Origin of the sequence: Enterococcus infantis (assembly GCF_049166715.1) — a bacterium.
Lineage (GTDB): Bacteria > Bacillota > Bacilli > Lactobacillales > Enterococcaceae > Enterococcus_C > Enterococcus_C leclercqii.
This window is the reverse complement of record NZ_JBMHFB010000013.1, coordinates 1-40688: the sequence shown is the minus strand read 5'-3', so window position 1 is coordinate 40688 and position 40688 is coordinate 1. Positions and strand designations below refer to the sequence as shown.

General features: G+C 43.4%; 33 protein-coding genes, 1 tRNA gene and 1 pseudogene. 19 read left to right on the top strand and 16 right to left on the bottom strand.

What is annotated here, in order from left to right:
• Positions 1-333 precede the first annotated feature (333 nt).
• Positions 334-1650 (bottom strand): ISL3 family transposase, encoded by a 1317-nt coding sequence (locus tag ACOMA8_RS13575; RefSeq protein ID WP_421371419.1) that lies wholly within the window; start codon positions 1648-1650, stop codon positions 334-336.
• Between the two features lie 140 nt (positions 1651-1790).
• On the opposite strand from ACOMA8_RS13575, the pseudogene ACOMA8_RS13570 reads away from it, so the two are divergent.
• A pseudogene (locus ACOMA8_RS13570) lies at positions 1791-1904 on the top strand (IS200/IS605 family transposase); the annotation flags it as partial.
• A 283-nt stretch (positions 1905-2187) separates the two neighbouring features.
• Here ACOMA8_RS13570 and ACOMA8_RS13565 read toward each other — a convergent pair.
• On the bottom strand, positions 2188-2904 hold the full coding sequence (locus tag ACOMA8_RS13565; RefSeq protein WP_421371417.1) for a potassium channel family protein: 717 nt from the start codon (positions 2902-2904) through the stop codon (positions 2188-2190).
• A 169-nt stretch (positions 2905-3073) separates the two neighbouring features.
• Positions 3074-3158 (bottom strand) — tRNA-Leu (locus ACOMA8_RS13560).
• A gap of 221 nt (positions 3159-3379) precedes the next feature.
• Here ACOMA8_RS13560 and uxaC point away from each other — a divergent pair.
• The 3 genes from uxaC to uxuA all read left to right on the top strand — a co-directional run bounded on the left by uxaC (position 3380) and on the right by uxuA (position 7670).
• Positions 3380-4777, top strand: a complete 1398-nt coding sequence (uxaC, locus tag ACOMA8_RS13555; RefSeq protein WP_421371415.1) for a glucuronate isomerase — start codon at positions 3380-3382, stop codon at positions 4775-4777.
• A gap of 38 nt (positions 4778-4815) precedes the next feature.
• Positions 4816-6423 carry a mannitol dehydrogenase family protein gene (locus ACOMA8_RS13550; protein WP_421371412.1) on the top strand — a complete coding sequence of 536 codons (1608 nt, stop codon included), beginning with the start codon at positions 4816-4818 and terminating at the stop codon, positions 6421-6423.
• Between the two features lie 176 nt (positions 6424-6599).
• Positions 6600-7670 carry a mannonate dehydratase gene (uxuA, locus tag ACOMA8_RS13545; RefSeq protein WP_421371410.1) on the top strand — a complete coding sequence of 357 codons (1071 nt, stop codon included), beginning with the start codon at positions 6600-6602 and terminating at the stop codon, positions 7668-7670.
• A 96-nt stretch (positions 7671-7766) separates the two neighbouring features.
• Here the strand turns inward: uxuA and ACOMA8_RS13540 are convergent, their stop codons facing one another.
• Positions 7767-7991, bottom strand: coding sequence for a hypothetical protein (locus tag ACOMA8_RS13540; protein WP_161900447.1), 225 nt, complete (start codon positions 7989-7991; stop codon positions 7767-7769).
• Between the two features lie 58 nt (positions 7992-8049).
• Between ACOMA8_RS13540 and ACOMA8_RS13535 the strand changes: the two genes are divergently transcribed.
• The 3 genes from ACOMA8_RS13535 to ACOMA8_RS13525 all read left to right on the top strand — a co-directional run bounded on the left by ACOMA8_RS13535 (position 8050) and on the right by ACOMA8_RS13525 (position 9953).
• Complete coding sequence (locus tag ACOMA8_RS13535) at positions 8050-8307, top strand: hypothetical protein (protein ID WP_421371407.1); 258 nt, start codon at positions 8050-8052, stop codon at positions 8305-8307.
• A gap of 39 nt (positions 8308-8346) precedes the next feature.
• Positions 8347-9153, top strand: coding sequence for a hypothetical protein (locus tag ACOMA8_RS13530; protein ID WP_421371405.1), 807 nt, complete (start codon positions 8347-8349; stop codon positions 9151-9153).
• Between the two features lie 146 nt (positions 9154-9299).
• Positions 9300-9953 (top strand): SIMPL domain-containing protein, encoded by a 654-nt coding sequence (locus tag ACOMA8_RS13525; RefSeq protein ID WP_421371402.1) that lies wholly within the window; start codon positions 9300-9302, stop codon positions 9951-9953.
• Between the two features lie 127 nt (positions 9954-10080).
• On the opposite strand, the gene ACOMA8_RS13520 is transcribed toward ACOMA8_RS13525, so the two are convergent.
• From ACOMA8_RS13520 to ACOMA8_RS13500, 5 genes are all read right to left on the bottom strand, one after another.
• Positions 10081-10884 carry an ABC transporter ATP-binding protein gene (locus tag ACOMA8_RS13520; RefSeq protein WP_421371399.1) on the bottom strand — a complete coding sequence of 268 codons (804 nt, stop codon included), beginning with the start codon at positions 10882-10884 and terminating at the stop codon, positions 10081-10083.
• Positions 10881-11792: an ABC transporter permease gene (locus ACOMA8_RS13515; RefSeq protein WP_161900452.1), complete on the bottom strand. Its 912-nt coding sequence runs from the start codon at positions 11790-11792 to the stop codon at positions 10881-10883. The genes ACOMA8_RS13520 and ACOMA8_RS13515 overlap by 4 nt, the downstream gene beginning before the upstream one ends.
• A gap of 103 nt (positions 11793-11895) precedes the next feature.
• A complete protein-coding gene (locus tag ACOMA8_RS13510; RefSeq protein ID WP_421371397.1) occupies positions 11896-12885 on the bottom strand; it encodes an ABC transporter substrate-binding protein in 990 nt (329 codons plus the stop codon).
• Positions 12886-13437: 552 nt separating this feature from the next.
• Entirely contained in the window at positions 13438-14481 is a 1044-nt protein-coding gene (locus ACOMA8_RS13505) for a HAMP domain-containing sensor histidine kinase (protein ID WP_421371395.1), read from the bottom strand.
• Positions 14471-15151: a response regulator transcription factor gene (locus ACOMA8_RS13500; RefSeq protein ID WP_421371393.1), complete on the bottom strand. Its 681-nt coding sequence runs from the start codon at positions 15149-15151 to the stop codon at positions 14471-14473. The genes ACOMA8_RS13505 and ACOMA8_RS13500 overlap by 11 nt, the downstream gene beginning before the upstream one ends.
• Positions 15152-15427: 276 nt before the next feature.
• Here ACOMA8_RS13500 and ACOMA8_RS13495 point away from each other — a divergent pair, with 276 nt between their 5' ends.
• The 3 genes from ACOMA8_RS13495 to ACOMA8_RS13485 all read left to right on the top strand — a co-directional run bounded on the left by ACOMA8_RS13495 (position 15428) and on the right by ACOMA8_RS13485 (position 19501).
• Positions 15428-17770 carry an ABC transporter ATP-binding protein/permease gene (locus tag ACOMA8_RS13495; protein WP_421371391.1) on the top strand — a complete coding sequence of 781 codons (2343 nt, stop codon included), beginning with the start codon at positions 15428-15430 and terminating at the stop codon, positions 17768-17770.
• Positions 17771-17987: 217 nt separating this feature from the next.
• On the top strand, positions 17988-18584 hold the full coding sequence (locus ACOMA8_RS13490; protein WP_237580469.1) for a sugar O-acetyltransferase: 597 nt from the start codon (positions 17988-17990) through the stop codon (positions 18582-18584).
• Entirely contained in the window at positions 18581-19501 is a 921-nt protein-coding gene (locus ACOMA8_RS13485) for a ribokinase (RefSeq protein WP_421371387.1), read from the top strand. Before ACOMA8_RS13490 ends, ACOMA8_RS13485 begins: the two co-directional genes overlap by 4 nt.
• A gap of 140 nt (positions 19502-19641) precedes the next feature.
• On the opposite strand, the gene ACOMA8_RS13480 is transcribed toward ACOMA8_RS13485, so the two are convergent.
• A complete protein-coding gene (locus ACOMA8_RS13480) occupies positions 19642-20793 on the bottom strand; it encodes a hydroxymethylglutaryl-CoA synthase (RefSeq protein ID WP_421371385.1) in 1152 nt (383 codons plus the stop codon).
• Between the two features lie 236 nt (positions 20794-21029).
• On the opposite strand from ACOMA8_RS13480, the gene ACOMA8_RS13475 reads away from it, so the two are divergent.
• Positions 21030-23459, top strand: coding sequence for a hydroxymethylglutaryl-CoA reductase, degradative (locus ACOMA8_RS13475; RefSeq protein ID WP_421371383.1), 2430 nt, complete (start codon positions 21030-21032; stop codon positions 23457-23459).
• A 103-nt stretch (positions 23460-23562) separates the two neighbouring features.
• On the opposite strand, the gene ACOMA8_RS13470 is transcribed toward ACOMA8_RS13475, so the two are convergent.
• The 3 genes from ACOMA8_RS13470 to ACOMA8_RS13460 form a co-directional block, all read right to left on the bottom strand.
• Positions 23563-24291 (bottom strand): hypothetical protein, encoded by a 729-nt coding sequence (locus ACOMA8_RS13470; RefSeq protein WP_421371381.1) that lies wholly within the window; start codon positions 24289-24291, stop codon positions 23563-23565.
• A 309-nt stretch (positions 24292-24600) separates the two neighbouring features.
• Complete coding sequence (locus ACOMA8_RS13465; RefSeq protein WP_161900461.1) at positions 24601-24855, bottom strand: hypothetical protein; 255 nt, start codon at positions 24853-24855, stop codon at positions 24601-24603.
• Between the two features lie 10 nt (positions 24856-24865).
• A complete protein-coding gene (locus ACOMA8_RS13460) occupies positions 24866-25717 on the bottom strand; it encodes an aldo/keto reductase (protein WP_421371378.1) in 852 nt (283 codons plus the stop codon).
• Positions 25718-26006: 289 nt separating this feature from the next.
• Between ACOMA8_RS13460 and ACOMA8_RS13455 the strand changes: the two genes are divergently transcribed.
• Both ACOMA8_RS13455 and ACOMA8_RS13450 read left to right on the top strand, forming a co-directional pair.
• A complete protein-coding gene (locus tag ACOMA8_RS13455; protein WP_421371376.1) occupies positions 26007-27110 on the top strand; it encodes a serine hydrolase domain-containing protein in 1104 nt (367 codons plus the stop codon).
• An 86-nt stretch (positions 27111-27196) separates the two neighbouring features.
• Positions 27197-28201, top strand: coding sequence for a nucleoid-associated protein (locus ACOMA8_RS13450; protein WP_421371373.1), 1005 nt, complete (start codon positions 27197-27199; stop codon positions 28199-28201).
• A 212-nt stretch (positions 28202-28413) separates the two neighbouring features.
• On the opposite strand, the gene ACOMA8_RS13445 is transcribed toward ACOMA8_RS13450, so the two are convergent.
• Positions 28414-28752 carry a YxeA family protein gene (locus ACOMA8_RS13445; protein WP_161900465.1) on the bottom strand — a complete coding sequence of 113 codons (339 nt, stop codon included), beginning with the start codon at positions 28750-28752 and terminating at the stop codon, positions 28414-28416.
• 358 nt (positions 28753-29110) lie between these two features.
• Here ACOMA8_RS13445 and tuf point away from each other — a divergent pair, with 358 nt between their 5' ends.
• Positions 29111-30298 (top strand): elongation factor Tu, encoded by a 1188-nt coding sequence (gene tuf / locus ACOMA8_RS13440; RefSeq protein WP_161900466.1) that lies wholly within the window; start codon positions 29111-29113, stop codon positions 30296-30298.
• Between the two features lie 143 nt (positions 30299-30441).
• Complete coding sequence (locus tag ACOMA8_RS13435) at positions 30442-31773, top strand: CoA-disulfide reductase (protein WP_421371371.1); 1332 nt, start codon at positions 30442-30444, stop codon at positions 31771-31773.
• Between the two features lie 91 nt (positions 31774-31864).
• On the opposite strand, the gene mprF is transcribed toward ACOMA8_RS13435, so the two are convergent.
• Both mprF and ACOMA8_RS13425 read right to left on the bottom strand, forming a co-directional pair.
• Positions 31865-34450, bottom strand: coding sequence for a bifunctional lysylphosphatidylglycerol flippase/synthetase MprF (gene mprF / locus ACOMA8_RS13430; protein WP_421371369.1), 2586 nt, complete (start codon positions 34448-34450; stop codon positions 31865-31867).
• A 73-nt stretch (positions 34451-34523) separates the two neighbouring features.
• A complete protein-coding gene (locus ACOMA8_RS13425; RefSeq protein WP_421371367.1) occupies positions 34524-35270 on the bottom strand; it encodes an alpha/beta fold hydrolase in 747 nt (248 codons plus the stop codon).
• Between the two features lie 245 nt (positions 35271-35515).
• Here ACOMA8_RS13425 and ACOMA8_RS13420 point away from each other — a divergent pair, with 245 nt between their 5' ends.
• The 4 genes from ACOMA8_RS13420 (at position 35516) to rpoD (ending at position 40432) form a co-directional block, all read left to right on the top strand.
• Complete coding sequence (locus ACOMA8_RS13420; protein WP_202622232.1) at positions 35516-36148, top strand: lysozyme family protein; 633 nt, start codon at positions 35516-35518, stop codon at positions 36146-36148.
• 66 nt (positions 36149-36214) lie between these two features.
• Positions 36215-37063, top strand: a complete 849-nt coding sequence (locus tag ACOMA8_RS13415; protein ID WP_421371365.1) for a DUF368 domain-containing protein — start codon at positions 36215-36217, stop codon at positions 37061-37063.
• A 342-nt stretch (positions 37064-37405) separates the two neighbouring features.
• The gene (gene dnaG, locus ACOMA8_RS13410; protein WP_161900471.1) at positions 37406-39307 is read left to right on the top strand and encodes a DNA primase; all 1902 of its coding nucleotides are present in this window, start codon (positions 37406-37408) and stop codon (positions 39305-39307) included.
• An 18-nt stretch (positions 39308-39325) separates the two neighbouring features.
• Positions 39326-40432 carry an RNA polymerase sigma factor RpoD gene (rpoD, locus tag ACOMA8_RS13405; RefSeq protein ID WP_161900472.1) on the top strand — a complete coding sequence of 369 codons (1107 nt, stop codon included), beginning with the start codon at positions 39326-39328 and terminating at the stop codon, positions 40430-40432.
• Positions 40433-40688 lie beyond the last annotated feature (256 nt).

The following is a 40688-nucleotide window of genomic DNA, read 5'->3' as shown; positions in this document are numbered from 1 at the left end:
ATAAAAATAATCAAGCGTGTCGCTTATGGATATCGCAACTTCCTGAATTTTCGCTCAAGAATCTACATCATCCAAGGGCTGATTTTTGTTTAAGAAAGAGCGAAAAATAAAAAAGCGCTCAGGCAAGGATTTTTTCCTGCCTGAGCTCATTCACTCATTCAATTTGAACTCACCAATACTATTTGACGAAGAGCCGTTTTTTTGTGCGTTTTGAAGGTGTCGAGGATTTTATATGGATACGGTAGGATGAAACAAAAAGGCTCTTTGTCAAATGATGTTGTTTTGATCAAATCACACTTTAGGAAGTGCTTCGGCATTTCCTTTTTTGTGTTATTAAATGATTTCACAGATATTTTGCTGGATCAGAACGCGCATCCGAAGGTGACGGAAAGTCCGGAATCCAAATGCTATTCTTTTGATGACTTTGATAAGGTTGTTTTTTCCTTCTAGTTTTCCATTGGAATAGGGGGATTTTAAAGAGTTTGTGATGGCTTCTTTGTGCTTTATCAGGTAACGAATGGCTTTTTTAAAGCCAGCATTCATGGTATGTGGTAATTCTTCAATCAAATTGAAGAATTCGGTGGCATTTTTTGCATCAAAAGCAGCCAATAACTCTTGATAGATTTCGTAGCTTTGTCGTAGTTGGTCATCTATAGACAGTAGGTAATCAAGCACCTCGGATTCGGTTACGTATTTCCTTTGAAAGAGCGGAAATTGCTTGAAGGCGGTATAATTTAACTTTGTATTTTTCTTCAAAATCGTTCGCCAATACTTTTTCAACTTTCGGTAATCTTTTTGATCCTGTGGATCACTTTTCTTTAGCTGGTTCATTGCCTGAATTCGTTGATTATTGAAGGCGCGTGTAATTTGTTGGATGACGTGGAAGCGATCGATAGAGAGTCGCGCATTTAGAAAGACATCTTTAGTCACTGTATCGTAAGAGGCGTTCATATCCATCACAATGTGTGTGACTCGTTGCCTAACTTTTAAGGAAAATCGTTGGAAGTATACCCGTAATTTGAAGTTGCGTCGGTCATCTAGGATATCAAAGATTTTATCAGTGTCCGCATCGCTGATAATAAAACACATAGCGCCTTCACAATCACTCGTTCCTTTAAATTCATCAATTAGAAGATGTTTGGGAAGAGAATTGGGTTTTTTACGAGGTTCCTTAAAGAAGCTGTCTAAGAGACGCTCAACGGTTTTTGTGGAAACAAAATACCGCTGTGCAATATCCTTCATCGAAACCTTCTTTTTTAAATCCACAGCAATCGCAAATTTTAAGGCTTGCGAAATGTAACAATTTTCTGCTACATAGTAGGCTTTAGCAGAAAAAGTATGATGGCACTGGGTGCAACGAAACCGCTGTTTATACAGGTGTAGATAAGTGGGGACTTCTTGATACGGAAGCAATTGAATCCAACTTTCTTGATAGGCGTGGCGAATGACAGAATCCTCCCCACAATATTCACACCGATGCGCTTCTCCAGTTAATACGCCAGTAAATACATTGGCCATATGGCCATGGATGATTGCTTTACTAATCGCCTCTTCTGAAAAGGTAATATGTGAATCCTTGATATTCAGAATTTGTTTGATGGAAAGACTTGTCTTTTCATCCGTACATTTGATATTCTTAGCTATGGACATTTGGTTATCCTCCTATGATTGGGTTTGGCGATTTAATTATAGGACAGACAACCAAGTGTCTTTTTGTTATAAAAAAATATTTGGTGTCCTTACTCGTTTGAGAGTAACAACACCAAATATCATAGAACCAACAAAAAGTAATCGAAGAAGATATTCGAAATCAGCTTAAAGAAGATTACGTAGCAAATCAATTAACCCTGTTTGAAGAACATGATCTATTTACAGGAGAAAAAAATCGTAAAAGAAAGAACTAGAGTGAGCAGAGGAAGATTCGTTTAGAATCAGTGTGAAATAGTGGTGCGGGAGGGAGATTACTCAGAGGGCCTTTCAGGTCGTGACCGGTAAAAGAGGCTTCCAGCCACAGAGCAAACCACCCGTTTACACGGGTAGTTTTGATTGGCTCAATAAAAAAAGCCATGGCAAGGATACCTGCCAGGCGCAATCAATAATGGTTCAATTTAGGCTCTGCAATAGTTAAATTAATCAATGATATTCTTTGATCTTGAACTTCTGTGCCAAATAGCATACGTTCTACATTTACTTTTCCAAATCATCGATTTTCTTTTGAAGAATTTCCATTTGCTTCAGAAGTTCATCCAACTTTTCTTGGACGTGATCATCTTCCTTTTCTTCATCTTGTTTATTGAAATAATCAGTGATTGTAGAAGTGAGGAGACCGATAAAACCGATGCCTAGAAACATCAACAAAATGGCTGCAAATTTTCCAAGTGGACTGTGAGGGGAAATATCCCCATAGCCCACAGTTGTTACTGTAACCAGGGCCCACCAGAAGGAATCGATGAAGGGAGCGTTCTCAGCGTAAGAATACAAGGCTGCAGATAGGGTAATTAGAACAGCTGACGCATATAAAACTTTTGTGAAATTTCGTGTGTTCAGAAAGGTTAAAATATTTTTGGTAAGTTTTCCGGTAACCCCAACTAGTCTGCTTAAACGAGCGAAGCGGCTGATTCTTGCTATTCGGAAAATTCTAGCTACCCTGAAGAAAGAGAAAACGGCATCAAATGGAATAATTGCTAACAAGTCAAAAATATTAGCAACGAAAAAATTTCCTTTCTTATCAGCCTTTGCAAAGCGATAGAAATAATCGAAGGCAAAGACTATTAAAATCAGATTGTCGATGGTCATGAAAGGCTGCTGGGCTAAAGAGATGACAGAGGAAAAATCCAGTATCACCATTAGAATAGAGAGCATTGCCAGGATGACGATCACAATGTTGTAATTTTTTTTATTCATACGATCCCTCTTTTGGTAGATGAGCTTTGGCGACTTTTTCAAGAGTCGCTGGTCGGCGGATGTTTCTAACATCTGCCGGCCTATTTTTTTATTCAGAAAACGCCTGGCCTTATTTGGAAGTTCAGAGTATACAAAAAAATAACTTCCATCGATAAACGATGGAAGTTAATACCGGCGGCCGGGGTCGAACCGGCACGCCCTCAACGGGCACTGGATTTTGAGTCCAGCGCGTCTGCCAATTCCGCCACGCCGGCAAAATAACACAAACGATATATTTGTTTGTCACTTACTTAAAAGAGTATACCTGTCTTACAGTAATATTTCAATACTTTTTTTGATTTTTTTCAGAAATATTTTTTTCCTGAAGATCTAGTAAATCTCTGTTCATTTATATTTTACGAAAACCCTTGCATTCTACCATTTCGAGTTATATGATACTAATATATCAGTTTAAAGAAAGCATAGAGGTGGTTTCATGTTTATCCATGAAAATTTTTTATTAACGACGGAAATCGGTCAAGCACTCTATCATAAGACCGCGAAGAATTTGCCAATCATTGACTACCATTGTCACTTGGAACCAGCGCTTATTGCCGAAGATCATCGATTTACTTCGATTACGGATCTTTGGTTGGGTGGAGATCATTATAAATGGCGGGCGATGCGGGCCAATGGAATCCCAGAAGAATTAATCACTGGCTCAGGGTCGGACTGGGACAAATTTTTGGCCTGGGCTGAGACGGTGGAGCAGCTGTTAGGCAATCCGCTGTATCATTGGACACATCTGGAGTTAAAGGAATACTTCGGCATCACTGCGCTTTTAACTCGTGATTCCGCTCAAGAGATCTACGAAACCTGTAATCGAATGTTGGCAGAAAAAGCGTATACGACAAAAACGTTGATCAAACAGTCAGATGTTCGCTTTATTGGGACGACAGATGATCTTTTGAGTGATCTGAACTACCATAAAAAGATTCGTGAAACAGAGTCGTTTGTTGTGGCGCCTTCTTTTCGACCGGATCCGATCTTGAATATCCAGAAAGGGTTGGCCACTTATATTGACGCCTGTCGCAAGGTTAGTCACCAGTCACTTGTCACTTATCAAGAGCTGGCAGATTTTTTGGCAGAACGAGTGCAGTATTTCCATGAAAATGGCTGTATCATTTCCGATCATGGCTTCAATGAATTTCTTTACCAATCGGCCACTGACGAGGAGGTAGAAGCCATCTATCAAAAAGGGCTAAAGAATCTGCCTGTATCCCGTGAGGAAGTGGCTAAATGGCAGGGACGAATGATGACGGATCTGGGGCGGCAATACGCAAAATATGGCTGGACCATGCAGATTCATTTTGGGGCGGTTCGCAATGCCAACTCGCGTCTTTTCAGCGAATTGGGACCAGATATTGGTTGTGACTCGATTTTGGACCAAGGGGATGTCGCCGTGCATCTGAACGGCTTTTTAGATGCACTGGATGGAACGGATCAACTGCCGCAGACTATTCTTTATAACTTAAACCCAATGATTAACGACTTGGTGGCTACGACATGTGGAAACTTTCAACGAAACAATAAAGGAATCAAGAATAAAGTCCAGTTCGGCGCTGGTTGGTGGTTCAACGATACGTTTGACGGGATGTTGAAGCAGATGGATACATTGGCAAACCAAGGAATATTGATGAACTTCTTAGGCATGTTAACCGATTCCCGCAGTTTTATTTCCTATCCCCGCCATGATTATTTCCGCCGGATTCTTTGTGATTACATTGGAAAAAAAGTAGCCAGTGGTTGTTATCCGGCAGACATGAAGCTTTTGGAAAAAATGGTTACCAATATTTGTTATGAGAATGCTCGTACTTATTTCAACTTAGCCTAAGGGTGAGGGGAAAGTAGACAAATTCAGGAGGACGCATCATGAATTTAAACAAGGACATCTTTGTGCATAAAGAGCGGTTAACGGCGGAAGGCTTTTCGCTGCCGACCTACGAACCGGCTGTTGTGCAGGCGGCTACTTTCGAAGAGCCGATTTGGCTGCAGTTGGGTGCCGGCAATATTTTTCGAGGATTTTTGGGAAGTGTTACTCAACAATTGTTAAATAATCAAGTAATGGATAAAGGGATCATCGTGGCAGAGGGGTATGATTATGAGATTGTAGACCGGCTAGCTGCTTTTGATAACTTGACGGTGAATGTAACGCTGAAAAGCAATGGAGAAGTAGACAAGGAAATTCTTGCCAGTATTAGTGACTATCTGAAAATGGATACCGGCACTCCGGATTTCGCTCGTTTAAAGGCAATTCTGCGGGCGCCATCTTTACAAATGATCAGCTTGACCATTACTGAAAAAGGCTACAGCTTAACGGATAATCAGGGAGAGCTGACAGACGCGGTAGCAGAAGATTTTAAAAATGGCCCAGCAGCTCCTGTCAGCTATATGGGGAAAATTGCAGCACTGCTGTTTGAACGGTTCACAGCGGGGCAATTTCCCGTAGCGATGGTCAGTATGGACAACATGAGCCACAACGGAGAAAAACTGCAACAGGCTATGACCCGTTTTGCTAAAGAGTGGGTGAACAAAGGCACAGCTCCGCAAGGCTTTGCAGAGTATGTTACTTCTGGTGAAAAAGTGACCTTTCCTTGGTCGATGATTGATAAAATCACACCTCGTCCCGACCAGTCTGTGGAAAGGCTGCTGACGAAAGCCGGCCTTTCAGATATGGCGCCAAGTGAAACGGCTAAACATACGTTTGTCGCACCTTATGTCAATGGGGAAGAGACCCAGTACCTCGTGATTGAAGATGCGTTTCCCAATGGTCGTCCTCAGTTAGAGGAAGCTGGCGTGATTTTCACTGACCGTCAAACTGTCAATCAAGTTGAGACCATGAAGGTGACTACTTGCTTGAATCCGTTGCATACCGCACTGGCTATCTTTGGCTGCTTGTTAGGGTACACCTCGATTCATGAAGAAATGATGAATGCCGATTTAGTGGCTCTTATCAAAAAGCTTGGCTACGATGAAGGGCTGCCGGTAGTGGTAGATCCTAAGATTCTCGATCCTAAACGCTTTATCGATGAGGTCATTACGGTTCGTTTCCCGAATCCTTATATCCCCGACATACCTCAACGAATCGCAACAGATACTTCCCAAAAGCTGTCGGTGCGCTACGGCGAGACTCTAAAAGCCTATTTGCGTTCTGGCACGCTGTCGGTTACTCAATTACAGGTCATTCCCTTAGTATTTGCCGGGTGGCTACGGTATTTGACTGGAATCAATGATGATGGTACGCCGATGACTTTGAGTCCAGACCCGCTTTTGGATCAACTGACACCGTTGTTTGCTGACTTTGAACTTGGCGCACCGGTCAATATTGAAAAAATCAAAGCGCTTTTGTCAGATGAAAAGATTTTCGGGGTTGATCTAAATCAGATTGGACTGGCTGACACAGTATTCACCTTCTTTACAGAAATGTGCAGTAAAAAAGGTGCTGTGAAAGCTGTGATCAAAAAGGTTGCAACTTCTTGAAAAGCAAATAGTAGTTGGCGCTTGATGAGGTTCAATTACTCGTTCAAAAGTAAGGCTGTGCTTAGATAGACACGAATAATACGTGTTATAGCTGTCCGGAACGAATCTAAAATTTAAAAATACTTTCAGAGGTCTCTGAGTGTGTTCAAATCAACTTACAGAAATGAGGAAATGTTATGAAAATGTCCTTTCGCTGGTATGGCAGAGGCAATGATCCAATACCGCTGGAGTATGTCCGACAAATTTCAGGGGTCGAAGAGATTGTCTGGGCTTTGCATGATAAGGCAGCCGGGGAACTCTGGCACAACGAAGAAATCAAAGCTGAGATCGATTATATTGAAGCTCATGGTTTGAAAGCAACGATTGTCGAATCTGTCAACATTCACGAAGATATCAAGCTGGGGTTGCCGACACGGGATGCTTATATTGAAACTTACAAGGAGTGTCTGAAAAACCTGGCGGCAAACGGCGTCAAGGTTGTCTGCTACAATTTCATGCCGATTTTTGATTGGACGCGTACAGATATGTTTCATCCACTGCCGGACGGGTCAACCGCACTGTTTTTTGACAAAGCCAAGATTATGTCTGCCGATCCGCAAGAGCTGGTAGACATGGTGGAAAAAGAAAGCCATGGCTTGATGCTTCCTGGTTGGGAGCCAGAGCGACTGTCTCGAATCAAGGACCTCTTTGCTGCCTATGAAGGGTTTGACGATGATCGGTTACGAGAGAATTTCAAATACTTTATAGATGCGATCCTACCTACCTGTGAAGCCTATGATATCAAAATGGCGATCCATCCAGATGATCCTCCTTTTTCAATATTCGGTTTGCCGCGGCTGGTGAACAATGAAGACAATATTAAAAAGCTCTTAGCGGTCAATCCCAGTCTGTATAATGGGCTGACATTTTGTACCGGCTCATTGGGATCTGATCCTCAAAATGATGTGGTGGATTTGTTGAAGAAATTTGGCCAGCGCGTACATTTTATGCATGTTCGAAATGTACGGGTGGATTCCAATGGGGATTTCAGCGAGGTTTCTCATCGAAGCCAAGATGGTACAGTAGATATTACCAGAGTCATGAAAGTATTGTCGGATTCAGGTTTCGAAGGGTATATTCGACCGGATCATGGCCGACATGTCTTCGGTGAGAATGCCACCAACGTTCGTCCTGGTTACGGATTGTACGATCGAGCAATGGGCGCGATGTATTTGTTAGGCAGCTGGGATATGGCGCAAAGATTATAGTCATGAAAAAAACGTCGCAACTAGCGGGGAATAATCCCATCTGGTTGCGATGTTTTTATCGTAGTCTTTTATAAGTCGGCTAAAAAAATGTAGTGATCAGCTGAAAAAGCAAGTGTCCCCCAACGCCCCTTTTACATCAGCATAGCTTGCTAGAACCTCGTTTTTCGCAGCAGCGGCTGTTTGCCGGTCACAAATATCACAATAATCGATTTGAAATACGATTTTGCCGTTTGACAGTGCTTTAGCAACCCCGACGATATTACGATGGAAAGCAGCCGGTTTAACTTCATATTTTTTCCCCAAAACGATCTCTTTTTGCATGATTGGATAACCCCTTTACACTTTGTGATAATCAAATGGTAACATACCAATTTTAAATATGAAACAAAAACAACTGATTTTTAGCTGTTTTTATCTTGCCTATACAACTGTACCTTATAGAGTATTTCTTGAATTAGTTGAGTTTTATAACGCTTTCAAATTCAATGAAAAAGTCACTTGTCTAGCTGAGTTGTTTGGCTTTGTTAGACAACTCCTCGGTGCAACACTATTGGAAAAGGATGAAAGTCGTATCATTTTTGAAAAGGGAGCAGGGGCTTTTTCGAATCAAACCTCTGATAGCGTATTTCTATTGTGATTTTGATAAAATGGGTAAAAGAGCAGATGAGGTGAAATTATGACAGGACAAACATTAAAAACGATGTTCATGGGATTGACTGAAAGCCAGAAGCTGGAAGTCCGCGAATTTTATGAGCGGCATTTCGCTGAAGGTGGCAGTCCGGACTTTTTACCGATACTGGCCGACTTTTCTCAACAATTAGAAGAAACGGCGTCCCAAGTGGCGACAGGTGCGCGGTTGCAGATCAAAAGTTTTAGCGAGTACGGAAATGAAGCGCAGTTGTTAGCTGTCTATCAAAATCGCGCTGCTGAAGATCCTGAAGCTGCGAAGATAAAAGAACCCACTTATTTTATTACAGAAGAAGGAGAACGATTGATAGGTCCGCTGTTACCGTCATTAGCAGAGGAAATCATCCGCCTGCAAAACGAAATGGCCAATGATGAGTGGGATAAGAGCTTTTATCCAGATTTCAGCTATCTTCCGGGAGGCACCCCGCCAAAGCCTGCTGATTACAATGATATAGAAAAGTTTAAACAGGCTGAGGATGCTTATTTCTACGGTTATGCGATTGATTTTATGCCGACTGATCGCCTCGTTCATCTGCCATTGGAAATCACGGATGAAGATCAACAACACTTGTCACCGGCACTAATCATCGCTGACTTTCTTTATGAGAATTATTTTTTCGGTGGTGAAAATGTGACAGCCGTCAAACAGGCCCTTATAGCAGATGTACAAAAAAACGAAGCGACTGGTGAGCATTTGCTGAAAAAGTATGAAAATGATCAACAGCTGGATGACAAATTGGCTGCCTTTTTGGCTGCTGATTCAAATGAACGCAGCGAAGATATAACAGAGCCATGATGTAAGATGTAAAATAACGGATGCAAGAAACAAAAGAGCAGGATGATAAACACCAAGCCTCATGCTGCAAAAGGCGGCCGTATCTGGGAGCAAGCACTTCTCCAGAGGGTCACCGTTAATTTAAAATAGAAAAGGAGTAGTGCCTGATGGGGACGATTCGTGTGAGTGGAGAAGGTCGCGGGCAGAAAAAAGCGGATCAGGTTGAACTGACCTTGATTTTTAACACGACCAAGGCTGATTATGAACAGGCATATCAGCAAGCCACTGAGAAAATCAGTAGGCTAGAAGCAGAATTGACTGACTGTGGATTTAAGCAAGAAGAGATTGTGACACAGCGATTTTCAGTCAGCAGTGACTATGAATCTTTTAATGATGAGCAGGGTCGCTGGCAGCAGCGCTTCAAAGGATACCTGGTGAATCAAGTGCTACAATTGCAATTTACTTTTGAAAACGAACGCTTGCAAAAGGTGATTGCTGCAGTCGATCGTTCTGGTGGAAAACCAGAAGTACAGTTGAATTTTACAGTAGCAGAGTCAAAAAAATTTCAAAATGAACTGCTGCGTCAGGCAGTAGCAGATGCCACCGAAAAAGCAGTCGTCTTAGCTGCTGCTGCGGGTAAGCAGTTGGGAGAGCTGGCGACAATTAGCTATGGTCAGGGCAAGAGTGAGCTTACTTCTCAGACGGAAGTGACTCCGCGGCTGTCAGCTGCTGATAATGTGGTATTCAGCATGCCTGAGCTTCATCCAGCGGCCATCCAGAGCCATGTAACCGTAGAATGTGTGTGGCAACTCCAGGACTAAAGAGGATGGAATAAATTTAAAAGGTGCACCGGCGTAAATTTCGCTGTTAACCGCTCCCGATTGATTCGTTAATCGGACAGAGGCAGTCGAAATTCTACGTCAGTGCACCTTTTTTGCTGTTTAAATTTCAGGACAATAGCAGTTGATCATCTTTTAATTCAGTCCCGCTGTTCTGGTGGAAAAGAGCCATCAATTGCGGCACAGTCAGGTTTTTTTTCTTATCATGGGACAGATCAACGACGATTTGTCCTTGATGAAGCATGACCAGCCGATTGCCATAGCGAATGGCATCTTCCATATCGTGGGTTACCATAAAGGCCGTTAAGCTTTGTTCTTGAATCAGCTTTGTAGTTAATTCCATCACAGTTACAGAGGTTTTCGGATCCAAAGCAGCTGTGTGTTCATCCAATAAAATCAGTTCCGGTCGCTGCAAGGTCGCCATCAGCAGTGTGATGGCTTGGCGCTGTCCACCAGACAATAGGCCAATTTCCGCGCCTAAGCGATCTTCTAGGCCCAAGCCTAAACGGGCTAGTTGTTCTTTGAAAAAACCTCGATCTTTGGTTTTTACGCCATAACTAAAGCCCCGCTTTTGACCTCGCTTCATCGCCAAAGCCATGTTTTCTTCCACTGTTAGACGAACGGCAGTCCCCATCTTAGGATCCTGAAAGACGCGGCTGATGGCCTTTGAACGGCGGGTCACGGAATGACGAGTGATGTTTTCCCCATTTAGTAAAATTGTTCCTTGTTCAACAGGGATGGTGCCGGCAATGCTGTTTAATAAGGTGGATTTTCCGGCGCCGTTGCCACCAATAATAGTGATGAATTCACCTGGCTGCATCGTCAAATCAATGCCTTGCAGTACGTGATTTTCATTGACTGTTCCAGCTTCAAAGACCTGGTGTAAGGCGCTGATTTCCAATACAGGTATCATTTTTGTGCCCCTCCTTTAGCCGCCTTTTTAGTCGCAAAGCGGTTGCGGATTTGTGGTGTCGATAAGCAAACCACTAGAATCAATGCGCTGAACAATTTAATATCCTGTGGCTGAACATTAAACTCGAAAACGATTGCCAAAATAAAGCGGTAAATCACCGCCCCCAAGACGATGGTCAACATGCGGGGTAAAAGCGGCAAATTACGGAAAAGGACTTCGGCAATGATAATTGCAGCCAATCCAATGACAATGGTACCGACACCGGAATTCAGATCGGCATAACCGTTGTTTTGAGCCAATAGTGCACCGGACAGTGCAATGCAGCCATTTGAAAGCATGTAGCCGATCAGCTTCATCGTATCGGTATTGATTCCGTTGGCTTCGCTCATGGCATCGTTGTCGCCGGTAGCCCGGATAGCCAAGCCAATCTCCGTTTTGAAAAAGAAGTAGAGGAGCAGGATTATCAAAGCTGCAAAAATACAACCGACGGCAATCGCGGCATTGTTTTTGGACAAGCCCAAGTCTTCAAACCAGGTATAGACGCTGCTGTTGCCTAGTAAAGGAATATTAGGTGCGCCCATGATGCGATTTGTGACTGAATACAACCCGGTCATGGTGATGATCCCAGCTAACAGCGCGGGAATTTTTAGCTTTGTATGGAAGATTCCTGTGGTAAGACCTGCCAAAACCCCACCACCAAAAGCAAACAGGCAAGCCAGGTATGGCGAGCAGCCTTTTGTGATAGCCAGTGCAGCAATGCCTGCTCCTAATGGAAAGGTCCCTTCAGCAGTCAAGTCTGCGATATCCAAAATACGGTACGTCAAGAACACGCCGATAGCTAATAAAGACCACAAGACTCCCTGTGAAAAGGCCGATTGTAATAGAACCAGTATCGTTTCAACACTCATAAATATTCCCCAAATCTTTCAGATTTCGACCGGTAGTCGAGGTTGTTTTTTTTACTAAAGTAACAGTCGTACCGGTCGATATAATTATTTTGTTTGGCTGTGTTTATTTCGGTTGTTTGATGGTGTCCTTGTCAATGCCAAGTGCTTGTGCCATTTCATCATTGACCACCAAAGTAAAATCAGTGGCTGACTGGACCGGCATATCGGCGGGGGTGTTTTTGCCATCTAAAATCTCAGCGGCCATTTTTCCGGTGAGTTTACCCAGCGATTTGTAGTCAATCCCATAGGTGGCCAACGCACCACCTTCGACTTGTTCGACAGAACCGGTGATGACGGGTGTTTTGGTTTGTTTAGCGACATCACCCACCACAGGGGCTGCCGTTGCAAAGGTATTGTCAGTGGGGATGTAAATTCCTTCGACATCTTTGGCCAAACTAGTCATGACTTGTTGCACATCATTGGTGGTATTGGCAGTTAGTACTTTCGCATTGACACCAGCTTTTTTCAGGGCTTTTTCGGCTGCGTCCGCTTGAATTTTAGAGTTGGTTTCACCAGCATTGTAGGCAATACCGATTGTTTTCGCATCAGGCACGATAGACAAAAGCAAGTCGATTTGCTTTTCAACTGGGGCCCAGTCTGTGGTGCCGGTGACATTGCTCCCGGGTTTTTCGTTGCTGGCAACCAGTTTTGCTCCTGCCAAATCGGTAACTGCAGTCACTGTAATAGGCAAATCTTTGGTCTCATTGGCTAATGCTTGAGCTGCCGGTGTCGCAATTGCCAATAATACGTCGGGTTTTGCCTTGACCAGTTTTTCACTCATGGATTTCAGATTGGCCTGATCGTTTTGGGCATTTTGATAATCCAGTTGAATCTTGTCTTCCGGGTAGCCGTTTTCTGCTAAGCCTTCCAAAAAACCTTCGTAGGATGCATCAAGAGAGGCATGAGCCACCAATTGCAAGACGCCAACCTTTTTCTTTCCATCGTCAGCTGCTGCATTGCTGCTGTCGCTAGCAGAAGTAGCATTTCCGCAGGCGCTGATACTTAACAAACAAACTGCCAACAGTGTTGCTCTTGTCCACTTTTTCATTTTCATTTTTCATTCCCCCGTGTCTGGTATTCTTGCCCTCATAAAAGCTACCCAACATTTTTCCTCGACCATCCGCGGCGTCTTGTGCCATGTCCCAATAGACAAAAAAACCATTCAGCATTTGCCAAATGGGGCGTCTCACTACAATCACTCCGGCAAACCTTTCAGGTGTATTCATCTGGATGAGCCAAAACTGCGATGAATGATGGTGATTGGTGCAGATCCGGTCAACGGTTCCAAGGCGGCTGGGTGTCACTATTTTTGAAAGCAAAATTGCATCTTTGAAAGAAAACTGGATATTTTATCAAAATTTCAAAGATATTTTTTAAATTATACAGGAATTCAAGTGAATAAGTCAATCTGATTTTGCAATTTTCTGAATAATGGTGCGGTTTTAAACAGAAAAGGGAGGGAAATAGGGGCGGCAGAAATCAAGAAAAGGTTACTATGAAAGGAAAGAAAAAGAAAAAAGAAAAAAAAGCCACTAAGAAGCGGTAAAATCGCGAAAAAACAGCGATTTTACCGCACCGTTTGTAATGACTTTTTAGGAAGGGTGGTTTATTCCTGCGGTTGGGGGAGAAAGACGGTGAAGCAAGTTTTGTGTTCGGGCAAGAGCTCGGCTTGGACACGACCGTCATGAAGTTGAAGAATTTCTCGTACCAAAGCCAGGCCTAAGCCGTTGCCAGCGGTTTTGCGACTGGTGTCCCCTTGATAAAATTTGTCGAAAATCCGTTTTAATTCGGTTTCCGGGATGGCTGTCCCGCGGTCGGTAAAACGGATGACTAATGCTTTGTCAGTGTCGCACAAAGTTACCGTAACGGTTTCTTTGGGATTAGAGTACTTGATCGCATTGTCCATTAAATTTAACCAGACTTGGTACAAGAGCTCTTCGTTTCCGACGTAGTTTGTTTTAGGTAAATGCAGATCCAAGTCCAGCTGCTTTTCTTCCCAGCGGGGTTGTAAAAACAAGAGAACTTCTCGAATCTGCTCATCGATTCGGAAGGATTCTTTTTCAATGGGCAGGTTTTGAGTTTCGAGTTTTGTTAAGCGCAGGATATTGTCACTGAGATTTGCCAGCTGTTGGGTTCCTTCAAGGATGCGGTGATAGTAGTCGGCTTTTTCAGATTGGCTGAGGCTACCGTGTTGCAGCAATTGAATATACCCTTGAATCGTGGCAATGGGTGTTTTGAATTCATGGGAAACATTGGCAACGAAATCGTTGCGCAAGGTTTCAGTGCTGCTGAGTTCAGCCACCATGACATTGAAATCGGCGAACAAATTTTGGATTTCTTCGATTTTCTGATCGGAATCGGCTTGCACAGTGAAGTCTCCGGAAGCGACTTTATTCATTTTTTCTGAGAGCTCTCTGACAGGAGCTAAGATTCGACGGCCAACAACTGCTGAAGAACCGGTTCCTACCAATACGCTGAAGGCTAGAAGAATGAAAATAATGAATAGGTGATTGTCTCCACGGGGTTGAATCAATCCTTGACGAGACAAGAAAAGAATCAGGGTTCCCATCAGAATAGAAAAGAAGACCAAGGCCAAAAAGACGAGACAGGAAAAATAGATCCACAGCTTAGAATAAATTTTATGCTTCATAGGTGAGCACCGCCTTATAGCCAAGACCTCGGATGGTAACAATATTAAAATCGGGGTTGCGTTGCAGCTGTTCTCTCAAGCGCTTGATATGGACATCCACTGTGCGCTCATCGCTTTGGTTGTCTAGTCCCCATAATTCAGCCATCAGTTGTTGACGGGTAAAAATTTTATTGGGATAGCTCAGTAATTTATACAGCAGTTGAAATTCCTTGTTCCGTAGCCAAAGAACTTCTTTTTCGCGTGTCAAAGTCAGCTCTTGTTGGTTTAAGGTTGTCTTGCCAACTGTCAGTTCTTGCTCGTGGGCGATCTTGGCACGGCGTAAAAGAGCCTCAACCCGCAGCAACATCTCCTCCAAGTTGACCGGTTTCACCATGTAATCATCGGCTCCCAGACGAAAGCCGTGTTTTTTATCAGCGAAACTGTCTTTGGCAGTAATCACTAAAATCGGCAAATCGTAGCCGCTTTGCCGAATCAAATGAGTAAACTGGAAACCATCCATTTCCGGCATCATAATATCGGTGATGACCAGATCAATATGATGGTCCTCCAGTTTAGTCAATGCCTGTTCTCCATTTTCAGCAGTAACCACTTGAAAATGGTGGTCGGTCAAGACTCGCTCATATAAACGACTCAAGTTTGGCTCGTCTTCGATTACCAGAATCTTGTTCATAAGTGTACTCCTTAGAAAAAATTTGCTACTCATTTTGTTACTCAGAGTTTAGCATTTTTACCGGTTATGATACAAGTTCATGAAAATCGCTTGGATTTCATTTTCAGTTCATAAAAGGATGATATGCTGTTCCTGTTAATGAGGAGAGCATTATCTCCGAAAAAATCCGCAGATTGTGGGATAATTTCTGTGACATGAACCGTTGTGAAGACAGCTGGATTGCGACAACTTAGCAGAATATGGATCCGCGGCAAGAAGAAAAACAGGAGGGATCACATGCTGGAATTAAAGGATATTAAAAAGTATTATACGGTAGGAGAAACTACCACTAAAGCATTGGACGGTGTTTCCGTTGCTTTTCGTAAACAGGAATTTGTAGCCATTTTGGGCCCTAGTGGTTCCGGGAAAACGACAATGTTAAATGTCATCGGTGGCTTGGACAACTATGATTCAGGTGACATGGTCATCAATGGCAAGTCCACCAAAACATTTAAAGACAGTGATTGGGATGCTTACCGCAACAACTCCATCGGCTTTGTTTTCCAAAGCTACAATTTGATTAGCCATTTGGGGATTATTGACAATGTTGAGTTGGGGATGACCCTGAGCGGTGTCTCAAAAGAAGAAAAAACACGGCGGGCAGAAGATGCCTTGACCAGAGTCGGCTTAAAAGACCATATGCATAAAAAGCCGAATCAGCTTTCCGGTGGGCAGATGCAGCGGGTAGCTATCGCACGGGCACTGGCCAATGATCCAGATATCTTATTATGTGATGAGCCTACTGGTGCTTTGGATTCTGAAACGAGCCTTCAGATTATGGAACTAATCCAAGAGCTTTCCCGGGAAAAATTGGTAATCATGGTTACCCACAATCCACAGCTGGCGCACCAATATGCGGATCGAATTATTGAGTTTGCTGATGGACAGATTCGTCACGACTCCAATCCTCATAAAGAGCGGCCAAAACCAGACATGTTCAATCTGAAGCATACTAAAATGAAATTTACTACGGCTCTTCATCTGTCTTTCAATAATATTCGTACCAAAAAAGGCCGAACGTTTCTGACCGCTTTTGCCTCCAGTATCGGGATCATCGGAATTGCTATCGTCTTGTCCTTGTCAAATGGTTTCCAAAAGCAGATTGATACGACTCAGGCTGAAACTTTGGCAAAATTCCCTATCACTGTTTCCAAGATTACCACCGAAGAGGACCGTCAGACGATGACAGGGGACTCCTCGCAAGCTGACTTCCCGAAAGAAAAAACCATCACTGCTAAAACCAGTGCTGCAGACCAGGCACAGCACATCAATAAATTGGATCAGTCTTATGTGGATTACATCAATGATATCGATCCTGAGCTGTCTAATAATATTGGCTATACCCGCTTAGTGAATTTGAATTTGATGCGAGAAGTAGACGGCAAAGCCCAAAATGTTAAACTGTCTAACGATTCTCCGGACAATCCGGATACCGGCTCCATGATGTCCATGATGTCTTCTGTAACCGGTGTCGGCGTCTCCTCATTTCCGAAGCAGTTGCAAAAAGACGGCACCAACTTTTTGAAAGATAACTATTCGCTTTTGGCAGGCAGCTATCCGGAAAAAGACACTGATTTGGTATTAGTGGTGGATAAAAACAACAATACCAATATCAACGGTTTGAAAAATCTCGGATTTGATGTCAAAGACGGAGAAGAACTGTCTTTTGATGAGCTGATAGGAACTAAGCTAAAACTGATTTACAATGATGCATACTATACACAGTTACCTACAGGAAACTTTATGCCTAACCAGGATTTGGAAGCTGTTTACCAAAACGAGAACAATGAAGAGCTGACAATTTCCGGGATTCTACGAGTTAAATCTTCGGCAACCATGGACCTTTTGGCACCAGGGATTGCCTATAGCGACAGTTTGGCACAACAAGTCATTAAAACCAACCAAGACTCAGCAATTGTCAAAGCACAAAAAGACAGTGATGTGAATGTCATGTCTAACGAAAAATTGGATCAGACAGCCAAAGACAATCTGTTGGATTATCTGGGGGCTAGCGGTATTCCTTATTCCATGATGATTTATCCTAACAACTTCAAGGATAAAGATAAGATTTTGGACTATCTGGATGCTTGGAACAAAGGCAAATCAAAAGCAGATAAAATCGTTTATTCAGATTTAGCTGGAACGATGACTGAGTTGACTGGTGGCTTGATGGACGCGATTACCTATGTGTTGGTAGCTTTTGCTGGTATCTCACTTGTCACCAGTATGATTATGATTGCCATCATCACTTATACGTCAGTCATTGAGCGTACAAAGGAAATTGGCGTCTTGAAAGCTTTGGGGGCTCGGAAAAAAGACATCACGCGGGTCTTTGATGCAGAGACAGCGATTTTGGGTGTCTTCTCCGGTACGTTGGGTGTAGTGATTGCGTATCTGGCGACGTTCCCTATCAATTCTATAATTTATAAATTGACGGAGCTAAAAAATGTGGCACAGTTGGATATTGGACATGCAGTAATCCTAGTGATTATTTCAACAGTTCTGACGATCATGGGTGGACACATTCCCGCACGAATGGCTGCTAAAAAAGATGCGGCCATTGCCTTGCGAGCAGATTAGAAGTTTAGAAGCAGACAGTTTTCTCATTCGAGGAACTGTCTGTTTTTTTGTTGGAAAAGTAGAGGCTTTGTTCTATCCGATAACTGTTAAGTATTTTTTCATTTGGTAAAAAATGTGTTGTGGGCAAAGGTTGAAAAATCACCCTTTCAAGCTGAAGAGGAGCTTTCCCGTGCTATAATAAAAAGGCAAGTGATTTCAGAAAAGAAGGGTGAGTTTTGTGGAGACAGAAAAAATAAAAGAGCAGATGGATTCCGGCGAAATCTATTTTGAAAACGAAGAAATCTTGAAGGAACAGGCCCGTTATCGTGACTTGTTGTTTCAGTTCAATCATACCTTGCCAAGTAAAGGTGCAGAAAAACAAGCCATCTTGCAGCAGTTGTTAGGTGATTTTGGGGAGGGTTCATATATCGAACCACCTTTTTCGGCAAATTGGGGGAAAAATACCTATTTTGGTAAGAATGTTTATGCTAATTCCCACCTGACGTTAGTGGATGACACGAAGATTACGATTGGTGACAAGGTAATGATGGGGCCAAATGTCAGCTTGTGTACGGCAGGGCATCCATTGTCACCACAATTGCGGCTGCAGCAAGCCCAATTCAACAAACCCGTGACGATTGGCAACAATGTCTGGTTAGGAGCGGGCGTTACCGTTTTACCGGGAGTCAGCATTGGTGAAAACTCAGTAATCGGAGCTCACAGCCTAGTGACAAAGGATATTCCCGCAAATGTCTTGGCATTTGGTACCCCTTGTCGCGTGATTCGAACACTGTCCGATGAAGAATGTCTTAATGCAGACGAGGCGCAAAAATGAAGGTTCTAGTACTGGGAAGTTTAAATATGGATCTCGTCATGGAAGTTTCAAAAATGCCCAGTATCGGGGAGACTGTTCTTGGTGACAATGTTAGCTATTTTTTTGGTGGCAAAGGTGCAAACCAAGCAGTGGCATGCCGTCGTTTAGGCGTTCCGGTGACGTTGGTAGGAAAGGTTGGTAACGATACATTTGGTGACAAGCTGATGATTCACATGAACATGGCAGCGATCGATATGAGTCAGGTGAAATTGGAAGCTGATGCATTCACCGGTACGGCTGCTATCATGAAGCTACCAGAAGACAATGCAATCGTCGTCTTGCCCGGAGCTAATCAGCTGGTTACACCGGATGACTTGAAAGAGGCTGTGCTGGAACAAGCTCAAGTTCTGCTTGCTCAGTTAGAAATTCCCCCGGCGACTGTGATGGATGCCTTTAAACGAGCCAAGGAAAAAGGGCTAATCACTATTTTGAATCCGGCTCCCTACCACGAAGCAGTGGAAGAGATGTTACCATTTGTCGATTACATCACACCAAATGAACGAGAATTCAGACGGATGGTCCAAACCAGTTCAGAGACGGAATCATTTGATGTGGAAGCGGCCATGCTATCCTGGTCAAAAAAACAAGAAACCCAGCTGATTGTTACTCGTGGCAGTAAAGGGGTCTCTTATGTCCTGGAGGGGAAGGTGAAGACCGTGGCAGCGCCTAGGATGGCTGTTACCGATACGACAGGTGCTGGAGATACTTTCAATGGCATTTTGGCAGCAACTCTTGCTAAAAAGGAACCGCTGGAGACAGCTGTATTGAAAGCTTCATTTGGGGCTTCGTTGTCCGTCACAAAAATGGGCGCACAAAGCGGTATGCCCTCAGAGAAGCAACTAGCAGAGTTCATGGCAAAACAGGCTAATAATTCCTGACCTATCAGTGAAAAAGAGCAGCAAAAATCCCCCAGGTTCTGGCGATGACTTTTCCCAGAGCCCGGAGGATTTTTTTATTTGAGATTACCATTGAATTTCATAGAATAAAACGAACGCAAAAGAAGACAAGTCTCACAGATTTAGGCGCGATATTCTCTGATTTGCTGATGAATTGCGGCCAGACGAAAAGGTGTCGTATCTGGATCAGCTGCCAGATTGGCATTTGTCAGTTCGGTGCTGAACATTGCTTCGTATTCGGCAACTGATAAACGAATTCGTGCATCAAGGAGTGCTTCGTGCTGGTTTTTTCTCAGATGATCAGTAAAGCCTTCTTGCAAGGTCCCGGTGAAGAACTCGGCGACAGCTCCTGAACCATAGCTGAATAGGCCCACTTGGTCACCAGCTTGAAGCTGCTGACTATTTTCAAGAAGCGAAATCAGTCCCAAGTACAACGAACCGGTGTACAGATTGCCGACGCGGCGGCTGTAACGGATACTTTCTTCGTATTGTGTGAGGATCCGTGCTTGTTCTTCCTCACTTTCAGAAGCCAAGCCTGCCAACAAAGCTTTTTTGCCCATTTTAGTATAAGGGATGTGGAAACTCAGGGCCGCAAAGTCTGCCAAACTTTTCTGATAGCGCCGACCAAATTCCTGCCAAACTCGTTGGAAGGATTCGATATACGTAGCATTTGATAACGGGCCGTCTACTACTGGATATTCGGTACCGGTAGGACGCCAAAAGTCATAAATATCCTGCGTCAAAGCGACACTTTCGTCTGAAAGGGCTAAAATTTGGGGTTCTGAACTGATGACCATTGCCACAGCGCCGGCGCCTTGTGTCGGTTCGCCTCCTGAGTTTAAGCCGTAACGGGCGATATCAGCGGCGATTACTAAAGCTTTGCGGTTTGGATGGCGCAAGACATACTCTTTGGCAAATTGTAGGCCGGCAGTTGCGCTATAGCAAGCTTCTTTCAATTCGATGGCGCGAGCAAAAGGTTGGATACCCAGCAAGCCATGAAGAATCACGGCAGCAGCTTTTGACTCATCAATGCTGGATTCGGTTCCCACAATCACCAAGTCAATGGCTTGTTTGTCTTCTTCGGTGAGAAGTGGCAGTGCAGCATTGGCAGCCAGAGTGATGATGTCATAGGAAACCGGAGAGATCGCCATTTGATCTTGTCCGATTCCAATGGTGAACTTGTCTGGATCCACATTGCGAGCGTGGGCCAGATCTTTCATATCCAAGTAGTACGGCGGTACAAAAAAGTTTATTTTATCGATCCCTGCAGTCATTTTGGGCCTCCTGGATGGTCACAAAGACAGAGCGAAAAGCCTCTTTGTGTTTTGCTATATTTTTTTCAAATGTAGGGTTAATTCCTCTATTAAATTAGCACAAAATCCTGTGCTTGCGAAAGCAAAAAGTGATTATTTAAAGTTTGTTAAAACTTTTTGAGGGCTAGACAGCCACGGAAGAAATGTTATTTGTTTTTATGGATAGAAATGTTATATTGCAAGGTGGAGGTGACTTCATGAAAGAAGTTGTCATTTTAGACGGATTGCGAACACCCATTGGCAAATACAAAGGGCAATTGAAAGATTTTACGGCTGTTCAATTAGGAACCAAGGTGACGCAAGCTTTATTAAACAAATATCCACAGGTAAAAGAGGATATTCACCAAGTATACTTTGGCAATGTTTTACAGGCGGGCAACGGACAAAATCCTGCTCGACAGATTTCGTTGGCGGCTGGATTAGATTACAGCGTTCCGGCAGCAACAATCAATGAGGTCTGCGGATCGGGGATGAAGGCAGTCTTGTTGGCTCGTCAAGCGATTTTGCTAGGAGAAACAGAGGTGGTACTGGCTGGTGGTATTGAAAGTATGACCAGGGCACCTCAGCTGCAAGTATTTGATGCGGCAAGTGGAGAATATGACACCCCCATCTCCAGCATGATCATCGATGGCCTGACAGATGCCCAAAGTGAAAAACACATGGGGTTGACTGCAGAAAATGTTGCAGAAAAGTACCACATCAGTCGTAAAGAACAAGATGCTTTTGCTGTTCACTCACAAAATAAAGCGGCAGCAGCCCGTGCCGCGGGTCTTTTTGAGCCGGAGATCGTGCCCATTTCCTTAGCTGAAGGAACAATGACGGCAGACGAAGGAATCCGCCCAGGTTCCACAGTAGAAAAACTAGCCACCCTTAAAACTGCCTTCAAAAAAGAGGGCACTGTAACGGCCGGGAATGCTTCGACAATCAATGACGGGGCGGCTGCGTTGCTAGTGGCCTCCAAGGATTATGCGGATCAAAAGGGGCTGCCTTATTTGGCAGTCATTAAAGAGGTCTCAGAAGTTGGCATTGACCCCGCAGTAATGGGGATTGCACCGATTACTGCCATCCGTAAGCTATTGGAAAAGGCTGAACTAACCATTGCAGACATCGATTTGTTTGAAATCAATGAAGCGTTTGCTGCTTCTTCTATTGTGGTGGAGCGAGAACTGGAAATCCCCGCCGAAAAAATCAATATCTATGGCGGCGGAATCTCACTAGGGCACGCAATTGGTGCGACCGGGGCCAGAATTTTGACGACGTTGGGGCATCAATTGCAAGCTCAACACAAACGTTACGGTGTTGCTTCCCTTTGTATTGGTGGCGGACTGGGATTGGCTGTCCTTTTGGAAGCAGTGCCAAAAAAAGCGTCGAATCAAAAAAAAAAACGCCAGCGCTTCTATGAGCTGACGACGGCGGAACGCTTGGCAGATTTGGAAACTCGAGGAATCATTGATACCCAGCTGAAAGAAGAACTGGAAAAGACGACATTGGCAGCAGATATTGCAGATCATTTGATTGAAAATCGCATCAGTGAAGTTGAGATTCCCATGGGAGTAGTCCCGGATTTAATCGTCAACGGTAAAAAATATACTGTTCCGGTAGCCACTGAAGAGCCTTCTGTGATTGCCGCCATGAGTAATGGCAGTAAGATGGCCGGGGAAATCACAACATTTGCCCCTGAACGTTTGGCACGAGGGCAAATTGTCTTCAGTCAAGTTGCAGATCAGGACAAAGTTGCGGCTTTTGTGACTGCTGCTAAAAAGCAGCTCTTTGCTCTTGCTGAAAATGCTTACCCTTCCATCTATGCCAGAGGCGGCGGTTTACGAGAGATTCAGGTACGTAAAATTGGTGATGACTTTGTTTCCGTTGACTTTTTAGCAGACACCAAAGATGCGATGGGTGCTAATATTATCAATACTATCTTGGAAGCTTGTGCCACTTTTTTGCGAGAAGCCTTACCGGAAGAAAATGTCTTGCTGAGTATCTTGTCCAATTTGACGACAGAAGCGTTAGTAACCGCGGTTTGCCGTATACCGGTAGGAAAACTTAGCCGTAATGAGGATGGCTTGGAAACCGCGAAGCGTATTGCAGCCGCCTCACGTCTGGCGCAACTGGACCCTTATCGAGCAGCCACCCATAATAAAGGTATCATGAACTGCATCGAGGGAATCTTGCTTGCCACTGGAAATGATACTCGGGCACAAGCAGCCGCCTGTCATGCTTTTGCAGTAAAAGACGGACAGTATCGTGGTCTGAGTCAATGGCGGGTGGAAGAGGACCAATTGGTAGGGGAGTTGACGCTGCCACTGTCCGTGGGAATTGTCGGTGGCGGTACTCGGGTTCTGCCAAAAGCGCAAGCCGCCTTGCAACTGATGGCTGTGACGACAGCGGCGGAACTGGCTTCAGTGATTGTTGCCGGTGGTCTCGTCCAGAACTTGGCAGCATTGCGGGCGTTGGTTTCAGAAGGCATTCAAAAAGGTCACATGGCACTGCAAGCGCGTTCGTTGGCGCTGTCAGTCGGAGCCAAAGAAGAGGAAGTGCAGGCAGTCAGCCGCCTGTTAAAAAGAGAACCGGTTATGAATGAAGCAGCTGCTAAGCGTTTATTGGCAACACTGCGAAATAATTGAGAATAAAAGCGTCAAAAGAGCGTCCCCCTAAGGCCGGTAGCCGGCTTAGGGGGACGCTCTTTTGGGTTTAGTTCAGATTAGTTCATAAAACGATAACTTGTCCTCAGCGTTCAGCAAGAGGGGTATTTGCCAAGGTTTCGATGACTGGAATGACTTCAGTCTTCAATTTGTATTTGCGATCCAATGCTTTTTCGATTACAAATTCGCCAACAGTATGGCGGGAAATAGTTGCCAACAGCCGATCTTCCTTCGGTGTTTTTTCTTTTACTAAAATTGCTTCGGTATCTTGATCCACAAAGAATTTAGGAAATTGCTGGATGGCTGCGGTGAAAGCGGCAAGGGACATAGAATCTGTGGCCGCCGTTTCTGTACTTGCTGCAACAGCTGTTTGTTCATCTGCTTTTTCAACTGCAGGTGTTGCGGTTGAAAAAGCAGCCTCATTGGTAGTTTTGGCTTCAGCGACAGTTTTGGTTGTCGCAACAGCTGATTCTGTTTCTGGAGCTTTCACTGCTGGAACATACCAATAGTTCGCGATTTCGTGTGTCAGATTCGTGGCAAATTGGTCCAACAGCCCTTTTTCCCGCTCTTGAATCCGTTTGATAATTGTGGTGAAGCTTTGATCGATAGGGACTGTCAGCTGTTTGTCCCGAGTCGTGGGACCTTGATTCTCAATTAGCAGTTCATCCTGCTTTTTAGGATTGAGTTTCACCGAGATTGCCAAACCGTATAATTCAGCGGCTTTGTTTTCCAGATGTTGAAACAATTGTTGACGGGCATTTTCAAAAGAGGGACGGAAAGCTTTCATCAGCTTTTCTTTTTGCTTTTTCTTCATTTTAAGGCTCCTTTTTAATTTGTGTTGAGGGCGGTTTGAATAAAACAACGGTATCCGAGAAACTGACCCTACCTGAGAGTCAGAATGTCTTTTGCCGTGAGGGACTGAGGCAAAGGTGGGGAAGAAAGTCTGTTCGATTACTTCACTAATTTGCTGCAATCTGACCACCGTTATTCAAACCGCGAAAACGAGTAAAATCCCATCTGATTATAAAGAATAAATCGTTTTTTGAAAAGCCCTATGTAAAAAAAGAATCCTTGGCGGAAAGTTTTCTGTAAAGAAAACTTCGTCAAGGATTCTTTCAACAACTCATAGCATGTGACGATTGGGAAGAAGAATAGCCATTTTTTTATCAGGCGAACTTGCGATTAAATGGCCCTGCCATTGTTGATAATCAATGGTAGTCCCCAGATACTCATGGAGCTTTTCCAAAATTTGCTCTTTGGTCCAATTGCGGGCTGGAAAATGTTGGATTTTGTCAGGAAAGATTAAAAAAACAAAATCTTTATGAAAAGTTTGTTTGACGTTTTCCGGCAATGCGTTTAAACGAACAGAGATATTCATTGCAGGCACCTTAAAAGGTCGTTTGATCGGGGTCGCCAGCTTTACCAACCACACCATCCAGCGCGTCAATTTGTGCCATGTCTGTTTTGCTCAATTCAAAATCAAAGAGTTGTGCGTTTTCTTTAATTCGGCTTGGAGTAACAGATTTTGGTAGAGGTAAAAAGCCGTGTTGCAAGGACCAACGTAAAGCAATTTGTGCGATGGAACGGTTGTGTTTTTCCGCCAGTGCCTTCATTTCAGGAACTTCGAAAATTTTGCCAGTTCCAAGAGGGCTGTAAGCTTCCAATAAAATATCGTTGTCTTCACAATAGGAAACAACCTCTTCTTGTTTTTCACCGGGTGCCAAAAAGATCTGGTTGACCATAGGCATAATTTTCGCTGTTTTTTTCAGTTCTTCTATGTGGTGAGGTCGGAAATTAGAAATACCAATGGCTTTGATTTTACCCGCCTCGTACAGGTCCTCCATGGCCCGCCACGATTCGGCATTGGCATTTTGCCAGTGATCTCTGAAATCGACAGGATTCGGCCAGTGGATTAAAAATAAGTCCACGTATTCTGTTTGTAATTTCTCCAGTGATTCGGCAAAAGAAGACATTGCTAAATCGTAACTATGATTTTTATTCCACAATTTGGTAGTCAGAAAAATCTCTTCTCTGGGAATACCACTTTCCTTGAGTGCGCGGCCGACACCTTCTTCATTTTTATAGGCCTGTGCAGTGTCAATGTGACGGTAGCCATTTGCCAGTGCAGATTTGACTGAAGAAACAGCGACTTCCCCATCAGGTGTCTGCCAAGTTCCAAAGCCGACTACCGGGATCTTGATTCCATTTGCCAAAGTATAGGTTGATGTCAACGATTGCATAGCGTTAGTTCCTCCTTTTTTATTAAACCGACTATCCTCAAGACTCGCTCAAGTCTCAAACAAAAAATAAGGGCTGATCCCCTCCACATTTTTTAGAAGAGTTTAAGCGTTTTTGAAGAAGCAGCTTCACTGATTCTGGGTAATATTTATAACAAACCAAGTGTAGCGCAATCTTGCCGAAAAATCCTGAATTTTGCATTTTCAACAATTAGATGACAAATTGATTAAATCGCTGAAAAAAGTGCTGAAAGAGATTAGAATAGCGAAAGACGAATGGAGAGGAAATAACATGAAAAAAATAATCAGCAGTCTTTTTTTAAGCGTGCTTTTGCTGGGGGCAGTTCTTTGGGGCGCAGCAGTAGGCAAAGATGCGGTCTTCTCAGATTCGCCACAGCCGGTTTTTGCGGCTACCTTGCTGCAGGAAAATGAAGATTCTCCTTTGATGAAGACAGAAATTGAAAACGAATTGCGGCAACAATCCTTCAAAGGGACCGCATTGATCATACATGATGGCCAGCCGATTTTTCAGGAATCTTTTGGTTTTGCCAATCTTAAAGAAAAACAATTAAATGACGAGGAAGTTGCCTATCCAGTGGCTTCATTGCAAAAATTTATGACCGCTATCATGATTCAGCAGCTGGTGTCAGAAAAACTCATAACCTATGGCACTTCATTAGCAGAATTTTATCCTGAAATAAGTGACAGCAATCAGATTACAGTGCGTCAACTTCTAGATCACAACTCGGGTATTCAAATGGCAGAGACCGCGCCTCCGTCTGTATTGACTACTGAAGACGAGCAGTTGGAGTATACCCTTGATGAATTGTCCAGTGGCAATGAGCAGGAGTTTTCCTACACGAATGCCAATTATACACTTTTGGCGGGAATCATCATTAAACTGACTGGGAAAAGTTATGAAGAAAACCTGCAACAACGCATTATTGCGCCTCTTCATTTGAAACATACGTGGTCTTGGGATCAACTTCCCGAGAGTGTAGTCATCCCCCAAGCTTATCGTCATGAGTGGGGACTGGATTATCGCGATGATGATTTTGACAACAGCCAGCGTTTGTTTTCAAGTCTGTTGGGGGCGGGCAATTTGTATATGACTGCAGCTGATTTATGGACTGTTCAACAAGGGTTAATCGACGGGCGACTTTTATCAAAGGCGGAGTATCACCAAATGGCAGCTGTCGATTCAGAAAGTTACAGTGGCGGGCTCTGGCATGAAGCTGGGCGAAAAATGATTCACGGCTCTCTAGGTGGTTTTGATACAGCTGTCTATGGCGATGAGACAAACGAAACATTGGTAATCCTGTTAGCAAATCAGGCGCCGACATCAGGAGCAGATAATTTGGCTGAAACCCTCTTTGATTTAGTCAGTCGCCATTGACTTGTTTTTTAGCTATCATTTTGTGTAAACTAAACAGGCATGAAAAAAATCCTGCCTGCAGGTTATAAAAGAAGGAACGAGACAAAATGGATATTTATTTGAAACAAGCGATTCTACATTTGCTAGATCGCGAGTCCGGTGCACCGGTATTTTCTCAAGTGCCGCTGGATTTGACGACAGCATATATTCGAGAATATTTGACAAAAAAGATTCAAAAGCTGTCAACACCTCAAACCAAAACCGGCATATTGGCAGAAGCAGCGCCTTTTACTGAGATGATCAAACAGCTGCCTCAAGATTTTGTGACAGCGTCGGCAGATTTGACGCAGCTTTGGTATGAAAACTACAATCAAAGTGAAGATGCACCGGGATGTGATGTGTTTGTGGTGTTGTATGAACTGGATACGGCGCTGCATGTGGCTTTTTTGAAAGTAAACTACAACGAAGGCTATACTCACTACGTGGACAGCGAGGAAGCCGGTTTGAAAAATCAGCTGATCATTAATCGGGCAATCTTGGCTAATAAGACTCAAAAGGCTGATGAAGGTTTGACAGTTGATTTGACGACAATGGCCTATGAGTTGGTCGAAAAAAAATACACCTTTTCTGGTGAAAAGCGGCTGTATTTTTCTACTGAAGTCATCGAAAGCCAGCCACAACTTTCTTTGGAGGACAATGTCAAAGTCATCAAACGAGTTGCCGAAAAAATTGGCAAAAAATTCGATGCGCCAAAACATGATTTGATTGCTGATGTCAAAGAGGCAGTCTATGATTCCATTGAAGAAAATGGGGAACTGGCTGTTGAAGAGGTAGCTGAAAAAGTTTTCAAAGACAACATCACGGCCAAATTGGCTTTTAAAGAAGAAGTTGCAGAAAAAGGATTCGTGGATCGCGCGCCGTTGCTGCGAGAAGTCAAAGAATTGACAGAAAAGAAGTATGGAAAACAGAAATTGAAGCTTTCCAATGGTATTGAACTGATTGTTCCTTTGGATGTTTACCGTGATCCGAATTTGATTGAGTTTGTCAACAATCCTGATGGGACTATCTCAGTGACCATCAAAAACGTAGAAGATGTCGTTAATCGTTTGTGAAAAGATCTCTGTGAGCAAGTGTGCGACGTGAAATATGAGTTATTAAAAAAGCCCAATTGGACCTTTGTCATACCTGTGGCGTGTTCGAAAAAAGTGATTGCCGAAACCACAGAGGACTGTCAAGATACAGCTGGGCTTTTTTAGATTATAGTTTTGACTGATGGTATCCGGTCAGTTGCCGGTTGTTGGGCTTGCTAAATCTTTGGAAATGCCTATTCTAATTGATCCAGGGCTTTTTTCGGCACCTGATCGGCAGAAATTTCTTCCCAACTAAGTACTCCCTTTTGCGGATTGACCAACAGCTTCAAATAAGCCCCCTGTCGCAGAGGTTGTTTGCGATATTCCCGCATTTCTACTGAGACTCGGTCGCCTTGGTCATCGTAGGCAGCTTGTTTGTAGACGTAGACAGTATCCTCACCACTACCGGATTTTGTACCCTCGTCACGAATCACTGTATAAAAACTACTGCCGCCGTAAAAGTATTGATAGGTGTAAAAACTGCCAGCACAAAAGACAGCCAACACTAATAAACCTGCAAACCATTTTTTCAAAATTATCACCTCATTAATTCAATCTTGCTGCTATTATACAGTATTTAAGCAGCAGCTTGCTGTTGGAAGCTCTAATCACCAAAGGTATAGCTGACTGAAGGGGCACTTTTTTTCACTTAATTCACTTAAATAAAAAGCGTTTTGAAAGCTAAAGCAAATCTTTTGACTTTGATCATTTTTGACCTATAATAAAGACAGATTCGAAAAACTAACAAAAAGTAAGTGCTTCGAGTGAAAATTTTTTACAAGGTGTCGGGACAAGGCTATAATTGATTTGTTGAGAGCCAAGAACACTTGACCCGAGTCGTGCCAGGCGGAAGCCAACCGTTGAAGCACACATTTATTGGAGGGATTAATCATGGCAAAAGAACATTACGACAGAAGCAAACCACACGTTAATATCGGAACGATCGGGCACGTCGACCACGGTAAAACCACTTTGACAGCTGCCATTACTACAGTCCTCGCGAAAAAAGGTTTGGCAAACGCACAAGACTATGCAGCAATCGATGCCGCTCCCGAAGAACGTGAACGTGGGATCACAATCAATACAGCCCACGTTGAATATGAAACTGAAAAACGCCACTATGCTCATATTGACGCACCAGGACACGCGGACTACGTAAAGAATATGATTACAGGTGCTGCGCAAATGGATGGTGCCATTTTGGTAGTATCCGCCACTGATGGGCCAATGCCACAGACTCGTGAACATATTTTGTTAGCACGGCAAGTAGGTGTTAAAGACATTATCGTCTTCTTGAACAAAGTTGATTTGGTAGATGACGACGAATTGTTGGATCTGGTGGAAATGGAAGTTCGCGAATTGCTGAACGAATATAATTTCCCTGGTGACGATATTCCAGTCATCAAAGGATCCGCTTTGAAAGCCTTGGAAGGTGACCCTGAACAAGAAAAGGTTATCGAAGAATTAATGGACACGGTTGACGAATACATTCCAACACCGGTTCGTGATACGGATAAACCTTTCTTGATGCCAGTGGAAGATGTCTTCACTATTACTGGTCGTGGGACTGTTGCCTCCGGTCGTATCGAACGTGGGACAATTAAAGTCAGCGAAGAAGTTGAGATTGTCGGAATTAAACCAGAAACTCAAAAAGCTGTTGTTACTGGATTGGAAATGTTCCGTAAGACATTGGATTATGGTGAAGCCGGAGATAATGTCGGCGTTCTGCTACGCGGTGTCGGCCGTGAGGAAATTGAACGTGGTCAAGTTTTGGCAAAACCAGGTTCCATCACTCCTCATACCAAGTTCAAAGGGGAAGTTTATATCTTGACGAAAGAAGAAGGCGGCCGTCATACACCGTTCTTCAATAACTATCGTCCACAATTTTACTTCCACACAACTGACGTGACCGGCTCCATTACATTGCCTGAAGGTGTTGAAATGGTTATGCCTGGTGACAATGTAACGATTGAAGTGGAATTGATTCATCCAATCGCTGTTGAACAAGGGACGACCTTCTCCATCCGTGAAGGCGGACGTACTGTCGGATCAGGTATGGTAACTGATATCGAATCTTGATTTGTCTGAAACAAACAGACCACAGTCGTTGAATAGATTGTGGTCTGTTTTTCTGGTTCTTTCTCTGGAAATTGGAAAGCTGGCTAAGGTTTCTTGAAGGTTAAAATAGAAATGAATGCAATTATAAAAAAGCAGGTGCGTATATGAAAACGATAATTATCGGCGGAACGGCGGCTGGAACTAGTGCAGCCGTCAAAGTCCAAAAAATGGCTGAGGCTCCGGAAGTTGTCATTTATGAAAAAGGAGAATTGGTTAGTTTTGGAGCTTGCGGACTGCCTTATTTTGTTGGTGATTTCTTTACCGATCAAAATAAAATGATTGCCCGCAGCAAAGAAGCCTTTGAAAAGCAGGGAATCACTATCCAACTCCATCATGAAGTAACAGCAGTGGACACCGTTGCCAAAAAAGTGACTGTGAAAAACTTGGAGACAGGTGAGGAGTTTTCTGACAGTTATGACAAACTGATGATCGCTAGCGGGTCTCGGGTGATTATGCCGCCGGTTGATCGGGTGGATTTCGACAATCTGTTTACCTTGAAGACAATGGCTGACGGTATCAAAGTAAAAGCGGCGCTGGAAGATCCAGCTGTCAAGAATGTGACCGTAGTCGGTGGCGGCTTTATTGGAATTGAATTCACAGAAGCATTGCTGCATCAAGGAAAATCGGTGCGAATCATTCAATTGGACGATCGCCTGATGAAGGACTCTTTTGATGAAGAGTTTACTGAACTGCTGGAAAACAAGATGGCCAAAGCGGCTGTCGATGTGCGGGTAGGAGAAGCAGTTACCGGATTTGAAGGCAAGACCCATATTGATGCAGTCGTAACCAATAAAGGACGTTATGAAACTGACTTGGTTTTGGTCGCTATCGGTGTTCGGCCGGCCAACGATTTTCTGGGGGCGGAATTTGCCAAGCTGAAAAATGGTGCTTTGATTGTTGATGAACAAGGCCGTACTAATGTTTCAGATGTCTGGGCAGCAGGGGATAACGCGACGGTTAAACATCAGGTCACAGGTGAGGACAAATATTTCCCACTGGCTACTGGTGCTAATAAATTGGGGCGTATCGCCGGTGAAAGCATCGCCGGTGGAGAAGTTAATTATCCAGGCACGCTGGGAACGTCTGGTGTCAAGTTTACTGATTTGGAACTGGCTCGGACTGGTTTGACAGAAGCCGATGCTAAAAATTTAGGATTAAATTACAAAGCGATAGTAATCGACGATAAAAATCAGACGGATTATTATCCTGGTCAAAAGGATATTCGAGTCAAACTGGTATACGAAAAGGAGACTCGCCGGCTTTTAGGCGGCCAAATCGGTGGGGAAAAAGGAGCAGCACTGCGGATCGATGTTTTAGCGGCAGCGATTGCGGCTAAGATGACGACGGCTGATCTGGGGATGTTGGATCTGATGTACGCACCACCATTTGCCCGAACTTGGGATGTATTGAATATCGCCGGCAATGTTGCAAAATAGCCTGTGTATTTTTAAAAAGTAATTATAAAAAAGCTGTGAAACCCTGATGCATAAGGGAGTTTCACAGCTTTTTTGAATAGTTCAACAATCATTAAAACTTTAGCCAGCGTTTTTTACGGTTGCGGGCCACGGTGCCGTCTTTTTCGATGGTTCGATTATCAATCAGCAAAATGGCAATCATGACATAGGCAATCCAACTGTCCCGTGAATAAAGAGTATACCGGGAAATCCATTCACTGGCATATTTTTCTTTGTAATCCCGCAAACCTTGGAAAGAATAAAAGCGAGAACCAAATTCATAGATTAAGTAAGCCATTCGTTCCTGAATAAAGCTTTTACGGGAATTGCCGACATTCGATAGTGGCGCCATCCCTAAATCAAAGTAACGGATGCCTTGATTTTTCATGTATTCGAAAAGATTTACAAACAGAAAATCCATGCTGCCAGAAGGGGCCTTGTCGCTATGGTGGCGCATCAAATCAATGGTTCCAATTTCCTTGGTGTAAGTCGGCATGATATTGGCAAAAGACACGATCTCGCCATCTGTATTTTTTACCACTGCCATGGGACCTCTTTGGAGATAACTTTCAGAAAAGAAGCCCAGAGAAAAGCCTTTTTCTTTACGATCTCCCAACCAAGAATCAGAAATCTGCCGGAAAGCCTGCATGTCAGTCTCAGAGAAAGGCGCCTCCAACACTTCAAAGGTATACCCTTCTTTGGCGATTTTGTTCAGTACGGCTCGCGTTCCTTTCATTTTTTTGCCCGAGGTGGTGAAGGTATCCAAATCCACCAAGGCTTCTTCACCCATCTTGATGAAATCATACCCAAGTTCGTGAAGCGTCATAACGCTGTCTTCATTGGTTTCATAAAAGACCGGTTGATAACACCATTGATCCGCTTCATGGATGAACTGATAATAGGCATTTTCAAAGTCTTCTTTTTTACCGGAAGGATCCCCCATAACTATACACTTATTGTTGTAAGTAGCAAATTGGAAGAAGACGGTATCCTCCTTGCCGTCATTATAGATATAGACGGATTTATCTTTTAAAAAGACCAGTTGACTATCAATGTTACCGCCAAATTTATCAAGAATTGCTAAGACCTTTTGCTCATCTAAAAAAATGCCCATCTGCTTTTTCGAGCCTTGCAGATAACGAACAAAGAGCAAGATGAACAAAGAGACGATGATGATGGCGACAAATCCGGAAAACCAAAGTTTCTCAGAAGGAAACAGGAAAAATGAGATTGTCCGGCCGTTGCGATGATGAGGAAAAGAAGGTAAATTATAAACACCAATCGCGATATATAGCAAAGACAGCGTACCGATAATAATGGCATCGATAGTTAACCATTCCCACGAATAAACAAGCTGCTCCCGAAACAATTCACTACGAGAAACGACAATCATTATTAGCATTAAGCTCAATAAAACTACAGCTGCTGGACTAAAGTCAATCAACCAACTGTAAACAATCGCAATACTTAACAAGGCAATTGTCGGAAAGTAGGCCCGTTTGACCCGGGCAGCGATTCCACGGCCCATGATTAGAAGAGAAAATCCTAGAATAATATTAGGAAACTGAACAATTGCATGATAGCGGAAGAAATTCAAGTGTTGTAGCCATTTGAGTTCCGAAAAAGCTTGTGGAATCGTCGCTAAAAGCACCAACATGATGCCGCTGAAATACAACATAAAAACTTCAATTTTATGGAAAATTTCTAAGGTCAGCTCTTTTGGAATGCTGTCGTAGCGTGAATCCAAGCGAGTCCAGATGTTTTTAAAAAACAGCACCATTCCAAGAGCGAAGGGAATTAAGTAATAAAAGAGACGGAACAGCAACAACCAAACGATGACGGTTTCTCGTGGAATCCCCAAATTGGACATGCCCAAGATCATCATGACATCAAAAGACCCCAGCGCACCAGGAATCATGGAGACAATCCCCATCACCGAAGAAGCGATAAAAAGAGGTACCACATTCCACATGGACACATGAACATCCATGAACCAGCCGATAACTAGGAATGTCGTTAAAACACCGCCCCATTCAAGGAAGGAAGACAGGGCTAATTGGAGGCGAAATTTTGTCTGTAGTCCGCCCAAAAGACCTTTTTTCTTTAGTGCAGTGAATAGATAGACTGCTGGGAAATATAGACCGCCGCCAATCAACCAAACCCAGTATTGTCGTAAGAAGGACTCAGTGCTCCCGGAAATTACCATGAAGAAACTAATCAAGCTGAAAATAGAAAGACCTGACTCAAGAAACAAGAGAATCTTCGACAGTGCACCTAGTACTTCCTTGCTATTTTTTTCTTTTGTGTAAAACTCTGAACGTAAGCCAATGCTCACCAAACCGCCAAAACCGGCAATATTATTGATGGTGTTCACTAACCAACTAGTTTCGAGAATATAACTTTTTTTATGTTTGAGATCTAGCATCTGGTTCAAAGTAAAATCATAGCCAGTCATTGGCAATATGGAGAGGATACCAATAACTCCCATCAAAATAATTTTATAAACTGGAATATCGGCAAAGGAGTCTTTTAGTTGGTTAATATTGACTGTTTTACCAATAGAAATCAATTCTCCAAATACGATAACAACCACTGCTACTAGAAAGATTGTTTTGAATATTTTAGCATGGGCTTTGATCCATTCAATGCTTGCTTTCATTTCATCACCTTCAATTCATTTTTTTTAGACTTCAAAAAGAATCTCCTCATTTGAAAATGTATCAGACAGCATACTAGCGCAAGTGATCTTCGAAAATTGGAAAAGGCACATCCAAAAAAGCAGCCACTTCCTGGTTGAAGACAAGGGGGACGCGACGGGCCAGCAGGTGCCCTTGTCCGGAAACCTGTTTAAAAACAGAGCGGGGAATGTTCTTTGCAATCCATTGGGAGTGGCGGACTTTGATTAGATCGTGACTGCCTACAATGACCAAAGATGGCGCTTTGATTTGTTGTAATTCTTCTTTTGAAACGCCGATGTCTTTTAACATCAAACCAATTATTTTGAGTTTGGCTTTATAGCCGGGAACAAAATAGCTCAAAAGCCAGGTCCAACCATACCAGACACGGGTCGCTGCGCGGGAGAGTAATTTTTCACCACTGACATTGGTATTTCCGGCATTTAAAACCAATCTGTGCACCATTTCAGGATGCATAGTTGCAAATTTCATAGCCAAATTGGCGCCGTCAGAAAAGCCAACGATATCACAAATAGTCACCTGCTCTTGTTTTAAAACCGTAAATAAGTCATCCGCCATCAGCCGGAAAGAGAGGGCTTTGGCATTGTTGGTAGAATGCCCGTGGCCGCGACTGTCTACGATAAGCAGTCGATGATTTTTTTCAAAAAATGGGACCTGATAAGAAAAAAAGCGGCCGTTACTGCCGTTTCCATGAAGAAATACCAGCGTTGGACCAGAGCCACAAGTTTCGTAATAGATTTTTGTACCATCTTTCATGATGGCATAGTGCTTTTCTTGTACCATCTGTTTCACCTGCTTTTCTATATTATAGCGGCTTTGCTGTTTTTTGGACAATGATTCAGTGACAAGACGAACGGTTTTGTAAGGTGGTTGTTTAAGTTTATGAAAAGAAAATCATCATTTCTGGTCAAAGAAAAGGTAAAATAGTAGTATGAAAAAAGACGAATTTTCATATTGTTGAAGGGGACTTTCACTGGGAATTTCCCAGAAGTTGAGTTTTTTCAATAACGAAATTATAAAGAAAACGGATGGTTGAGCGTGTGATAAAACGGATTTTGAAATTTTTACTAGGCTTGCTGATTTTGCTACTAATCATCGGTGGCGTTGTTCTGGGTATTCGAAACTATCGGATTTTAAAAGATGTCCATCGTTACGATGACGAAATAGCTGAAGCCGCAGAGAAATATGGAATTGCCAACCAAACGGACTTGATTGCAGCAATTATTTTTACCGAGACGAAGGGCAAACATTCAGATTTGATGCAGAGTTCTGAAAGCAGGTATGGTGAATCAGGGAAGATTACCGATGAAGGCGACTCAATTGATGCCGGTGTGAAATTTTTGGCTCAGGCACTGCAAGAGGCCAAAGCAGCCGGTTGTGACGAAGAAACGGCGATTCAAGCCTATAACTTTGGACTTGACTATATTAACTATGTCGCAGAAAGAGGGAAAAAGAATTCTAAAGAGATTGCTGAAAGCTATTCTCGAGACGTCTTATCTCCAAAACTGGGAAATGCAGACCAGACCAAATACCGCTACTGGGGAATTCATTCGCTTTTATACAATGGTGGTTTTTTGTACCATAACGGCGGAAATCTGTTCTACGCAGATATCGTGAAGTGGAATGAGACGAAATACGAGCTGACTGCTTTCTTGTTTTAGGGTTGTCGAAAGTTGAAGTTGTGATAAACTAAAGAATATTTGAAAAAAAGAGGTGGCTTGGTTTTCATGGAAAAGCAAACAGAAATGACAGAAAATAAGCGAGGCGGCGACTGGATCCTACGCTTTGTAAAAGGAATGTTTATCGGCTCTGGATTTATTCTTCCTGGGGTCAGCGGCGGAGCATTGGCTGCGATTTTTGGGATCTACGAGCGGATCATTTCCTTTCTGGCTCATATTACCCGTAATTTTAAAGAAAATGTTTTGTTTTTCATTCCGGTGGGATTAGGGGGCATAACCGGCGTCTTTTTGCTTTCTTTTGTCGTTAGCTTTGCATTAGGTACTTATGAAAACATAGTTCTTTGGTTTTTTGTCGGATGTATTCTTGGAACGATTCCGGCGTTGTGGAAAGAGGCTGGAAAAAAAGGACGCAGTACCCGAGAAATTGTGATTCTAATCGTAAGTTTTGCTGCTGGATTGTTGTTTTTGTGGAAAGGTTCAGGTTTGTTTGGTCATGTAGATCAGAATTTTTTCACTTGGATGATTGCCGGTGGCTTGATTGGCTTGGGAATTATTGTACCGGGGCTGAGTCCTTCTAACTTCTTGGTATATATGGGGATGTATAAAGCTATGTCTGACGGAATCAAAAACCTTAATATGGGTGTGATTTTACCAATCGGAATTGGCGGAGTGATTTGTGTTTTGGGCTTGTCGAAAGTTATGGATTACATTTTCAGCAAGGCCTACCCACAACTATTTCACTTTATCATGGGCATTGTTTTAGCCTCCACGATTATGATTGTTCCGACTGACTATAGCGGGTTCACCGCGGGAAACTATGCGGCCAGTGTTGCCTTGTGCGTGGCAGGGGCGGCTTTAGGGGCTTGGATGAGTCGCTTAGAAGAAAAATACAAATAATCAAGAAGATCATTCGTGAGAAAATTCAATTTTCACGGATGATCGTTTCTTTTTTGCTTTGAAAGGACTTATGCAAAAGACTTGAAAATGAAATTCATTGTGGTAAAATAAACTATGTATAATTGGGTCTTTCTGTTGGTCGCGCTGATGTCTATTGGTGCGATTTTTTACCGCAGAGGATTCGATGTATCAAAAGAGAACGACTGAAACAAAGAAGTAAAACAGGTATACCCGGCGGTCTTTCGTAGCGGTGAGCGGATTTGCTTTTGATATGGTCAGCTGTCTTTTCTGTCGGATTTGAATAGCGACCCGCTTTCAACACAGGGGGAAGGAGTGAGGCAGATGGCTAGGATTCCGCAGCAACTGATCGATGAGATTCGTGGAAAAGTGAATATCGTCGATGTCATCGGCCAATATGTGCAACTGAAAAAAGCCGGCAAAAACTACTCTGGACTCTGTCCTTTTCACAATGAGAAGACACCGTCATTTTCTGTAGCGGAGGATAAGCAGTTTTTTCATTGCTTTGGTTGTGGCAAGAGCGGCAATGTTTTTGGTTTTTTAGAAGAGATTGAAGGAATTAGTTTTCCAGAAGCCGTCGCTAAAGTGGCGGACATGGAGAACATTCCGTTAGCACCGGAATATCGTGAAAGTGCGCAAGGTAGTCCTGTCAATTCAAAACAACGACAGCTCATTGGGTTGCATGAAAAAGCGCAGGAAATTTATCATCATATGCTGATGAACACCGCTGTTGGTGAACAGGCGTTGGAGTATCTGCGGGATAGAGGATTGACAGACGAGCTGATTGCTGAGTTTGGGATTGGATTTGCGCCCAATCAGCGGCAATTTTTAGAGCAAGTCTTTAAAAATGAGAAGTTTGATCGCGAGCTATATCCTGACAGTGGTCTATTCATTCTTCGTGATGACGGTAGTGTGGCTGACCGTTTTTACCAACGAATTATGTTTCCAATCCGCGACCCCCAAGGAAAGACGATTGGTTTTTCGGGGCGCTTTTTTAAAACGGAAGCTTTTCCCGGTACTGATCAACCCAAGTACTTGAATTCACCGGAAACGGAACTCTTTAACAAACGCAACGTGCTGTTTAACTTCGACAAAGCCCGTAGTACGATTCGTAAGGAGAGTACAGTGTATCTATTTGAGGGATTTATGGATGTGATCGCTGCTTGGCGTTCGGGCATCAAAAACGGGATTGCCAGCATGGGGACTAGTTTGACGCAACAGCAAATTGCTGCGGTTGACAGAATGGCGGAAACTATTGTCATTTGTTATGATGGGGACAATGCCGGCATTGAGGCGACACAGCGGGCAATTTCACTTTTGACGGAAAACAGCCGGATGAAATTAGATATTGTTAGGATTCCTGACGGTAGGGATCCGGATGAATATGTTCAAAAGTTTGGCGGTGAAGCCTTCGCACAATTGGCTCGTCATGGTCGCGAAACGGTCTTCAGCTTCCAGATGGACTACTATCGACGAAAATATAATTTAGCGAATGAGAATGATCAACTGCTCTATATCGAAACCGTTTTGAAAGAATTGACCAAGGTAGATTCACTGATACAGCAAGATCACTACCTTACTCAATTAGCAACTGAGTTCCACTTGCAACGAGAAACGTTGCAGCAGCAGCTGCGCAGTTTAAAAGTGCAGCAAAAGGGTAGTTCTCAAACTTCGACTTATGGAAATGGCGCGGCTGGTTTTTCCGGCTATGAGGATTATGGTCCACCGCCACCGGATGAGGAGTTTGGCGCAGGAGCTTCTCTGGCGCCACCAAATAGTCCCAGACGTCCATTGACTCAAGGCGAGCGTGCGGAGCAACAGCTGCTTTATCGGTTGTTTGGTGAACCGCGTTTGGTTTTTCGCTTGAAGCAAGAAGACATCCATTTTCTTCATGAGGACTATCAACAGATTTATCGGTTATTTCAAGCGTTTTACGAAAGTAAAGGGGAATTTGAAATTGCCGCCTTTCTGGATTATCTTGATGATTCAGAAATCAAAAACAAAGTGATCAACATTGCCACCTTGTCGATGCCAGAGGATAGTACCGAACATGAGATTCGTGCGCTCCTACGGGTATTTCACAAGACCAGATTAGCTGATGAAATCAATGAAAAAGTTATTCGGCAGCAAGAAGCTGGTCGTGTAGGAAATACGCAACTGGAACTCGAGTTGGCAGTTGAGATTATAAATTTAAGGAAACAACTGAAGCAAACCGACATTTTTTAAGGGGGGCCTTCTAATATTATGGCAAACGAAACAAAGCAAGACTACACCAAGGCAGTAGCAGCGTTCATCAAAGCAAACAAACCCAAAGGACAAGTGGTGTATGATGAACTTTCCAACCAATTGGCCACACCTTATTCTTTAGACGCCGATGGGATGGATAAATTGATCCAGCAGGTTGAAGATGCCGGTATCAGTGTGGTGGACGAAAATGGAGAACCATCTGTTCACAGCTTGAAAAAAGATGAAAAAAAGGCGACACAAGCGAAAGATGAAGATCTTTCAGCGCCAACTGGTGTCAAAATCAATGATCCTGTTCGGATGTATTTGAAAGAAATTGGTCGGGTGCCGCTATTGACGGCTGAAGAAGAAGTCGCTTTGGCATTGAAGATTGAAGAAGGCGACCAAGAGGCAAAACAACGCCTGGCTGAAGCTAACTTACGTTTAGTCGTTTCAATCGCGAAACGTTATGTCGGACGTGGCATGCAGTTCTTGGATCTGATTCAAGAAGGAAATATGGGGTTGATGAAGGCAGTTGAGAAATTTGATTACCGCAAAGGGTTCAAATTCTCGACTTACGCAACCTGGTGGATCCGTCAGGCAATCACCCGGGCCATCGCGGACCAAGCCCGTACGATTCGTATTCCAGTTCACATGGTGGAAACAATCAATAAGCTGATCCGGATTCAACGACAATTGTTGCAAGATCTTGGTCGGGAACCGACACCAGAAGAAATTGGTGCTGAAATGGATCTACCGACTGAAAAAGTTCGTGAAATCTTGAAAATTGCTCAGGAGCCTGTATCTTTGGAAACGCCAATCGGTGAAGAAGACGATTCCCACTTAGGTGATTTTATCGAAGACCAAGAAGCTACCAGTCCGGCTGATCATGCTGCTTATGAGCTGTTGAAAGAGCAATTGGAAGATGTTTTGGATACATTGACTGACCGAGAAGAAAACGTCTTGCGTCTGCGCTTTGGACTTGACGACGGTCGCACACGTACATTGGAAGAAGTCGGGAAGGTGTTTGGCGTAACTCGTGAACGGATTCGTCAGATTGAAGCGAAAGCACTTCGCAAACTGCGTCATCCGTCTCGTTCGAAACAATTGAAAGACTTTTTAGAATAAGCCACTTAAAGCCGCTTCTCACTGAGAGCGGCTTTTCTTATGCTTGAGGCGCTTTTATTTGGCGCTGACAATTGTAGATAACGTGCCTAAAAGCTTGAAACAGTTACATAGCGCCACAGTAATTTAGGCTCTACAATATTTAGTGTTGGTGGAAAATCTCCGATTTTCTTCCAACACTTTTTTTGTATGCAAAGTATAGAAAAAGAGATACCCAAATTGATAGAATGAAGTCGACTAAAACACACTCACCAAGAAA

Excerpts from the sequence above, each read along its gene's own strand:
- ACOMA8_RS13550 (WP_421371412.1), top strand. The coding sequence starts at position 4,816 with ATGAATTTAAACAAGGACATCTTTGTGCATAAAGAGCGGTTAACGGCG.
- ACOMA8_RS13455 (WP_421371376.1), top strand. The coding sequence starts at position 26,007 with ATGAAAAAAATAATCAGCAGTCTTTTTTTAAGCGTGCTTTTGCTGGGG.
- ACOMA8_RS13465 (WP_161900461.1), bottom strand. The coding sequence starts at position 24,855 with ATGAATATCTCTGTTCGTTTAAACGCATTGCCGGAAAACGTCAAACAA.
- ACOMA8_RS13475 (WP_421371383.1), top strand. The coding sequence starts at position 21,030 with ATGAAAGAAGTTGTCATTTTAGACGGATTGCGAACACCCATTGGCAAA.
- ACOMA8_RS13510 (WP_421371397.1), bottom strand. The coding sequence starts at position 12,885 with ATGAAAATGAAAAAGTGGACAAGAGCAACACTGTTGGCAGTTTGTTTG.
- ACOMA8_RS13495 (WP_421371391.1), top strand. The coding sequence starts at position 15,428 with ATGCTGGAATTAAAGGATATTAAAAAGTATTATACGGTAGGAGAAACT.
- ACOMA8_RS13425 (WP_421371367.1), bottom strand. The coding sequence starts at position 35,270 with ATGGTACAAGAAAAGCACTATGCCATCATGAAAGATGGTACAAAAATC.
- ACOMA8_RS13460 (WP_421371378.1), bottom strand. The coding sequence starts at position 25,717 with ATGCAATCGTTGACATCAACCTATACTTTGGCAAATGGAATCAAGATC.
- ACOMA8_RS13500 (WP_421371393.1), bottom strand. The coding sequence starts at position 15,151 with ATGAACAAGATTCTGGTAATCGAAGACGAGCCAAACTTGAGTCGTTTA.
- ACOMA8_RS13525 (WP_421371402.1), top strand. The coding sequence starts at position 9,300 with ATGGGGACGATTCGTGTGAGTGGAGAAGGTCGCGGGCAGAAAAAAGCG.
- rpoD (WP_161900472.1), top strand. The coding sequence starts at position 39,326 with ATGGCAAACGAAACAAAGCAAGACTACACCAAGGCAGTAGCAGCGTTC.
- ACOMA8_RS13435 (WP_421371371.1), top strand. The coding sequence starts at position 30,442 with ATGAAAACGATAATTATCGGCGGAACGGCGGCTGGAACTAGTGCAGCC.
- dnaG (WP_161900471.1), top strand. The coding sequence starts at position 37,406 with ATGGCTAGGATTCCGCAGCAACTGATCGATGAGATTCGTGGAAAAGTG.
- ACOMA8_RS13470 (WP_421371381.1), bottom strand. The coding sequence starts at position 24,291 with ATGAAGAAAAAGCAAAAAGAAAAGCTGATGAAAGCTTTCCGTCCCTCT.
- ACOMA8_RS13535 (WP_421371407.1), top strand. The coding sequence starts at position 8,050 with ATGAAACAAAAACAACTGATTTTTAGCTGTTTTTATCTTGCCTATACA.
- ACOMA8_RS13515 (WP_161900452.1), bottom strand. The coding sequence starts at position 11,792 with ATGAGTGTTGAAACGATACTGGTTCTATTACAATCGGCCTTTTCACAG.
- ACOMA8_RS13575 (WP_421371419.1), bottom strand. The coding sequence starts at position 1,650 with ATGTCCATAGCTAAGAATATCAAATGTACGGATGAAAAGACAAGTCTT.
- ACOMA8_RS13520 (WP_421371399.1), bottom strand. The coding sequence starts at position 10,884 with ATGATACCTGTATTGGAAATCAGCGCCTTACACCAGGTCTTTGAAGCT.
- ACOMA8_RS13540 (WP_161900447.1), bottom strand. The coding sequence starts at position 7,991 with ATGCAAAAAGAGATCGTTTTGGGGAAAAAATATGAAGTTAAACCGGCT.
- uxuA (WP_421371410.1), top strand. The coding sequence starts at position 6,600 with ATGAAAATGTCCTTTCGCTGGTATGGCAGAGGCAATGATCCAATACCG.
- ACOMA8_RS13420 (WP_202622232.1), top strand. The coding sequence starts at position 35,516 with ATGGTTGAGCGTGTGATAAAACGGATTTTGAAATTTTTACTAGGCTTG.
- mprF (WP_421371369.1), bottom strand. The coding sequence starts at position 34,450 with ATGAAAGCAAGCATTGAATGGATCAAAGCCCATGCTAAAATATTCAAA.
- ACOMA8_RS13480 (WP_421371385.1), bottom strand. The coding sequence starts at position 20,793 with ATGACTGCAGGGATCGATAAAATAAACTTTTTTGTACCGCCGTACTAC.
- ACOMA8_RS13505 (WP_421371395.1), bottom strand. The coding sequence starts at position 14,481 with ATGAAGCATAAAATTTATTCTAAGCTGTGGATCTATTTTTCCTGTCTC.
- tuf (WP_161900466.1), top strand. The coding sequence starts at position 29,111 with ATGGCAAAAGAACATTACGACAGAAGCAAACCACACGTTAATATCGGA.
- ACOMA8_RS13530 (WP_421371405.1), top strand. The coding sequence starts at position 8,347 with ATGACAGGACAAACATTAAAAACGATGTTCATGGGATTGACTGAAAGC.
- ACOMA8_RS13415 (WP_421371365.1), top strand. The coding sequence starts at position 36,215 with ATGGAAAAGCAAACAGAAATGACAGAAAATAAGCGAGGCGGCGACTGG.
- ACOMA8_RS13565 (WP_421371417.1), bottom strand. The coding sequence starts at position 2,904 with ATGAATAAAAAAAATTACAACATTGTGATCGTCATCCTGGCAATGCTC.
- ACOMA8_RS13485 (WP_421371387.1), top strand. The coding sequence starts at position 18,581 with ATGAAGGTTCTAGTACTGGGAAGTTTAAATATGGATCTCGTCATGGAA.
- ACOMA8_RS13450 (WP_421371373.1), top strand. The coding sequence starts at position 27,197 with ATGGATATTTATTTGAAACAAGCGATTCTACATTTGCTAGATCGCGAG.
- uxaC (WP_421371415.1), top strand. The coding sequence starts at position 3,380 with ATGTTTATCCATGAAAATTTTTTATTAACGACGGAAATCGGTCAAGCA.